52 protein-coding genes and 3 pseudogenes (1 of these 55 cut by a window edge) are annotated in these 55,855 nt (G+C 67.9%); 30 read left to right on the forward strand and 25 right to left on the reverse strand.

Annotation, left to right across the window (positions count from 1 at the left end):
* The first annotated feature begins 187 nt into the window (after nt 1-187).
* On the forward strand, nt 188-460 hold the full coding sequence (locus FJ694_RS23175; protein WP_157269693.1) for a hypothetical protein: 273 nt from the start codon (nt 188-190) through the stop codon (nt 458-460).
* Between the two features lie 68 nt (nt 461-528).
* Complete coding sequence (locus tag FJ694_RS23180; RefSeq protein ID WP_157269694.1) at nt 529-2,232, forward strand: site-specific integrase; 1,704 nt, start codon at nt 529-531, stop codon at nt 2,230-2,232.
* 258 nt (nt 2,233-2,490) lie between these two features.
* Here the strand turns inward: FJ694_RS23180 and FJ694_RS23185 are convergent, their stop codons facing one another.
* The gene (locus tag FJ694_RS23185; RefSeq protein ID WP_310735061.1) at nt 2,491-2,808 is read right to left on the reverse strand and encodes a helix-turn-helix domain-containing protein; all 318 of its coding nucleotides are present in this window, start codon (nt 2,806-2,808) and stop codon (nt 2,491-2,493) included.
* A gap of 429 nt (nt 2,809-3,237) precedes the next feature.
* Here FJ694_RS23185 and FJ694_RS38005 point away from each other — a divergent pair.
* The 4 genes and pseudogenes from FJ694_RS38005 to FJ694_RS38010 form a co-directional block, all read left to right on the forward strand.
* Nucleotides 3,238-3,843, forward strand: a pseudogene (locus tag FJ694_RS38005) (endonuclease/exonuclease/phosphatase family protein); the annotation flags it as partial.
* A complete protein-coding gene (locus FJ694_RS37255) occupies nt 3,770-4,024 on the forward strand; it encodes a hypothetical protein (protein ID WP_157269697.1) in 255 nt (84 codons plus the stop codon). The pseudogene FJ694_RS38005 and the gene FJ694_RS37255, both read left to right, overlap by 74 nt.
* A 251-nt stretch (nt 4,025-4,275) precedes the next feature.
* Complete coding sequence (locus FJ694_RS37260; RefSeq protein ID WP_232540185.1) at nt 4,276-4,503, forward strand: SWIB/MDM2 domain-containing protein; 228 nt, start codon at nt 4,276-4,278, stop codon at nt 4,501-4,503.
* 50 nt (nt 4,504-4,553) lie between these two features.
* Nucleotides 4,554-4,862 carry a topoisomerase DNA-binding C4 zinc finger domain-containing protein gene (locus tag FJ694_RS38010; protein ID WP_198320953.1) on the forward strand — a complete coding sequence of 103 codons (309 nt, stop codon included), beginning with the start codon at nt 4,554-4,556 and terminating at the stop codon, nt 4,860-4,862.
* A gap of 35 nt (nt 4,863-4,897) precedes the next feature.
* Here FJ694_RS38010 and FJ694_RS23210 read toward each other — a convergent pair whose 3' ends face one another.
* The 8 genes from FJ694_RS23210 to FJ694_RS23245 form a co-directional block, all read right to left on the reverse strand.
* Complete coding sequence (locus FJ694_RS23210; protein ID WP_157269698.1) at nt 4,898-5,434, reverse strand: hypothetical protein; 537 nt, start codon at nt 5,432-5,434, stop codon at nt 4,898-4,900.
* 84 nt (nt 5,435-5,518) lie between these two features.
* The gene (locus tag FJ694_RS23215) at nt 5,519-6,373 is read right to left on the reverse strand and encodes a hypothetical protein (protein WP_157269699.1); all 855 of its coding nucleotides are present in this window, start codon (nt 6,371-6,373) and stop codon (nt 5,519-5,521) included.
* Nucleotides 6,370-7,368 (reverse strand): hypothetical protein, encoded by a 999-nt coding sequence (locus tag FJ694_RS23220; RefSeq protein WP_157269700.1) that lies wholly within the window; start codon nt 7,366-7,368, stop codon nt 6,370-6,372. The genes FJ694_RS23215 and FJ694_RS23220 overlap by 4 nt, the downstream gene beginning before the upstream one ends.
* Nucleotides 7,369-7,396: 28 nt before the next feature.
* Nucleotides 7,397-8,530, reverse strand: coding sequence for a PepSY-associated TM helix domain-containing protein (locus FJ694_RS23225; RefSeq protein WP_157269701.1), 1,134 nt, complete (start codon nt 8,528-8,530; stop codon nt 7,397-7,399).
* Nucleotides 8,530-10,605, reverse strand: coding sequence for a TonB-dependent receptor (locus FJ694_RS23230; RefSeq protein ID WP_157269702.1), 2,076 nt, complete (start codon nt 10,603-10,605; stop codon nt 8,530-8,532). Before FJ694_RS23230 ends, FJ694_RS23225 begins: the two co-directional genes overlap by 1 nt.
* Nucleotides 10,606-10,806: 201 nt before the next feature.
* Nucleotides 10,807-11,343, reverse strand: a complete 537-nt coding sequence (locus FJ694_RS23235) for a hypothetical protein (RefSeq protein WP_157269703.1) — start codon at nt 11,341-11,343, stop codon at nt 10,807-10,809.
* Nucleotides 11,344-11,381: 38 nt separating this feature from the next.
* Nucleotides 11,382-12,461, reverse strand: a complete 1,080-nt coding sequence (locus FJ694_RS23240) for an FAD:protein FMN transferase (protein ID WP_232540186.1) — start codon at nt 12,459-12,461, stop codon at nt 11,382-11,384.
* 24 nt (nt 12,462-12,485) lie between these two features.
* Entirely contained in the window at nt 12,486-12,875 is a 390-nt protein-coding gene (locus FJ694_RS23245; RefSeq protein ID WP_157269704.1) for a c-type cytochrome, read from the reverse strand.
* Between the two features lie 212 nt (nt 12,876-13,087).
* Here FJ694_RS23245 and nosZ point away from each other — a divergent pair, with 212 nt between their 5' ends.
* The 6 genes from nosZ (at nt 13,088) to FJ694_RS23275 (ending at nt 20,938) form a co-directional block, all read left to right on the forward strand.
* Nucleotides 13,088-15,025, forward strand: a complete 1,938-nt coding sequence (gene nosZ, locus FJ694_RS23250) for a TAT-dependent nitrous-oxide reductase (RefSeq protein ID WP_157269705.1) — start codon at nt 13,088-13,090, stop codon at nt 15,023-15,025.
* An 88-nt stretch (nt 15,026-15,113) separates the two neighbouring features.
* Nucleotides 15,114-17,309, forward strand: coding sequence for a NosR/NirI family protein (locus tag FJ694_RS23255; RefSeq protein WP_157269706.1), 2,196 nt, complete (start codon nt 15,114-15,116; stop codon nt 17,307-17,309).
* Nucleotides 17,306-18,589 carry a nitrous oxide reductase family maturation protein NosD gene (locus tag FJ694_RS23260; protein WP_157269707.1) on the forward strand — a complete coding sequence of 428 codons (1,284 nt, stop codon included), beginning with the start codon at nt 17,306-17,308 and terminating at the stop codon, nt 18,587-18,589. Before FJ694_RS23255 ends, FJ694_RS23260 begins: the two co-directional genes overlap by 4 nt.
* Nucleotides 18,590-18,593: 4 nt before the next feature.
* Nucleotides 18,594-19,577, forward strand: coding sequence for an ABC transporter ATP-binding protein (locus tag FJ694_RS23265; RefSeq protein WP_157269708.1), 984 nt, complete (start codon nt 18,594-18,596; stop codon nt 19,575-19,577).
* A 15-nt stretch (nt 19,578-19,592) separates the two neighbouring features.
* Nucleotides 19,593-20,420 carry an ABC transporter permease gene (locus FJ694_RS23270; protein ID WP_157269709.1) on the forward strand — a complete coding sequence of 276 codons (828 nt, stop codon included), beginning with the start codon at nt 19,593-19,595 and terminating at the stop codon, nt 20,418-20,420.
* Nucleotides 20,417-20,938, forward strand: a complete 522-nt coding sequence (locus FJ694_RS23275) for a nitrous oxide reductase accessory protein NosL (protein WP_157269710.1) — start codon at nt 20,417-20,419, stop codon at nt 20,936-20,938. Before FJ694_RS23270 ends, FJ694_RS23275 begins: the two co-directional genes overlap by 4 nt.
* 178 nt (nt 20,939-21,116) lie before the next feature.
* Here the strand turns inward: FJ694_RS23275 and FJ694_RS23280 are convergent, their stop codons facing one another.
* Nucleotides 21,117-22,319 carry an NnrS family protein gene (locus FJ694_RS23280; RefSeq protein ID WP_157269711.1) on the reverse strand — a complete coding sequence of 401 codons (1,203 nt, stop codon included), beginning with the start codon at nt 22,317-22,319 and terminating at the stop codon, nt 21,117-21,119.
* A 296-nt stretch (nt 22,320-22,615) separates the two neighbouring features.
* Between FJ694_RS23280 and FJ694_RS38110 the strand changes: the two are divergent.
* The 3 genes and pseudogenes from FJ694_RS38110 to FJ694_RS38020 all read left to right on the forward strand — a co-directional run.
* A pseudogene (locus tag FJ694_RS38110) lies at nt 22,616-22,789 on the forward strand (RsbRD N-terminal domain-containing protein); the annotation flags it as partial.
* Between the two features lie 115 nt (nt 22,790-22,904).
* Nucleotides 22,905-23,252 (forward strand): hypothetical protein, encoded by a 348-nt coding sequence (locus tag FJ694_RS38015; RefSeq protein ID WP_375140249.1) that lies wholly within the window; start codon nt 22,905-22,907, stop codon nt 23,250-23,252.
* A pseudogene (locus FJ694_RS38020) lies at nt 23,186-23,500 on the forward strand (ATP-binding protein); the annotation flags it as partial. The gene FJ694_RS38015 and the pseudogene FJ694_RS38020, both read left to right, overlap by 67 nt.
* Nucleotides 23,501-23,895: 395 nt before the next feature.
* On the opposite strand, the gene FJ694_RS23295 reads toward FJ694_RS38020, so the two are convergent.
* From FJ694_RS23295 to FJ694_RS23320, 6 genes are all read right to left on the reverse strand, one after another.
* The gene (locus FJ694_RS23295) at nt 23,896-24,321 is read right to left on the reverse strand and encodes a putative zinc-binding protein (RefSeq protein WP_157269714.1); all 426 of its coding nucleotides are present in this window, start codon (nt 24,319-24,321) and stop codon (nt 23,896-23,898) included.
* A gap of 175 nt (nt 24,322-24,496) precedes the next feature.
* Nucleotides 24,497-25,177, reverse strand: a complete 681-nt coding sequence (locus FJ694_RS23300) for an anaerobic ribonucleoside-triphosphate reductase activating protein (protein WP_157269715.1) — start codon at nt 25,175-25,177, stop codon at nt 24,497-24,499.
* Entirely contained in the window at nt 25,170-25,367 is a 198-nt protein-coding gene (gene nrdD / locus FJ694_RS37650) for an anaerobic ribonucleoside-triphosphate reductase (protein ID WP_157269716.1), read from the reverse strand. Before nrdD ends, FJ694_RS23300 begins: the two co-directional genes overlap by 8 nt.
* A 37-nt stretch (nt 25,368-25,404) precedes the next feature.
* The gene (locus FJ694_RS23310; RefSeq protein WP_157269717.1) at nt 25,405-27,426 is read right to left on the reverse strand and encodes a ribonucleoside triphosphate reductase; all 2,022 of its coding nucleotides are present in this window, start codon (nt 27,424-27,426) and stop codon (nt 25,405-25,407) included.
* A gap of 448 nt (nt 27,427-27,874) precedes the next feature.
* Entirely contained in the window at nt 27,875-29,062 is a 1,188-nt protein-coding gene (locus tag FJ694_RS23315; RefSeq protein WP_157269718.1) for an NnrS family protein, read from the reverse strand.
* Between the two features lie 95 nt (nt 29,063-29,157).
* Nucleotides 29,158-29,304, reverse strand: coding sequence for a hypothetical protein (locus tag FJ694_RS23320; RefSeq protein WP_157269719.1), 147 nt, complete (start codon nt 29,302-29,304; stop codon nt 29,158-29,160).
* Between the two features lie 214 nt (nt 29,305-29,518).
* Here FJ694_RS23320 and FJ694_RS23325 point away from each other — a divergent pair, with 214 nt between their 5' ends.
* The 3 genes from FJ694_RS23325 (at nt 29,519) to FJ694_RS23335 (ending at nt 33,010) form a co-directional block, all read left to right on the forward strand.
* The gene (locus tag FJ694_RS23325) at nt 29,519-31,219 is read left to right on the forward strand and encodes a long-chain-fatty-acid--CoA ligase (protein ID WP_157269720.1); all 1,701 of its coding nucleotides are present in this window, start codon (nt 29,519-29,521) and stop codon (nt 31,217-31,219) included.
* Nucleotides 31,220-31,235: 16 nt separating this feature from the next.
* On the forward strand, nt 31,236-32,213 hold the full coding sequence (locus FJ694_RS23330; RefSeq protein ID WP_232540189.1) for a Bug family tripartite tricarboxylate transporter substrate binding protein: 978 nt from the start codon (nt 31,236-31,238) through the stop codon (nt 32,211-32,213).
* 101 nt (nt 32,214-32,314) lie between these two features.
* Nucleotides 32,315-33,010 carry a Crp/Fnr family transcriptional regulator gene (locus FJ694_RS23335; protein WP_157269721.1) on the forward strand — a complete coding sequence of 232 codons (696 nt, stop codon included), beginning with the start codon at nt 32,315-32,317 and terminating at the stop codon, nt 33,008-33,010.
* Between the two features lie 13 nt (nt 33,011-33,023).
* Here FJ694_RS23335 and FJ694_RS23340 read toward each other — a convergent pair whose 3' ends face one another.
* The 9 genes from FJ694_RS23340 to FJ694_RS23380 all read right to left on the reverse strand — a co-directional run bounded on the left by FJ694_RS23340 (nt 33,024) and on the right by FJ694_RS23380 (nt 46,507).
* Entirely contained in the window at nt 33,024-33,482 is a 459-nt protein-coding gene (locus tag FJ694_RS23340) for a hypothetical protein (protein ID WP_157269722.1), read from the reverse strand.
* Nucleotides 33,483-33,815: 333 nt separating this feature from the next.
* The gene (locus tag FJ694_RS23345) at nt 33,816-34,685 is read right to left on the reverse strand and encodes a peptidylprolyl isomerase (RefSeq protein ID WP_157269723.1); all 870 of its coding nucleotides are present in this window, start codon (nt 34,683-34,685) and stop codon (nt 33,816-33,818) included.
* A gap of 153 nt (nt 34,686-34,838) precedes the next feature.
* Entirely contained in the window at nt 34,839-35,642 is an 804-nt protein-coding gene (gene narI / locus FJ694_RS23350) for a respiratory nitrate reductase subunit gamma (protein ID WP_157269724.1), read from the reverse strand.
* On the reverse strand, nt 35,639-36,340 hold the full coding sequence (gene narJ / locus FJ694_RS23355) for a nitrate reductase molybdenum cofactor assembly chaperone (RefSeq protein WP_157269725.1): 702 nt from the start codon (nt 36,338-36,340) through the stop codon (nt 35,639-35,641). The genes narI and narJ overlap by 4 nt, the downstream gene beginning before the upstream one ends.
* A gap of 11 nt (nt 36,341-36,351) precedes the next feature.
* On the reverse strand, nt 36,352-37,884 hold the full coding sequence (gene narH / locus FJ694_RS23360; protein ID WP_157269726.1) for a nitrate reductase subunit beta: 1,533 nt from the start codon (nt 37,882-37,884) through the stop codon (nt 36,352-36,354).
* A 30-nt stretch (nt 37,885-37,914) separates the two neighbouring features.
* Nucleotides 37,915-41,697, reverse strand: a complete 3,783-nt coding sequence (locus tag FJ694_RS23365; protein ID WP_157269727.1) for a nitrate reductase subunit alpha — start codon at nt 41,695-41,697, stop codon at nt 37,915-37,917.
* A gap of 42 nt (nt 41,698-41,739) precedes the next feature.
* Entirely contained in the window at nt 41,740-43,125 is a 1,386-nt protein-coding gene (locus tag FJ694_RS23370) for a NarK family nitrate/nitrite MFS transporter (RefSeq protein WP_157269728.1), read from the reverse strand.
* 50 nt (nt 43,126-43,175) lie between these two features.
* A complete protein-coding gene (locus tag FJ694_RS23375; protein WP_157269729.1) occupies nt 43,176-44,462 on the reverse strand; it encodes an MFS transporter in 1,287 nt (428 codons plus the stop codon).
* A 317-nt stretch (nt 44,463-44,779) separates the two neighbouring features.
* Entirely contained in the window at nt 44,780-46,507 is a 1,728-nt protein-coding gene (locus FJ694_RS23380) for a histidine kinase (RefSeq protein WP_232540190.1), read from the reverse strand.
* On the opposite strand from FJ694_RS23380, the gene FJ694_RS37270 reads away from it, so the two are divergent.
* The 12 genes from FJ694_RS37270 to FJ694_RS23435 all read left to right on the forward strand — a co-directional run.
* Nucleotides 46,406-46,696: a hypothetical protein gene (locus FJ694_RS37270; RefSeq protein ID WP_232540191.1), complete on the forward strand. Its 291-nt coding sequence runs from the start codon at nt 46,406-46,408 to the stop codon at nt 46,694-46,696. The two genes, FJ694_RS23380 and FJ694_RS37270, sit on opposite strands and share 102 nt — an antisense overlap.
* A 1,417-nt stretch (nt 46,697-48,113) precedes the next feature.
* On the forward strand, nt 48,114-49,319 hold the full coding sequence (locus FJ694_RS23385) for a ChuX/HutX family heme-like substrate-binding protein (protein ID WP_198320954.1): 1,206 nt from the start codon (nt 48,114-48,116) through the stop codon (nt 49,317-49,319).
* Nucleotides 49,320-49,492: 173 nt separating this feature from the next.
* Entirely contained in the window at nt 49,493-49,567 is a 75-nt protein-coding gene (gene pqqA, locus FJ694_RS38025) for a pyrroloquinoline quinone precursor peptide PqqA (protein WP_157269747.1), read from the forward strand.
* A 59-nt stretch (nt 49,568-49,626) separates the two neighbouring features.
* Nucleotides 49,627-49,920, forward strand: coding sequence for a pyrroloquinoline quinone biosynthesis peptide chaperone PqqD (gene pqqD, locus FJ694_RS23395; RefSeq protein ID WP_157269732.1), 294 nt, complete (start codon nt 49,627-49,629; stop codon nt 49,918-49,920).
* On the forward strand, nt 49,889-51,031 hold the full coding sequence (gene pqqE / locus FJ694_RS23400) for a pyrroloquinoline quinone biosynthesis protein PqqE (RefSeq protein ID WP_157269733.1): 1,143 nt from the start codon (nt 49,889-49,891) through the stop codon (nt 51,029-51,031). Before pqqD ends, pqqE begins: the two co-directional genes overlap by 32 nt.
* Nucleotides 51,032-51,111: 80 nt before the next feature.
* A complete protein-coding gene (locus FJ694_RS23405) occupies nt 51,112-51,618 on the forward strand; it encodes a urate hydroxylase PuuD (RefSeq protein WP_157269734.1) in 507 nt (168 codons plus the stop codon).
* A gap of 14 nt (nt 51,619-51,632) precedes the next feature.
* Complete coding sequence (gene serC / locus FJ694_RS23410; protein ID WP_157269735.1) at nt 51,633-52,691, forward strand: 3-phosphoserine/phosphohydroxythreonine transaminase; 1,059 nt, start codon at nt 51,633-51,635, stop codon at nt 52,689-52,691.
* Complete coding sequence (locus FJ694_RS23415) at nt 52,684-53,493, forward strand: beta/alpha barrel domain-containing protein (RefSeq protein ID WP_157269736.1); 810 nt, start codon at nt 52,684-52,686, stop codon at nt 53,491-53,493. The genes serC and FJ694_RS23415 overlap by 8 nt, the downstream gene beginning before the upstream one ends.
* Before the next feature lie 261 nt (nt 53,494-53,754).
* Nucleotides 53,755-54,042, forward strand: a complete 288-nt coding sequence (locus FJ694_RS23420) for a DUF2249 domain-containing protein (protein WP_157269737.1) — start codon at nt 53,755-53,757, stop codon at nt 54,040-54,042.
* 100 nt (nt 54,043-54,142) lie between these two features.
* Nucleotides 54,143-54,619 carry an RrF2 family transcriptional regulator gene (locus FJ694_RS23425; RefSeq protein WP_157269738.1) on the forward strand — a complete coding sequence of 159 codons (477 nt, stop codon included), beginning with the start codon at nt 54,143-54,145 and terminating at the stop codon, nt 54,617-54,619.
* A gap of 153 nt (nt 54,620-54,772) precedes the next feature.
* Complete coding sequence (locus tag FJ694_RS23430) at nt 54,773-55,231, forward strand: hemerythrin domain-containing protein (protein WP_157269739.1); 459 nt, start codon at nt 54,773-54,775, stop codon at nt 55,229-55,231.
* Between the two features lie 10 nt (nt 55,232-55,241).
* Nucleotides 55,242-55,855: the 5' portion of a cytochrome c oxidase subunit 3 family protein gene (locus FJ694_RS23435; RefSeq protein ID WP_157269740.1), read on the forward strand. 16 nt of this gene lie beyond the right edge of the window; only the first 614 of its 630 coding nucleotides appear in the window; it begins with the start codon at nt 55,242-55,244; its stop codon lies off the right edge, out of view.

Here is a 55,855-nt window from a genome sequence, read left to right on the forward strand (position 1 = left end):
GGGGACAGCCAGCCATCGCGGTGCGCCGCCGCTGTAATGACCGACAAATAAGTAAGAACCCTATATCAGCTTCCGTAGGCCGAAAGCGCACCTTTTTGCACGCGGAGTCCGTCCACCCCCAGTACGGCCGCACTTCTGGGTCTTCCGCTGCACCGACGCCATCGTCGCTCGCCACTGCAACGTGGCCATGCAGGCGCTGGGCGCCACACCAGGCCAGGCCATCGAGGCGCTGCGCGCGGGGGTGCGCCAGCACGCCAGGCTCTACGGTGCCCAGGCTCACCGCCCGCGCCTGGGCGCCATGGCCGTTGATCCGCAGCCCTGCGACGGCGAGGCCCTGCGCACGCTGCACGTCTGCATCGACCGCGCGCGCGACCTCCTGGGCTTCTGGGCAGCGGCACGCCTCATCAACGCCCTGACCCGGCAGTACCTTCTCGACGCAGCCGCGCAGCGCATGCATTGACAGCCCGCCAGCTTGCCTGCCTAGCGCTGCTATGGCGATAACTATTGTTATCGCCATAGCATGCCGGGATGAGCAAACACGCGTCCGGCAAAAAGAGCGACACCTTGGCCGCAGCCAATGGGCTGCCCGACGCCGCCGCGCTGGCAGCGCTGCGCGCCTGGCACGAAGGGCTGTCAGCGCGTGCCGCGGTCAACCAATACCTGCCGCAGGATTTAGTTGACAGCGCATCGGCGCGCGGCGTGCTCGGCGGTATCCGGCGCCAGCTGCAGCGCGTGGCGCGCTCGCGCCAGCGGCCGGACCTGGCCGAGACCTTCGCCATGGAGCACCGCGGTGACGCGGCCCACGCCCGCGCCGTGGCGCAGGCCATCGAGACGCTGCGGACCCTGCCGCCGCCGCAGCCGCTCATCGGCGACCGGGTGGAGCGATGGCTGCCCACGCGCATCACCGCCACACTGCAGGCCTCGGGCATCGACACGCTGGCGGCGCTGACGCTGCGGGTGCCGCGCCGCCGGCGCTGGTGGACGGCCGTGCCCGGGCTGGGCGCCACGGGCGCGCGCCAGGTGGAGGGTTTCTTCGCCACGCACCCCGAGCTCACCGAGCGCGCCCGCGCGCTGGTGGCGGTGCCGGCTTTGGACGTCCGGCCATGGGAGCGCATTACGCTGCCGCAGGAGCTCGACGGCTCGCAGGGGCGCTTCCGTGCCCCGCGCGATAGCTGCGCGCTCGACGCCCGCGACGACTATGCCGCCGTGCAGGCCTGGCTGGAGCGCCACGAATCCGAGGCCACGCGCCGCGCCTACAGGAAGGAAGCCGAGCGCCTCATCCTTTGGGCGGTGCTGGAGCGGGGCAAAGCGCTGTCTTCGCTGGCCACCGAGGACGCCACCGCCTACCGCGCCTTCCTGCGCCGGCCCGCGCCTGCCGCGCGCTGGATCGGACCGCCGCGGCCACGGCATTCGCCGGAGTGGCAGCCCTTCGCCGGAGCGCTGTCGGCGCGCTCCATCAAGTACACGGTGTCGGTGCTGGGCGCCCTGTTCCGTTGGCTGGTCGAGCAGCGCTACGTGCTGGCCAACCCGTTTGCCGGCATGAAGGTGCGCGGCGCCTCATCGACGGCGCCGCTGGACGCCGGCCGCGGCTTCTCGCAAGCGGAGTGGCGGCTGCTGCGCGTCGTCGCTGACGGGCTGGAGTGGTCGTACGGCTGGAGCGCGCCGGCGGCGCAGCGGCTGCGCTTCGTGCTGGACTTCGCCTACGCCACGGGCCTGCGTGCCAGCGAGCTGGTGGGCGCCACGCTGGGCGCCATCGAGACCGACGCGCGGCAGGAATCGTGGCTGCACCTCGTGGGCAAGGGCGCCAAGGCCGGCAAGGTGGCTCTGCCGCCGCTAGCCCTCACCGCGCTGGAGCGCTACCTGGTGCAGCGCGGGTTGCCCTTGACGCCTACGCGGTGGTCGCCCGAAACACCGTTGGTGGGACGTTTGGCCGACGAGGCCGGCGGCATCACGACGGCGCGCCTGTGGGCGCTGATGCGGCGCTTCTTCGCCACGGCTGCCAACGTCATCGAGGCCGATAACCCGCAGCTGGCCGAGAAGCTGCGCCGGGCCAGCCCGCACTGGACACGGCACACCCATGCCACCCATGCCCTGGAGCGCGGCGCCGAACTCACCACCGTGCGCGACAACCTGCGCCACGCCTCGATCTCCACCACCTCGACCTACCTGCACGGCGACGACACCAAACGAGCGCGCGAGATGGCGGCGGCCTTCAGTACCCCGCAGAGCTGAGCAGCGCGCTGCGCGCTGCTCAGCCGAAGCGCACCATTTTTACGCCTGTGCGCGCGGCAGCGGTGTATACAGGATTTCGCAAGTTGTTGATGCGCAATGAATTTTTCAGGCAAAGCGCACCAAAATTGCGAAGTAGTACGAGACCCCCGAGAGCGGTGAGGACGCGACATGCGCGGTGGCATCTCCTCTTGACCCGATGCTGGCGCCGGGAGTTCCCTGTAACGGCCCACGGCATGGGCGCATGGCCTCTGCGATGCCTCAGCGCCGGGGTCTTGGCCTGATGCCGGCGAGCTCGATGCGCAGAGCTTCCCGGTCGAACTGGGGATCGACGAGATCCGGCAGCCACTCCAGCCGCTCGTAGAAATGCAGCGCCGCGGCATAGATGGCCATGGACACCGAGGCCTCGCCGCGTTCCATGCTGATGATCGTGGGGGCCGAGGCGTTGATCTGCGCAGCCAGGTCACGGATCGTCATGCCGCGGCGTTCCCGCGCCAGGCGCAGGTTGGCTCCCAGTGCGGCCAGTGCTCTGGTGATGGCTGACGGCAGGTCACGAGTCATCTTTGGAGCACGAGGCATAAACTATATTTGTACTTAACGCGCGAACAGATGGACTCATAATTGAACTATGCCTGTTGGTCAGGTCAAGAGCAGCCGCTGATGGCAGCGGCCGACCATGACTGAACCAGACACGACGCCAGATTGATGCCACCACGGCCGTCGGCCGCAGCAGGCGCTTCTACGGCCGGACGGGACAGGTGATGGACACGCCGATGGCGCCAACAGCCCGTCGCTGCGAGCATGACGCCAGCCAAGGGGCCCGCTACGCCAATGAGTCCGGTACCGACCAGGTTCCGGGAGGTCCGAAGGTGCCTCTCACAGGCGCCGGTGCTTGCCCAGGCCGCGGCCAGCGAATGAGCAAGTGACGCGAAGTGGACTGCAGGGGCGAGATTTGCCGTGCAGCCGCAAGAAGCTGTTTGGCAACACGTGCGCAGCTGCGTCCATGGTGTGCGGGACGAAGATGCAAAGGCAGAGACATCGTTGGCGTCACTGCGGATCGGCACCTGGAACCTCGGGCGCTCCGGCGCGTTTCACCGTACCCGCATTCCCGGACAACTGGAGGTCCTGCGTCGCCTCGATGCGGACTTGTGGGTGCTGACCGAGGCTCACGATGCCAACGTGCCACCGCACGGGCATGCCTGCCGCACCGTGCCCGGTGTCGAGCTCCATCACGCCGGCGAGCATCGCGTCATCGTCTGGTCCCGGTACGCGCTGGATTCCATGGCCACCGAGGATGCGGCGTCGACCGTCGCGGTGCGACTGCAGCCGCCACCCCTGGAGAGGCCGCTGCTGGTGTGCGGCACCGCCATGACCCACGCCCGTGGTGGCGCGGTGCAGCGCCAGGGACTGGCCTGGCAGCGACACCATGCGATCGTGCAATGCCAGCGTGCCGAATGGCTGCGGCTGCGGCTGCGGCTGCGCCAGCAGCATCCCGACCACCTGCTGTGCGTGGCCGGCGACTTCAACGCTAGCTCAGGACATGTCGGCGCACTACGGCACGGTGGACGCCCGGCTCGCCATCCTGCAGGGTCTGGCCGATGCCGGGGCGAAATCCCTGACCGCCGACGAGACGTCAGGCTCCCAGGCACACGACAGCCAGCGCCCCATCCTGGATCACGTGGCATTCGCGGAACTGGCCGGGCTCGGCTGCCGGCTCGAAACCGTGCCCAGCGTGGTGGATGGCCATCGCATCAGCGACAGGGACGGTGTCCTGGTCGAGCTGACGTGGTCGTGAGACGGCTTGCCGTGCAAGCAGGCGGGCGACATGAGTCCAGGGAGGTTACGCCCGCAGCGGCAGCCCTGTCGCGGCCGGGTCTTGCAGCACTGCCGCAGGTTGCCTGTTGCGAAATAGGAGAACAAGGGTCGGCGTCACGACGCGATGGAATGCAGCCTCGCAGCCGTTACGGCCGACCCGGTATGCTCGCCCGTTTCCATTGCACAAGTACCACCGTGGCCGAAACCTCAAGCCAGAAGAACAGCGCCTTCATGAAGACGCTGAAGCCCAGCCCCGCACTGGCGGCCATCGTCGGCGCCGAGCCCCTGCCCCGCACCGAGGTCACCAAGCGGCTGTGGGACTACATCAAGCAGCACAACCTGCAGAATCCCGCCAACAAGCGCAACATCCTTTGCAATGACGCGCTGAAGGCCGTCATGGGCAAGGACGAGGTGACGATGTTCGAGATGACCGGGCTGGTGGGAAAGCACCTGGCCTGAAGCCGCGGGCGCTGCAGCGGCTGCCTGTCGGCTCGACAGGACCGGCTGCCGTGCGAAGCACATTGTCGTTAGCCAGGCGCTGTCACGCCGCCATCATTTGCCCGGCAACAGGCGCTCAGAGTCTGGTCGGCACGGCCCTGACCTCGCGACCGTTCTCGACAAGGGCGGCCGCACCGTCCGGTGAGCCTTGCCCGCGATGCGCTACAGGCTGTCTCAGGCACCGTGCGAGTCGACACGGTCCGTTCCTGGGCTGCAGCAGCTACCCGCAGTGCCGCTTCACGCGGGATCTCGGCTCGGGGCTGCAAGAGCAGCCGCCTCGGGGAATCGCGGACCCGTACAGCGGACCTGGAACCGCGTAGCGCCTGGCGGCATCCAGGCAACCGGCGCCAAGCCTTCAGCGCATCGGCAGCCCGTTGAGGAAGTTCCGCTTGCCCGCGTACACCTTGCGCAGATGCGCCAGCCAGACGGCCCGCTGCGGTGCGTGCATGCGCTGCGCAATCTCCGCAACCAGTTGCAGCTCCATCCGGTAAGGACTGGCGGCCCCCCGCATTGCAGCGTCAAGCACGCGCATGAGAAGCGCTGCTGCCGTGTCCCGCTCCTCGGCGCCCAGATTCAGCGCGATGGTGCGCAGGGTGGGCGCCGAGCAGCTGACCCCGGGCTGCACCAGCTGTGCCGCTTCGCTCCAGCGCTGTTCGGCGCACAGCACCTGCGCGCGCAGCGTGACGTCGCCATCAAGCCGGCCGCCGCTGGCTTCCTGAACCTGCACCCAGCCCAGTACCTCTTCGCGCAGTGCCACGACGTCGTGTCCCGCCCTGGTGGCCGCCTCGAGCAGTGCCTGGAACGCCTCCAGGCTGGGTCGGCTCTCGAACAGGCGCCGCCGCAGCCCCAGCGCCTCGTCGGTGCGGCCTGCGTGCTCCAGGCAGCGCAGCAACGCCTGCTGAAGGCGGGCGTCGTCCGGGAATGCGCGACAGCCCTCCTCGGCCTGCAGCAGTGCCTCGGCGTGGCAGCCATGGCGCTACAGGAAGCCGATCACGCACGCGTGTGCGTCAGGCCTGGAAAGGTCCTCGCGCAGCATGGCCAGTGTGCCGTCGATGTCGCCCGCTGCTTCAAGCTGCTCGCGGTGCAGCCGCTGCAACTGCGACAGGGTGCTGTCGGGCCGTGGCGGCGGACCTGCGTAGCGGCCCTTGCGGCGCGCCTGCTTCTCTTCCCACCGCTCGAGCTCCAGCCGCAGCGCGTCCTTGGCTGCGCGCCAGCGCTGCTGCAGGGCCTGGCGCATCTCCTGGCACGCTGCGTCGCCCATGGCTGCCTCGGCGGCCTTGGTGTCGAAGCTCTCGCACGGGTCGTCGAGCACCAGTTGCAGGTAGGTTTGGCCGAATGCCGCCGGCTGCGTCCCGGCCACTTGGAGACAGCGCAGCCACTCGGCGCCGATGGCCTGGCACAGCTCGCCGAACTCGCCATAGGAGTCGTCGGCCTCCTGCGACAGCTCCCACGCGCGGCGCAGCGCGTGGCCGCCCAGCGTCACGGCCGCCTGGGCGTCACGGGCACAGGTCTGACGCAGCAGCGGCAGCACGGCCTCACCGCGGCGCACGTACTCCCGGCCTTCCCCGAGCTGGATGTAACGGGGCCCCGGCCTCAGCATCCCGCCAACGATGGCCTCGAGCTCGGCCGGGTCGCACACCACCAAGCTGGCCCGGCGCCAGCACTGCAGCTCGCGCTCGATCTCGAAGTTGCTGTCGGCCATCTGCATCAGCTTCTCGGCGAGCACCGACGCCGGCAGCCCATGCAGGAACGACTGCAGCCGCAGCCGCTCCTGTCCCTCGGGCAGCGGCTCCAGATTGCCGCCGCCCTCGTCCACGCCGACAACGCTCATGGCAGTGGCGGCACAGGCTTGGTGAACACTTCAGGCGCGTCGGCCAATACGCTGCCGGTCACCCTACCCGTTCTCCTGGCTGGCGCGCACCGCCGCAGGATGACCTTCCATCCGTTGCGCGCCCTCGCCGCCTCGTCCAGGATGTCCAGGTACTCCGTGACGTTCACCACGCGGTTGCCGGGCAGCGTCCCCTGGGCATGCTCTTGCAGCGCCTGGAGGCGGCGCGCCGGCGTGTTGCCCATCACCCGGATGCGACTGTAGGCCTCGCAGGCGTAGGCGAAGGTCTCGCGTCGGCGGAAGTCGATGTCCAGCAGCCACTCGCGCAGTCGGGTCTCAGGCAGCCCGACAGTGGCCCGCTTGCAGTTGTGGAAGACGTGCGCGGCTTCGTGCACGACGAAGTCGGCAAAGGGATCGCCCTCGGCGAAATACGCCTGGCTGACGTAGCAGGTGGTCTCCTCGCTCAAGCCCAGGCAAGCCGAGCCGTCGCCCGAGAGCGGCTCACACCCTGCGGCGGCCAGGACCATGTTGGCCAGCGACCAGGCGGTGTGGGGCCAGTACGTGGAGCGCAGGACCGACTCGACGTTGCCCGGCCCGACGAAGACGACCGAGCGCTCCAGCAGCGCCAGCACGGCGCCACGCTCGGTCGCAGGAAACAGGCCTTCGACCATCGGCGAGACCTTGCCGCGCACCCATGGCGCCAGATCGGCCGCCAGCGGCAGCACTGGCACTGGACGTGACGCCAGCCGCGCCAAGGTGTGCGCAATCAGGCCCTCGCGCAGGAACGCATTGGCATTGCGCGCAGCCTCCAGCAAACTCGTACCTGCCCAGCGCGGCGCTTCGTTGTAGTCACCTGTGTCCAGGTAGCGCTGCAGCGCAGCCTCCCGGCTCTCGACAGTGGTTTCCATCCGGCAATTGTGATGGAGCCAGCCCCGGAGAGCCATGCGCGCTATGTTGCGCGCAACGACCCCGACACAGAAGCGGATGCCCGTCTCCATTGCCCAGTATCGCTTGCCCTGACCTCTATCAGCGTTGGCGCTGCCTTGCCGCCGCCCGCCGCTTGTGCCCCCAGCGCAGCAGTCCCGTGACCGCCAGCGCCAGCGGCAGCAGCCCGGAGGCGAAGACGACGATGCGCCCGGCCAGCCCGAAGGCCTCGCCGCTGTGCAGCGGGTGCAGCCACTGGTTGAACTTGTCCGCGCCGCGCAGCGCCGCCGGCACCCGCGCGGCCAGCACGGCGCCGCTGCGCGCGTCCGCCCACACCACGCCCGCCGGAAAGCGGTCGCCCGGCTCGCCCGGCCAGCGCACGCGCAGCCGGTAGGCGGCCGCCGGCTCAGCCGCGCCCGGCACGTCGATCCAGCGCGGCTGCGTCTGCGGAAACTGCGCCTGCACCTGCGCCAGCACGGCGTCCACCGGCAGCCGTGGGCCGGCCGGGTCGGAGCGCGAGAGCGGCGTGCGCTGCGCCGCCGGCGCGCCCAGCAGGTTCACCCAGGGCGCGTGCAGCTGCGGCCAGGCCAGCACGCTGCCCGTCACGCCCAGCACCAGCAGCAGCGGCAGCGCCAGCAGGCCGCTCCACTTGTGCAGGTCGTACACGCGCCGCGGCGCGCTCGCCTCGCGCTTGAAGGCCAGCGCCTGGCGCCAGCGCCCCGGCGCGGGCCACCACAGCCACAGCCCGCTGAGCAGCGACAGCGCCAGCGCCACGCCCACCAGCGCCACCGCGCGGCGCCCGGGCAGGTCCAGCAGCAGCGCGTAATGCAGGTCGTAGAGCCAGGTCATCGCCGTCTCGCCCCAGAAGCGGCTGGCCACGACTTCATGGGTGTTGGCGTCCACGCTCACGAGCAGCGGCGCGAAGGCGTGGCCCTCGCGCTCCTGGGGCTTGAGGTAGCGGGCCGTCACCAGCGCCTGCCCCGGCGCCGGCAGCTCGATGCGCCAGCCGCCGCCGCGCTCGGGGTGCGCGGCCTGCAGCGCCTGGAACACCGCCTCGATGGACACGGGCCGCTCGGCCGGGCGCGGCGCCACGCGGGCGTCGAACCAGGGCTCGATCTCGACGTAGAACACCAGCACGCTGCCGCTGAGCCCCAGCAGCACGAGCCAGGCCCCCAGGCCCAGCCCCAGCCAGCGGTGCAGCCGCAACCAGGCCGCGCGCAGCGCCTTGCGCGTCATCACAGGCTCGCGCTCAGCGCCACGAACAACGCGCGTGGCGTGCCGGGCGAGTGCAGCGACTGCGTGCCGTCCCACCACACGTATTCGCTGAAGCGGTCGGTGACGTTGCGCACCTGCGCCTCCAGGCGCCAGCGGTCGCTGAAGGCCCAGGTCGCGCCGACGTTGAGCAGCGTGTAGCCGCCGAAGCGCCCGCGCGCGTTCTCGCGCTCGATGAAGTAGTCGCCCTGCCCTTGCGCCCAGGCCGAGAGCTTCAGCTCGGGCGTGGCGTTCCAGTCGATGCCGGCATTGAAGACGTGGCGTGGCACGTGGTCGATCTCCTTGCCGCGCGTGGCCGGCGCGGCCGGGTCGGGCTCGACGATGAGCGCCTCCTGCCGCGTCAGCGCGACCCAGGCCTGCACCGTGTCGGCCGGGCGCAGCGTGAGCTGCAGGTCCACGCCCTGGCGCCGCGTCCTGCCCAGGTTGTCCGAGTCGCCCGTGGGCGAGTTCAGGTTGCGCTTGACCTCGTCGGAGGCCGCCTGCGCCCAGCGCGCCAGGCGGCCTTCCAGCCATGGCGCGGGCTGGAACTTCCAGCCCAACTCCCAGCCGTCGTTGAGGGACGGGCGCAGGTCCGTCACGCGCGGGGGCACCTTGTAGGCGCCGGCGCCCACGCCGAGCTGGAAGGTGCGGCCCCAGTTGGCGTAGAGGGCCTGGCCCTCGGCGGGCGTCCACACCATGCTGAGCTTGGGCTGCCGGATGGTGCCGTAGTCGTTGATCTCGTAACGCGCGCCGTCGAGACCGTTGTCGAGGTGGCCGCGCACTGCATCGACGCGCAACGCCGGCACCAGCTTCGCGCTGGCCACCGGGCGCAGCACGCCCTGCACGTAGGCGCCGTAGGTGTCGAACGTGAAATCCTGGTCGCGGGTCTGGCTCGTGCGCACACGGCCAGCGCTGAGCCAGCGGTCGCTGCGGTTGCGCTGCTGCTCGGTGTCGATGCCGCTTTCCAGTGCGAACTCGTGCAGCGCCTGTACCCTCGGGCGCCAGCTCAGCGTGGCGCGCGCGCCGCGGTGCGTTTCCTCGGCGATGCGCTCCTGCTGCGCCACCCCGGCCGAGAAGCGCACCCAGCGCGTGTCGTCGAAGCGGTTCACGTACGCCAGCGTGCTCCAGCTCAGGTCGCGCCCGGCCGTGCCTTCGGCCTGCACGCTGAGCTGGCCGATGCGGCGCTCGCCGCCGTCGGTGGCGACGAAGGCATGGCTGCGCCGCGGCGTCGCGCGGGCGTCGGCCTCGGTCAGGTAGCCCGGCTCGTCAGCGCGGTGCTCGAGGTGCCGCGCCGTCACGCCCGCCCGCCAGCCGCCGCCCTCGGCCGTGTAGAACCACTTGCCGGCAAGGACGAATTTGCGGCTGTCGGCATGGTCGCGCCAGCCGTCGCTGTTCTTGTAGCCAAAGAAGTAGTTTTGGGCCCAGGCGCCCTGCTCGATGCCCTGCGCGGCCTGCAGCTCGCGGTTGTTGAACGACCCGAGGCCCACGCGGCCCAGCGTCTCGTTGCCGCCCTGGCGCGTGACCAGGCTGACGTTGCCGGCGATGTTGTGCAGCCCGTAGCGGGCATCGTTGGTGCCGCGCACGGTCTCGATGGCCTGCAGCTCCAGCGGGAACACGGCGTCCAGGTAGGGCATGTTGCCGTCGTTGCTGTTTGACGGGATGCCGTCCACCAGCAGCTTCACGGCGTTGACCTCGCCCTCGCCGTTGAAGCCGCGCATCGAGACCTTGCCCGACGTCGTGCCCTGGTTGTAGTTGGTGAGCAGGGTGCCCGGGCTGAGCTGGAACAGCTCCCAGGTGGACTGCGCGCTCTGGCCCTGCAGCGTCTCGCCCTGCACCACGTCCACCGAGGTCAGCAGGCTGCGCGAACGCAAGGGGCCCTGGCGCCGCTCGGTGACGGTGACGCGGCCCAGCTCCAGGCTGGATTCGCCGCCGGACACCGCGGCGGGCGGCGGGTCGGATGCGGCGGGGACACCGGACTGCGCCAGCACGGCGGCCGAGAACAGGGCGAGAAGCGCCAGCGCGACGGGCGTGCGCACGGGGCGGAAGGGTCTGCGTTTCATGGGTAGGCACTGCGCGATGGAAGGCACCCGCGCTTCCTCTTGTCATGTCTTGTCATGGCAAGGGACCGCGGCAGGTGTTCCAGGGACTTGGAGCCGTCCGGCGCCACGACGCGATGCGGCGCGTCGCGGCGCAATGGCGGACGGACGTGAGTGCGCCGGCACCGGCCCGCTTCAGGCGAGCGGACCGCGCGGCGCATCCGGTCAGGCGCGCAGTGGGGGCCCGTGCTTCAGCCGCGCGACCCAGATCGCGCAGCAGTCCCGCGGCGCGGCGGCCGCGGCGGCCGGCAAGGCGGCGCCCTGCCAGGGCACGGCGGCCGGGACGGCCACCGCGTCAAAGGGCGACAAGGCCAGCGCCGCCAGCGCGCCCAGTGCGCAGTGCTCGCCATGGCGGGCGCCGCCGGTGTCGGAGCCGTGATGGCCAGACCCGGCCTCCGGCTCCGCCGCCTGCGCCAGGGCGGCGTAGTGTTCATGGGCTTCATGCTCGGCATGGCCGGCATGGCCGGCATGGCCGCCGTGGCTGCCATGGGCGTCGTGCGCGTGGGCGCCCTTCGGCGCGGCCAGGGCCACGCCGTACACGTCGCACACCTCGGCCACCGGCACGCCACGCAACCCGGCCGCGGCGCTGGCCAGCAGCGGCATGGCAGCCTTGAGCAGCAGCGCCACGATGGCGAGGTGCACCAGCCAGCGTGCCAGGCCGCGGGCCTGGTGCCGATGGGTGCCACGCTGCGCCAGGTTCATAAACTGGATTGTGGTGGGTATGCGTTGGGCCACGGCATTCAGCCGGCCCGCGACAGCCGCGACTTCATGCCGGCCGTCGACCACAAGCTGCCGTCGCGGTGCGCGATCAACGCTTCCGCGCCGCTGTGGCGGAAAAGCGGTGGCGCGTCACGGCCCAGCACCATGGCGGCGGCGCCGATGCCGTTGACGGCCTCCAGCGTCTCGCCGACCAGCGTCACGCCGTGCGGCCCCCGCGCCGGGTAGCCGGTTTTCGGGTCGAGCACGTGGTGGTAGCGCCGGCCGTCGCGCTCGAAGCAGCGCTCGTAGTCGCCCGAGGAGGCGACAAAGCCGCGCCGCAATGCCACCACGCCCAGCAGCCGCTCGGGCGCGCGCGGGTCGCGCATGCCCACGCGCCAGGCCGGCGCTGCGTCGGGCGCCAGCGCCAGCACGTCGCCTCCGCCATTGATCAACGCGGACTCGATGCCGTGGCCACGCAATATGTCTAACCCTTGTTCAAGGATATACAGCTTGGCAATGCCACCCAAATCCAGGCGCATACCACGGCGCGGCAGGTACGCGGTATCGTTCCGAGTATCTACTACCAATTGCTTATATCCCACCGCCGGCAGGCGACTGGATATGTAGGCCGGCACCGGCATTTGTGGATTTTCAGGACCAAAATGCCACCGACCGACCGTGCCAACCGTGACGTCGAAAGCGCCGCCACTGCCAACGGATACCGAGCGGGCCATTTCCAGGACTGTCAATAGTTCCTTGGAAATAGGCACCGGCTGCAGCCCCGCGGCCAGGCCGATGGCGCTGACGCGACTGGTGGGGTCGTAGTGGCTCATCTCGGCCGCCAGCGCGGCCATGCGCGCGAAGGCAGCGTCCACGGCCGGACGCAGCAGCGCCGCGTCGGGCGACTGCACGGCAACGTCCACACGGGTGCCCATCAGCGCGCGCGAGTCGCGCAGCCGTGCCGGCTCCAGGCGCGCGGCCTCGGCGCGCAGCGGCCAAGCCGCGACGCAGCCGCCGGCCGCCGCCGCGGCGGCGCCCAGCAGCAGCCGGCGCCGGGATGCGCCGGCCCGGTCCACGATAGCCGCTCGATCGTCGCCGAGGCGTGCAAGTTGGCGCTGCATAAGGAAAAAATCTTTTGCCTGGGCTCAGCGCGACTGCGCCACCATGTAATCGACGGCGGCCTTGACCTCGTCGTCCTTGAGCGCGGCGTTGCCGCCCTTGGCCGGCATCTGGCCCTTGGCGCCGTTGAAGCCCTCGATGGCGTGCTTGTAGACCGTCTCCATGCCCTGGGCGGTGCGTGTTCCCCAGTCGGCCTTGTCGCCGGGCTTGGGCGCGCCGGCCACGCCTGCGCTGTGGCACATGGCGCAGGTGGAGCCGTAAACCTTCTTGCCCAGCGCGTTCTCCGGCGCGGCCACTGGGGTGGTGGCCGTGGCGGCCGCGGGCGTGGCCTGCGGCGCGGCTGCCGGCTCCTGCTTGCCGCAGGCGGCCATCAGACCAAGGGAAACCAGCGCGAGGGAAAGGGTAATTCGGTTCATGATGGGACCTGCATATCCACAGTTGCGATGCGAAATTCTAGGAGCGCAATGAAAAACCTTTCCAGACGCTTTTGATGGGGCTTGATCCAGCGCAAACCGCCAGCCACCATACTTTCCAATCATTCACCCCGCGCAGTTGGCTGGCGCCGACCCAGAAAATTCATCGAACCCGGCCATGCAGCAAAAACTTGAACTGGTTTAAGGAAATATCCATGGACTTGGGCGTGAAAAACAAAATCGCGGCAACCGAAACCACCGGCCTGGCCCGGCGCCGCTTCCTGAACACCGCCGCTGCCGGCTTGGCCGGCGTGGGCCTGGCCGCCTGCGGCGACAAGCCCGCTTCCGCGCCGGCCACGGCCGCCGCCCCGGCCCCGCACGCGCAGCCCAACCCCGGCGAAGGCGCCGGCAACATCCACCTCAAGCCCGGCGAACTCGACAGCTACTACGGCCTCTGGAGCGGCGGCCACACCGGCGACATGCGCGTGCTGGGCCTGCCCTCGGGCCGCGAGATCACGCGCATCCCCTGCTTCGTGCCCGACGCGCTGGTGGGCTGGGGCATCACCAACGAGTCCAAGGACATCATGGGCCGCAAGCCCGACGGCAGCCTGAAGTACACGGTGGCCGACAGCCACCACACGCACGCCTCGTACAAGGACGGCGACTACGACGGCCGCTACGCCTGGATCAACGACAAGATCAACTCCCGCCTGGCGCGCATCCGGCTCGACACCTTCACCTGCGACAAGATCACCGAGTTGCCCAACGTGCAGGGCTTCCACGGCATCTTCCCGGACAAGCGCGACCCGGTGGACCCTGCCATCAACCACACCACGCGCGTGTTCTGCGGCGCCGAGTTCCACATCCCGCTGGGCAGCGGCGACCTCGACAAGCCCGAGAAGTACCGCTCCATGTTCTCCTGCGTCGATGCGGAGACCATGGAAGTGCGCTGGCAGGTGCTCATCGACGGCAACTGCGACCTCGCCGCCACGTCCTACGACGGCAAGCTCGCCGCCACCAACCAGTACAACGTCGAAGGCGGCGCCAAGTATGAGGACATGATGTCCGCCGAGCGCGACGCCTGCCTGTTCTTCAACGTGGCGCGCATCGAGGCGGCGGTGAAGGACGGCAAGTTCAAGACCATCGGCGGTTCCAAGGTACCCGTGGTGGACGGCACGCGCGAGGCCAACGCCGACCCCAAGACGGCGCTGACGGCCTACATCAGCGTGCCCAAGAACCCGCACGGCGTGAACGCCAGCCCGGACGGCAAGTACTTCATCTGTGCCGGCAAGCTCTCGCCCACGGCCACCGTGATCGAACTCAACAAGGTGCTCGACTACTTCGAGGGCAAGCTGGAGAAGGCCGACCAGGCCATCGTCGCCGAGGTCGAGCTGGGCCTGGGCCCGTTGCACACCGCCTTCGACGGCCGCGGCAACGCCTACACCACGCTGTTCCTGGACAGCCAGGTGGTGAAGTGGAACGTGGACAAGGCCATTGCCTTCCACAACGGCGACAAGAACGCCAAGTACGTGGTGGACCGCGTGGACGTGCAGTACCAGCCCGGCCACGTCAACGCCTCGCACTCCGAGACCGCCAAGGCCGACGGCAAGTGGCTCGCCGTGGGCTGCAAGTTCTCCAAGGACCGCTTCCTGCCCGTGGGCCCGCTGCACCCGGAGAACGAGCAGCTCATCGACATCTCCGGCGAGAAGATGGCGCTGGTGGCCGACCACCCGGTGCGCGGCGAGCCGCACGACTTCATCATCTTCCGCCGCGACGTCATCAAGCCCAAGCAGGTCTACAACCTCGACGACCACCCGCAGGCGGTCAAGGACCCGAAAGACACGAGCATCACGCGCAACGGCAAGAAGGTCACCATCCGCATGACCTCGCTGGCCCCGGCCTTCAGCCTGCGCGAGTTCAAGGTCAACTCCGGTGACGAGGTGACGCTGATCCTGACCAACCTCGACAAGGTCGAGGACCTGACGCACGGCTTCGCGATCCCGAACCACAACGTCAACTTCATCGTCAACCCGCAGGAGACCAAGTCGGTCACCTTCACCGCGGGCAAGCCGGGCGTGTACTGGTGCTACTGCACCCACTTCTGCCACGCGCTGCACCTGGAGATGCGCACCCGCATGATCGTCGAGGCCTGACGACGGTCCCCCGCGCACCGCGGCCGGGCCACAGGCCCCGGCCCGGCGCGCGGGCCTTTCCGGCTCTCAGGGCCCGCCCCATTTCCCCATGACCCTGCTGTCCCTCCTGCTGCGCCTGGGCGCGCTGGCCGCCGCACTGCTCGGCGCCGCGCCGCTGTGGGCCTCCACCGCCTACGAAGCCGCGCTGCCCGAGGGCATCCACGGCCCAAAGCTGTGCGACTTCGCGCCCTGCGCCGAGGTCTTTCCCGGCGCGACCTCGTTTTCCGAGCGCAAGGGCCAGCCGCCCTACGTCGAGGCCTACGCCGACGACAAGGGCAAGCCCAAGCTGCTGGGCTACGTGATGCTGTCCACCGACATCACCGACACGCCCGCCTACTCGGGCAAGCCGGTGGTCACGCTCATCGGCATGGACGTGAAGGGCCGCTTCACCGGCGTGAAGGTGCTCAAGCACTCCGAGCCCATCCTGCTGCTGGGCATCCCCGAATCCGCGCTGACGAAGTTCAACGACCAGTACCTCGGGAAATTCGTCGGCGACAACATCGAAGTCGGCCGCTCGCGCCCCGATGAGGACGTGATCGGACTGGACGCCATCTCCGGCGCCACCGTCACCGTGATCGCGCAGAACCAGGTCATGATGACCTCGGGCGCCGCGGTGGCGCGCCAGACCGGCATCCTGGCGCCGACGGTGCGCCCGCCGGCGAAGTTCACCGACACCGGCCGCACCTCCGACTGGGCCGCGCTTGCGGCCAGCGGCGCGGTGCAACGCCTGGTGGTCAGCCCGGAACAGGTCGGGCTGGAGAAGAACGGCAACGCACCGTTCATCGAGCTGTGGTTCGGGCTGCTCAATGCGCCCGACGTGGGCCGCTCGCTGCTGGGCAACGCGGGCTGGCAGCGGCTGATGGAGCAGCTCCGGCCGGGCGAGCAGGCGCTCTTCGTCATCCGCAGCGGCGGCGTCGAGTCCTTCAAGGGCTCGGGCTTCGTGCGCGGCGGCATCTACGACCGCGTGCTGGTGCGCCAGGGCCTGGACACCTTCACCTTCCGCGACCTGGACTACCTGCCCCTGTACGGCCTGGCCGCCGCCGGCGCGCCGCGCTACGACGAGTCGGCACTGTTCATCGTGCGCTCGCCGGCGTTCTCGGCGGCGTACCCGTGGAAACTCGGTTTCCTGGGCAACCGCGTGGACCGCGCCACCGGCACGCGCAGCTTCGCCAACTTCGAGGCGCCCTACTGGCTGCCGGCCTCGGCCCTGCAAGGCGGCCGCCCGGTGGTCGAGGAGCCCGCCGCGCCGTGGATGCGGGTGTGGAAGGCGCGCGCGGTGGAGATCGGCCTGTTCGCCGCCTTCCTGCTGGCCGTGGCCGCGGTGTACTCGCAGCGCGACCGGCTCACGCGCCGCGCCACGCACAGGAACAAGTGGCCGGTCAACGTCTTCAAATACCCGGCCTGGGCCATCAGCATCGGCCTTGTGGGCTTCGGCGCGATGGCGCAGCCCTCGGTGACGCAGGTGCTCACGCTGCTGCACTCGCTGGCCGATTGGCGCTGGTCGCTGTTCCTGAGCGACCCGTTCATCTTCCTGTTCTGGATCTTCATCGCCGCCACCGTGCTGCTGTGGGGCCGGGGCCTGTTCTGCGGCTGGCTGTGCCCCTTCGGCTCCTTGTCGGAGGCGCTGTTCAAGCTGGGCCAGGCGCTGGGCCTCAAGCGCTTCCAGCGCAAGCTGCCGAAGCGGCTGCACGACAGGCTGAAGTGGCTGAAGTACGGCGTGTTCGCCGGGCTGCTCGCCGTGTCGCTGTTCTCGATGGGCCTGGCCGAGAAGCTGGCCGAGGTGGAGCCGTTCAAAACCACCTTCCTGGTCGGCTGGTTCCAGCGCAGCTGGCCGTACACGCTGTTCGCCGCGGGGCTGTTGGGGTTGTCGATCTTCATCGAGCGCCCGTTCTGCAAGTACCTGTGCCCGCTGGGCGCATCGCTGGCGCTCCCCACCACGTGGCGGCTGTTCGGGCTGCGCCGCAAGCCCGAGTGCACCAGTTGCAAAGCCTGCGCCGTGGGCTGCGGTGCGCAGGCGATCGACGCGCAAGGCCGCATCGACCAGCGCGAATGCCTGCTGTGCCTGGACTGCATGGTGCTCTACACCGACACCCACGGCTGCCCGCCGCTGGCCAAGGAGCGAAAGCGCCGCGAGCGCGAGGGCCTGCCACTGACGCCGATCGGCCGCGACGGCCGTTTCATTCCGATCGTCCCGGTGCCGGTGCAGCCGCAACGGCCCACGACCCCGGTGGAGACCCAGGCATGAAGGCGCCCGCCCTGCGCCGCCTGCCGGCGCTGCTGGCCCTGCTGCTGCCGCTGGCGCTGCAGGCCGCGACCTGGACAGTGCGTCCGGGCGAGGCCATCCAGCCCGTGATCGACCGCGCCGCCGCCGGCGACGTGGTGCAGGTCGAGCGTGGCCGATACGCCGGCAACCTGCTCATCGACAAGCCGCTGACGCTGCGTGGGCTGCGCCGCCCCACGCTCAGCGGCGGCATGCAGGGCGACACCATCCGCGTCACCGCGCCGGACGTGACCATCGAAGGCCTGATCGTGCGCGACTCCGGCGACAGCCTGCTCAAGCAGAACGCGGGCATCTATATCACTCCGGGCTCGCACCGGGCGGCGGTGCTGCGCTGCGACCTGGTCTACAACTTGTTCGGGCTGTGGATCCAGAAGGCCGACGACGTGCGCGTCGAGCACAACCTGATCGTGGGCAAGCGCGAGTACGGCTCGGCGCAGCGCGGCAACGGCGTGCAGCTCTACGACACCAAGGGCGCGCGCATCATCGGCAACCACATCAGCTTCGTGCGCGACGCGCTGTACGTGGACGTCTCGCACCACGCCGTGTTCCGCGGCAACCGGCTGCACCACAGCCGCTACGGCACGCACTACATGAACTCCTACCACAACCTGTGGGAGGACAACGACAGCTACCGCAACCGCGGCGGCCTGGCGCTGATGGAGGTGCGCGACCAAGTCGTGCGCAACAACCGCGCCTGGGGCAATTCCGACCACGGGATCATGCTGCGCACGCTGCAGGACTCCGTGATCGAGAACAACGTGGTCGCCGGCAACGCGCGCGGCTTCTTCATCTACGACGTGGAGTACGCCCAACTCAAGGGCAACCTGGTGGTCAACAACCAGGTCGGCGTACACCTCTCGGCCGGCTCCACCCGCAACCAGGTCGAGGGCAACGACTTCGTCGCCAACCGCGAGCAGGTGCGCTACGTCGGCGCCAGGGACGAGACCTGGGGCGCCGGGAGCGGCAATTACTGGAGCAACTACCTGGGTTGGGACCGCGACGGCAACGGCCACGGCGACGTGCGCTACGAGGCCAACGACCTGGTGGACCGCCTGGTGTGGCGGCACCCCGCGGCGCGGCTGCTGCTGGCCAGCCCCGCGGTGCAGGCGCTGCGCCTGGTGAGCCAGCAGTTCCCGCTGCTGCGCGCGCCCGGCGTGGTGGACCCCAAGCCGCGCATGCGAGCGTCGCACCCGAACTGGAATGAATGGAATGCAAAGCCCTCTCCCTCTTCCACTGAGCCTTGAGCCCATGGCGTCCTTCGCACCCGGCCATGCCGCGCGCGGCGCCGACACGCTGCCTGACGGCGATGCTGCGATTCCGGCCGGCGACTGCGCCGTCACGCTGCGCAACGTCGTGAAACAGTACGGCGCGCTGCGCGCCGTGGACGGCGTGAGCCTGGACGTGCGCCGCGGCGAGCTGTTCGGCCTGATCGGCCACAACGGCGCGGGCAAGAGCACGCTGTTCAAGATGATGCTGGGGCTCATCGTGCCGAGCGCGGGCGAGATCCGCATCCAGGGCGCGCCGGTGTCCGGGCGCGACTTCCGCGCCGTGCGCCGCGGCATCGGCTACCTGCCCGAGAACGTGGTGCTCTACGACAACCTCAGCGGCCTGGAGACGCTGCGCTTCATGGCCCGGCTCAAGGGCGCGCCGCAGAGCGAATGCGCCCCGGTGCTGGAGCGCGTGGGCTTGGCCCACGCCGGGCAGCGCGCGGTGCGCGAGTACAGCAAGGGCATGCGCCAGCGCCTGGGCTTCGCGCAGGCGCTGCTCGGGCGGCCGCAGGTGCTGTTCCTGGACGAGCCCACCACCGGCCTGGATCCGGAGGCGATCCGCGACTTCCACGCCACGTTGCGCGAGCTGCGCGCCGAAGGGGTGACGATGATCATCACCTCGCACATCCTGGCCGAACTGCAGGAGCGCGTGGACCGGCTCGCCATCCTGGCCGCCGGCCGCGTGCGCGCCCAGGGCAGCGTGAGCGCGCTGCGCTCGTCCCTGGCGCTGCCGCTGAGGCTGGAGCTCAGCGTCACCGAATCGGGCCTTGCCGCGGTGCGCGTGGCGCTGGCCGGGCTGGGCATCGAGGACATGCGCTGGACCGGGCTGCAGGCGCAATTCCGTTGCCCGCGCGACCGCAAGATGGCCGTGCTGGCGGCGCTGTCCGGCCTGGGCGGCGCGGTGCTGGACGTGCAGTTGCACGAGCCCTCGCTCGAAGACGTGTTCTTCGGCCTGGCGCATTGAGGGGAGCAAATAGCCATGGCACTCAGTTTCGAGATCGGGCAGGTGCTGACCATCGCCCACAAGGAGCTGCGCGACCGGCTGCGCAACCGCTGGGTGCTGGCGGTGGCGCTGGTGTTCACGGTGTTCGCGCTCGTCATCGCCTACTTCGGCGGCGCGCAGCAGGGCGCGGTGGGGCTGCGCTCAATCGAGTTCACCATCACCAGCTTGGTCAGCCTAGTGATCTATTTGATCCCGTTGATCGCGCTGCTGCTGGGCTTCGACGCCATCGTGGGCGAGCGCGAGCGCGGCTCGCTGGACCTGCTGTTGGCGCTGCCCATCACGCGGCTGGAGCTGCTGCTGGGCAAGTACCTGGGGCTGGCAGCGGCGCTGACGTTGTCCACGGTCGTGGGCTTCGGGCTGGTGGCACTGCTGCTGGGCTCGCAGGTGGGTACGGCAGCGCTGGCGCCTTACCTCAACTTCATGGGCAGCTCGGTGCTGCTGGGCCTGGTGTTTCTGAGCCTGGCGGTGATGCTGTCGGTGCTCGCCGGCGACCGCACCCGGGCCTCGGGCCTGGCCATCGCGCTGTGGTTCTTCTTCGTGCTGGTCTTCGACCTGCTGCTGCTGGGGCTGCTGGTGGTCACTGGCGGCGAGAGCGGCGGCGACTGGTTCGCACTGGCGCTGCTGCTCAACCCCGCGGACGTGTTCCGCATCCTCAATGTGTTTTCCCTCGACGACGTACGCACGCTCTACGGCCTGACCAGCATCGTCCCGCAGGCGCTGGCCAAGCCCTGGCTGATGGCGCTGGTGATGCTGGGCTGGATTGCCGCGCCGCTGTCGATTGCCACCTGGAGATTCCGTCCATGAACCCTCGTCGCCGAACTCTTCTGCTTGCCGCCTGCGCGGCGCCCGCCGTCGCCCTGTGGGGCTGCAAGGACGATGCCGCCGCCGTGAAGGCGGTGGAGATCGACCCGGCCACCACCTGCGACTTCGACGGCATGCTGCTGGCCGACTACGCCGGCCCCAAGGCACAGGTCTTCTACAAGGATGCGGCTGCACCGGTGTTCTTCTGCGACACCGTCGAGATGTTCTCCGCCCTGCTCAAACCCGAGCAGGTGCGCGGCGTGCGCGCGGTGCTGGTGCAGGACATGGCCAAGGCCGACTGGGAGCAGCCGCGCGGCCATTGGTTCGATGCCAGGAGCGGCTTCTACGTGGCGGGCAGCAAGCGCCACGGCTCGATGGGGCCGACCTTTGCCAGCTTCGCTGCTGAAGGCGACGCCCACAAGTTCGCCGCCGAGTTCGGCGGCAAGGTCTACAAGTTTGCCGAGGTCAAGCCGGAGATGGCCGACCTGGGCGGCGGGTCGTCGCACGACAAGCACATGTAAGCCCGCGCGCCGCGGCCCGGCTGGAAGAAAAAGGGCGGCAGCTTGCGCTGCGCGGACCGGGAAATACGGCATGGAGGGGAGGAGTAGTCGTCCCGGCCTGCGGTCCGCCCTGAAAGGGGTTCGGTGTCGGCGCGCATCGTGCACAAGCACCGTTGCTCGAATGTTGCTCGCTCAGAAATTAGGCGAGGCTTGGGCGGCCGTAGCGCAGCCCCCAGCCCAGCGCCACGGCGGCCCAGGCGGCCGCGGCCAGCGGCAACAGCCAGGGCGACAGCGCCGGCCACAGCGCCGCGCCCACGCGCGCCAGCACTGCGAATTGCAGTGCCTGGAACAGCGCCCACAGCGGCCCATCGGCCACCACGGCGCGGCCCGAATGGCCGCACACCACGCGAGCGGCCATGGCCAGAAGCAGCGAGCCCAGGAAGCCTAGGGCGTAGGCGTGCAGTGCCGCCGCGGGCTGCGACGCGGCCGCCAGCAGCAACGCAACGCCTAGCCACGCGAATCCGCGGTGCAGCATGGCCAGCAGGCGCTGGCGCAGGCTCTGCATCTGGCTCCAGCGCCAAGCCAGCGCCAGCACACCCAGGCCGGCCGCGCCCTGCCCGGCCGCGCGCAGCGCCTGGGCCAGCGGCGGCCAGGGCGCGGCGGCCAGCATCGTGGCGCCCTCCACCAGGCCCTGGGCGGCCAGCACGCCCGCCATGGCCCATAGCAGCCAGCTCGGCCAGCGCGCATCCAGCCGCGGCGCGGCGTTGCCGAAGAAGGGAATCATGCGGTGCAGCACCGCGGCGTAGACCACGCCGATGCCGCCCCACAGCGCCACGCGCGCCAGAGCCAGCGAGTACGTCCATGCCTGGGCCACCAGCGCGGCCACCGTGGCATGGAGCAGCAACGCCAGCAGCATGCAGGCCGCGAGCGCCACGCGGGCGTGGAGCCGGTCCTCTACGGTGGAGGCGCGCAGCAGCCGCCAAAAGCGCAGCACCAGGTGGTTCCAGCCTGCGGCCACCAGCGCCAGGCCCATGCCGGCCAGCAATGGACCTTGCCGGCCGCCACCGGTGAGCGCCAGGGCGAGGACCAGCCAGCCCGCCAGTTGCGCGCCGATGGCAGGCAGCAGCTCGCGTGCCGACACGGCCGGACGCTGCAGCCAGCGCGGGCCGGCGGTGAACAGGAAGCCGGCCATGAAGAGCGGCATGAAGCCCCAGGTCAGGGCCAGCGCGTGCGCCACCGGCGCCGGCACGGCGTCGGGTCCGAACTGCAGCCCCAGCAGCCGACACGCCCACCACAGCGCGGTGGCAGCGAGCATCAGGCCGCCGGCAGCGAAGCCCAGGCGGTGCGGCGCGTCGAGCAGCCGGCGCGGATGCCAGCCGGAGTCAGCTTTGGAGGGGGTCACGGCAGTCACTGCGCGAGGCTGGCAGCTTGCCGGAGTCGGGGTTTTGCGCCGCGTCAGCCGGCGTGCCGGCCAGCGCTGAAGGCACCCGGGCCACGGCGACTTCGTCCCACGACCTGGTCACGGCGGCCTTTTCCGGGTCTGGGTGGACCGGCATGGGTCGGCGCCTTGCTGCACTGCTGCAATCGCAGGCGTTGGGGAAGCGCCGTCGGCGCGGGCGCCCTGCAATTGCGCAAGGAGAGACCAGGCATGCAGGGCTGGGCTGATTTCGACGGGTTCACATCCACCATGCGCCGGGCATCACGTCCTACGCACGCCACCATGCCGCCGCGCGGCTGGCGCAGGGCTTCACGCTGGACCAGGTCGCGTCGGAGTACCGGGCCATGCGGGCCACCGTGCTGCGCCACTGGATGGCCAGTGGCAAGCCTGCGCCGTCCGACCTGCACGATCTCGTGCGTTTCGGCGAGTCGATCGCCGAGGGCCTGACCGAGTCGCTGGCCTGGTACGGCGACCGGATCGCGCATGCGCGCGAGCTGTTTCCCGGGCGTGCTCAGCCACGACCTGCGCACCCCGCTGGGCGCCATCCTGATGGCCGCCGAGCTGCTGTTCCGCGACGAAAGCCTGAGCGCTCAATCGACGAAGGCGGCCGTGCGCATCTTCAACAGCGGCACCCGCGTGCGCAACATGATCACGGACCGCTGGACTTCACGCGCACGCGGCTGGGCGACCGGCTGCCCGTCGAGAAGTCCTGGTGCAGGCTGGGGCCCGTGTTCCACCAGACGGTGGAGGAGCTCGTCTCGCCGCATCCCGAGCGGCGCATCCACTACGACTGCCAGGGCGACCTCTCGGGCCACTGGGACGCGAGCCGGCCGCAGCAGATGCTTTCCAACCTGGTGGGCAACGCCATCCAGCATGGCCTGCCCGGCACGGCGGTGACGGTGCTGGCGCGCGGCGAAGACGAGCAGGTGGTTGTGACCGTCCACAACGAGCGACCGCCGATCGCGCCCGAGATGATCGACAGGATCCTCGACCCGCTGATGCGCGGCGTGGTCCAGGAAGCCGAACGCAGGAACCGCCAGGCCAGCCTGGGACTGACCCAGGCACACGACGGCGACAGCGCGGTGACCTCGTCCCAGGAAGCCGGCACGACCTTCACGGCCACGCTGCCCCGGGCGGGCCGGTAAGGCTTGCGACGGAATCTGGTAAGCCGCGCGATCCAAAGCCCTTGGTTGATACTTTCAAGCGGTCGGCGTTTTCAAGAGAGCTGTCCTGTTGTGGGCAGTCTTGAACCGACGTTTTCGTGTTCTGACGATCGCAATCCCGCGTCAAGGCGAGAGTAGCGATAAAGCACTGGCGCGTTGCGGTTGACGGCGTGCCTTGCCCAGCAGGCCAGCAGTTGCTGTGAGTGAATCTGACCGGTTGGCAATGACCACTTTGGCAACCGGCCGAACGGCATGCCGCTGCGCCGACACGGACTATGTCGTACGGCGGCACAGCAGGCAGACAATCTCGGCTCCCGGTGCCGGGCCAACGTTGCTGGGCAACTCACGTACGACAGCTGGGTCGGCTGGCGCTAGGACTATTGGGACGTGGCGACAACAACGGGTGGTATCACGGCTGACATGGCCAGCACGCGCATTTTGACTTGCGCGTAGAGACGATCAAATTGGTCCGGATCGAAGTCGGCGTGGTACTGCTTCCTCACGCCCTCCTCGGAAAGGAGCAGATGCTCTGTGGGGTGCACGTCGCGCTGGGCCAAGCAGGCCCGGGCGCATGCCAGCACGCATCCGTCGATGGCCAGGATGGACCGCCCACTGGCGGCTGCCTCCTGCGCTCGCCGCACCAGGCTGGGTACATTGCCGCCCACGCCAGCAATGCACGACATCTGCGCCACGCCCTCCCGGTCCAGGCGTAGCGCAAGGTCATTGGCAAACTGTGCAGCGCTGGAGCACCCGGAGCAGCTGTAGACGAGAGGTATCGGATCCGGGTTGCGTGCAGCAGGCATGGACGGCGCAGTCAGAACTGGTCGGGGTGTGGACGGTCGCGCTCATCCTTGCCAGCAGTTGCCGTCATGGTTTTGAGCTGCGTCAGCTACCCATGCGCTTGCAGTCAACCGCAGATGGCTTTGCAGCCTTCGCGCCGAGCTTGCCGTTGGGCACTGGTTACTACGGACAGGCGGCTCAACGCCAATGAATCTGGATTCCCAATTGCCGTGCCTCGTCGAGCAGGCGTGGCGGAGGCAGCGGTGCCATGCGCGGTTCGGGTGCCAGCCAGCGGCGTCGCTGCAGCGTCCATTGCTGAAGACCCGCATCGCGTACTGTCCGTGCCAGCTCCATCAGGTCCGAGTCGTCGAGCAACTCCGAATCGAAAGTCGTGCGGACTTCGACCTCCACGCCGCTGCCCGCCACGAGCGCGAGCGCCTCGAGCCCGGCCTTGGCACTGCCCGGCACGCCGGTGACGCGGTCGTGGGCCGCTTCACCGGCCTTGAGATCCAGGCCGATCCAGTCCACCTGGGGCAGCACCGAGACCAGTCGTCGGGTATGGACGCCCGCCGTATGCAAACCCACCTGGAATCCCAGGGCCCGTACCTGCGCGATGGCATCGGGCAGGCCCGGGTCGATGGTCGGCTCCCCACCACTGAACACGACGCCATCGAGCAGGCCCCGGCGGTGTGCCAGGAAGGTCAGGATATCGCTCCAGTGCGGTGCGCCGTGCGGACGCTGCCGCGGCTGCAAGCCGGGGTTGTGGCAATAGCCGCATCGCCACGGGCAGCCCTGCACGAACACCACCGCGCACAGCTTGCCCGGCCAGTCGGTCGTGGAGAACGGCTCGAAGCCGCCGACCTGAAGCACTTCAGGCACCGGAGTGCGTTGCCGTGCGCGCCTGGGGCGGCTCGGCGAAGTAGAGGCGTTCGTTGAACTCGCCTCGCTTGCCGATGTTGAACGACGCCACGGGGCGGTGATAGCCCATGACGCGGGTCCAGACCTCGCAGCGCTGGCGCTCGTGCTCGGCGAGTTGAGGATGGGCCGCGGTCGGCAGGTGGTGGCTCATGGAGGCTCCTTTTCAGCGTTGTGAAGAATTCAGGCGGTCAGGCGGCTTCGGTAGCCGCGGCTTGGGCCTTGCGCGCGAGAGCCTGCTCGTCGCATTTCGGGCAGTAGGCATGCTCGCCGGCCAGGTAGCCGTGGGTCGGGCAGATTGAGAAGGTCGGCGTGATGGTGATGTAGGGCAGCCGAAAGCGCGTGAGTGCTCGACGTACCAGCTCGCGGCATGCGACGGCGGAGGAGACACGTTCGCCCAAGTACAGGTGAAGCACGGTGCCGCCCGTGTACTTGCGCTGCAGCGGCTCCTGGCGCTGCAGGGCTTCAAACGGATCGCTTGTGAAGCCCACGGGCAGCTGCGAAGAGTTGGTGTAATACGGTTGCTCGGCCGTGCCCGCTTGCAGGATGCCGGGCAGGCGCTTTCGGTCTTCCTTGGCGAATCGGTAGGTGGTGCCCTCGGCCGGCGTGGCCTCCAGGTTGTAGAGATGGCCGGTTTGCTCCTGCAGCTGCACGATGCGCCCGCGGATATGGTCGAGGTAGCGCACGGCGAACTCCTCGCCCCATGGCGTGGTGATGTCCTCGGCGTCCGCCGTGAAGTTGCGGATCATCTCGTTGAGGCCGTTGACCCCCAGCGTCGAAAAATGGTTGCGCAGCGTACCGAGGTAGCGCCTGGTGTAGGGAAACAGGCCGTTGTCGATGAGGCCCTGGATGACCTTGCGCTTGATCTCCAGGCTCTCACGCGCCAGCTCGATGAGCTCGTCGGTGCGCTGCAGCAGTGCCGGCTCGTCGCCCGCGTACAGGTAGCCCAGCCGCGCACAGTTGAGCGTGACCACGCCAAGCGAGCCGGTCTGCTCGGCGGAGCCGAACAGGCCGTTGCCGCGCTTGAGCAGCTCGCGCAGGTCCAGCTGAAGGCGGCAGCACATGGAGCGCACCATGTGCGGCTCGAGGTCGGAATTGAGGAAGTTCTGGAAGTAAGGCAGCCCGTACTTCGCGGTCATCTCGAACAGCGCCAGCGTGTTGGGATGGTCCCAATCGAAGTCGCGGGTGATGTTGTAGGTCGGAATGGGAAACGTGAACGCCCTGCCCCTGGCGTCGCCCTGCATCATCACGTCGATGTAGGCGCGGTTGATCATGTCCATCTCGTGCTGCAGCTCGCCGTAGCAGAACGGCTGCTCCTGGCCGCCGATCACCGGCACCTGCTCGCGCAGATCCTGCGGGCAGGTCCAGTCGAAGGTGAGGTTGGTGAAGGGCGTCTGCGTGCCCCAGCGCGAGGGCACGTTGAGGTTGTAGATCAGCTCCTGCATGCACTGGCGCACCTGCTCGTAGGACAGGGCATCCTTGCGCACGTAGGGTGCCAGGTAGGTGTCAAAGGAGCTGAACGCCTGGGCACCGGCCCACTCGTTTTGCAGCGTGCCCAGGAAGTTGACAATCTGGCCCACGGCACTGGAGAGATGGCGCGGCGGTCCGGCCTCGACCTTGCCCGGCACGCCATTGAGGCCTTCGTGCAGCAGCGTGCGCAGCGACCAGCCGGCGCAGTAGCCCGAGAGCATGTCCAGGTCATGGATGTGCAGGTCCGCCTCCCGATGGGCCAGACCTATCGCAGGCGGGTACACATGGTTGAGCCAGTAGTTGGCGATGACCTTGCCCGAGACGTTGAGGATCAGCCCGCCCAGCGAGTACCCCTGGTTGGCATTGGCCTGCACCCGCCAGTCCTGCCTGGCCAGGTACTCGTTGACCGAGCGCTCGACGTCGATGGCGGTAGCACGGTCCTGCCGCAGCGCGCGGTGCTGCTCCCGGTAGACGATGTAGGCACGGCTGGTGGCGAAGTGGCCGCGTTCATTGAGGACGCGCTCGACCTGGTCCTGGATGTACTCGATGCTCGCCACGCGCCTTGCAAGCCGCTCGACGACCACCCGGGCCAACTCCTGGGCATGCACGGCGTCGTACTCGCCACTGGCTGCTCCGGCACATGCCAGCGCGTGCTCGATCTTCGAGGCGTCAAAGGCGACGAGTCGCCCCTCGCGCTTGACGACCGCGACGGGAGCGCAGGCGCCGCTGTCTTCCTGAGGCAATGGGGCGATGGAGTCAATCGTAATGATGCGCTAGATGTGTGGTCTTTAGGTGGCTTCAAACACTACCTATAATGTCGGCGCGATTCCGCCGACCGAAGATTGACCAGGGTCAGACATTGGCAACCCTGCAGGCCCGCAGCCTTCGCGCCGGGATGCATCAAGGCTCCAGGCGAGGCGTCGGGGCACACCAGCAATGTGGCAAGACGCCGGCGCGACTGGCCGGCACTCCAGCGAACGGCAGTCACAGCCCCGCTGTTGTCCCTAATGGTTGCAGCCTCAATTGACTACTGCGGCCCGGCATCAAACAACGGCCGGGCGCCATGACCGGCCTGACGCGCCCTCCAAGCCACGGATCGTTCCTTCACGAACAGCCAGGAGCGGCGTCACGATCGGCAGCTTCGCGCTTGCCTGGACGACGCAGCGCCGGCGCATGTGAACCGGCCCCTGCTCAACGCCGTGCCCGTACCAGCGCTGGCCGGCCGAGCCAGTTGCCGTAGCGCAGCCACCAGCCCAGCGCCATCCCGGCCCAGGCCAGTGCCGCCAGGACCCCGTTCCAGTACGCGCTGGTGGGCCACAGCGCCGCAGACAGGCGCAGCAACACTGCAGCCTGCAGCAGCCAGTGCAGCAGCCACAGGAAGTCGTCGGCCACTACCGTGCGGCCCGTCTGGCCGCAGGCAATGCGCGAGGCCATGGCCAGCAGCGAGGTGCCCAGGAAACCCAGTACGTAGGCGTGCAGCGCGGCGGCGTGCTGCTCCAGCGCCAACAGCAGCAGCGCCGCGCCCAGCCATGCAAAACCGCGGTGCAGCATGGCTGGCAGGCGCTGGCGCGCACCCTGCAGGCGGCTCCAGCGCCAGGCGAGCACCAGGCCCAAGACCCCCAGTGCGCCGTGTCCCAGCCGCAGCGCCAGACGCAGGCCCCCCTCGGGCGGCCCGATCAGCAGCAGCGCGGGCCGCAGCATCGCCTGCAACGCCATCACGCCCACCAGCGTCCACAACAGCCACTGCGGCCAGCGCGACTCCAGCCATTCGGCACCGCTGCCGAAGAAGGGAATCATGCGGTGCAGTGCCGCGGCGTAGGCCACGCCCATGCAGCCCCACAGCGCGCCTTGCACCAGTGCGCGCACCAGGTTCCAGGCCTGAGCGGCCACGGCGGCGACGGTGGCGTCGAGCAGCAGCGTGCCACACAGGCAGGCCGCCAGCAGCAGCCGCGCATGGGTGCGGTTCGCCTGCGTGCTGCGGCGCACGAGCCGCAGATAGCGCCACACCAGGCTGTTCCAACCGGCGGCCACGCACGCCAGTCCCATCGCAGCCAGCAGCGGTGCCCGAGCGGCATCGCCAGCCAGTGCCAGCACGAACACGCACCAGCCCGCAAGCTGGGCCCCGATGGCCGGCAACAGGCTGCGCGCTGCCACCGGCGCGCAGCCCAGCCAGCGCGGTACCGCGGTGAAGAGGAATCCGGCGATGAACAGCGGCAGGAAGCCCCAGGTCATCAGCAGGCCGTGCACGACCAACGTGGGCAGGCCCGAAACACGGGCCGGCCACAGCATTGTCCAGGCCCACCAGAGCGCGATGGCGGCCAGCATCAGCGCGCCGGTACCGAAACCCAGGCGCACCGGAGAAACCAGCAGACATTGCATGGACCAGCGCGGCCCGGCATCGGGAGATGGAGAAATCGTCGGTGTGTGCACCGCGCGAGGCTCGCAGCCAAGATGTCGGGACGGGTTGCGCTGGGTCAGTGCCGGCCGATGGACGGCGTACACACCACCCCCAGCGCCCCACCGCTGAGGCCAGCGAACCTTCCGACTTGGAAAAACACCCAGCAACCAAGGGGCTTTTCCATCTCCAGGTCATTGACCGAGCGCGTCTTGAACTGCTTCAAGGACGGCATCCATGCCGCTGCTACGATGCGCTCCGTCGTCAACGTCTGCGGCTTGGAGGGCAACCCCGGTTGAGCTCGTGCCAGGCGCGACGGCAATGTCCTCCTTCTTGGGCGTCCACCCTTCGCCCCGGATGTTTCCCAGGCCGGCCTTGTGCCGGCCTTTTTTCCAGGACGGCCGGGACTGCTTCCGAGCCAAACGCCCAGGCTTGGCGAGATGCTCCCCCCGCACCGTCGTCCACTGCTGGGACGCCCTTCGTTGCAAGAGATCGACTGCCACGGGGCCACGGCGCCGTCGCCACACTGGCCGCCGGGCGTACCCCGTGACGTGACACCACCGGCCACGCACTTGTTTTGCAATGCCGAGGCCGCAGCGCGCCGCCATCCGCACAAGCCTTTCATGGTGTGCGGCCAGCAGTCGCTGACTTTCTTGCAGTTTTGCGAACAGGCCCAAGCCATCGCGGCGTGGCTGCAGCATGCCGCCGGCGTCAAGTGCGGCGACCGCGTCCTGCTGGCACTGCACAGCGGACCGCACTGGGCGCTGGCCTGCTACGCCATCTTGAGAGCCGATGCTGTCATGGTGCCGCTGCATCCGCGTGCCAGCGAACAGGAACTGCACGATCGTTGCGTGGACAGCGGCGCGATGGTGGCCTTCGTGTCACCGGGTTGCCGAGCATGGAGCCCGGCACTGGCGCACGTCATCGTCGCGCCCCCAGGCGACGACTCGCCGGGCTCAGCGGCAGAGCCCGCGCAACGTGGAGCCGTCCACGGCGTGACCTGGGACATCCCTGTCGCGGCGGGCCTGGCGCCGCTGCCAATGCGCTGTGGTCCGGACGATCCCGCAGTCATGCCCTATACGTCGGGCAGCACAGGACAGGCCAAGGGCTGCGTGCATACCCACCGCAGCGTCATGAGCGCGCTGGTGGCCGGCGCCGCCTGGTTCTCGTGCGGGTCCGACGCCGTGTTCCTGGCCACGCTGCCCTTCTTCCACGTCACGGGCTTCACGGGCAGCCTGAACATTCCGCTGTTCGTTGGCGCCACCGTGGTCGTGCTGACGCGCTGGAGCCGCGCTGCGGCGGCCGAACTGATGCAGCGCCACCGGGTGACGCACTGGCACTGCATCACGTCCATGGTGGTGGACTTGCTGGCATACCCGCGGCTGTCACAGTTCGACTTGCGCAGCCTGCGAAGCATCCGCGGCGGTGGCGCGGCGATGCCGCAGGCTGTTGCGCAGCGGCTCAAGGCGCGCACGGGACTGGACTACATCGAAGGCTACGGCCTTTCCGAGACGATGGCCGCCACGCACCTGAACCCACCGCACCGCCCCAAGCCCCAGTGCCTGGGACTGCCACTGTTCGGGGTCGACGCACGCATCATCGATCCGCACACGCTGCGCGAGCTGCCGCGCGGCGCCAGCGGCGAGATCGTGATCCACGCGCCGCAGCTCCTGCGCGGCTACTGGCGCCAGCCGCAAGCCGATGCCGCGGCCTTACTGCACATCGAGGGCAAGCGCTTCCTGCGCACCGGCGACCTGGGCCGCGTGGACGAGGAAGGCTACTTCTTCATGACTGACCGGCTCAAGCGCATGATCAACCATGGCGGCCTGAAGGTCTGGCCGGCCGAGGTCGAGGCGCTGCTGTACCGCCATCCCGCGGTGCAGGAGACCTGCGTGGTGGCCACGCCGCACGCGCGCCGTGGCGAGACGGTCAAGGCCCTGGTGGTGCGCCGCGCCGACTTTGCCGACGTGGACGGGCGAGCGCTGATGCACTGGACGCGCCAGCACCTGGCCGCCTACAAGTGCCCGCGTGTCGTGGAGTTCGTGGCCTCGTTGCCGCGCTCGGACTCGGGCAAGCTGCTGTGGCGCGCACTGCAGGAGCGCGAGTTCCTGCGCGCCGGACCAGACCGGGGCAGCGCATGACCCCCTGGAAACCCCCGTGCTGAAACGAGCCTGCAGCCGCCGCAGTTTCACGACTGTCCTGGCCGCCATGACGCTGCCCCGTGCGGTGCATGCGCAGGCCTGGCCGCAGCGGCCGCTGACCCTGATCGTGCCCTACCCGCCCGGCGGCTTCACCGACGTGACGGCCCGGCTGGTGGCGCAACACTTGGCGCCGCTACTGGGCCAGCCCGTCGTCGTCGACAACCGGCCCGGCGCCAACGGCACCCTGGGCGTGGCCGCGCTGGCCAGGGCAGCGCCCGACGGCTGCACGCTGGCCATGGTCATTGCCGCCCATGCGGCCAATCCGTTCCTCTACACCAGGCTGCCCTACGACCCGGTGCGCGACATCGCGGCGGTGTCGCTGGTGGGCACCGCGCCGCTGCTGGCTGCCGTGCCGGCCGCAGCGCCTTTCGCCGACATCAGGGAACTCGTCACGCATGCGCGTCGCCATCCCGGACGCGTCACGTTCGGCTCCAGCGGTATCGGCTCCGCGGCCCATCTGACCACGGAACTGCTCGCGTCGGTGGCGCAGGTGGAGTTGACGCACGTGCCGTACCGAGGCGCTGCGCCAGCGCTGGCCGACCTCGTGGCGGGCCGCATCGACTTGCTGCTGGATGCGCCACCGGCTCTCATCCAGGCGCAGCGCATGGCGAAGCTGCGCATCATCGCCACGGCGTCGGAGCAGCGGCTCGCGCAGTGGCCCGAAGTCCCGACCATCACCGAGCAGGGGTTCGATTCGGTCGTGGGCAGCACCTGGGCGGGCATCGTGACCCGCGGTGGAACGCCTCGCGCCGTGATCGACCGGGTGGCGCAGGAGGTGCAGCGCCTGGCGCAACGCAACGACTTCAAGCAGCGCCTGGAAGCCCTGGGCCTGCTGGTCGTCGGCAGCACGCCGCAGGCCTTCGAAGAGTTCATCGCGGCGGAGGCCGCGAAGTGGAGGCGTGTGATCGAGCAAGCCCACATTTCGCTGGGCTGAACAGCGCCCGCCGTGGCCGCAAACCGCACTTGATGTTCGTCAAGCGCCGTGCAGCCTTGGAAACCCACAATCGGCTGGCCACGATTTGGGAGGTACCCGCCATGGACTTGCGCCAGTTCGACATGCCCCGCTACCTGTCGGTGCTGCCGCTGTTCGCGGCGCTGCAGCCGGCCGAGCTGTTGCGCCTGGCGCAGGGCTGCATGCTGCAGCGCTACGCGCGTGGCGAGGCCGTGTACCGCACGGGCGAGCCCTGCGAGGCGTTCCACGTGGTGGTCACGGGGCAGGTGAAGCTGCATGCCATTGCACCGTCCGGGCAGGAGAAGGTGATCGAGCTCGTCGGCCCGGGCAACAGCTTCGGTGAGGCGCTGGTCTTCACCGACAAGCCCTGCGTGGTCAACGCCAGCGCGGTGACGGACTCGCTGCTGCTGGGCGTGCGCAAGGAGACGATGTTCGGCGAGATCGCACGCGAGCCGCGCTTTGCGCTGCGCATGCTCGCGGGCATGTCGCGGCGGCTGCACGGGCTGATCCACGATGTGGAGTCGTACTCTCTGCACAGCGGGCTGCAGCGCGTCATCGGCTACCTGCTGCGCGAGCAGTCGGGCAGCGATGGCGGCGAGGGTGTCTCCACCGTGTCGCTGCCGGTGAGCAAGGCCACCATCGCCTCGCGGCTGTCGATCACGCCGGAGTACTTCTCGCGCGTGCTGGGCGAGCTGGAGTCGGCGGAGCTGATCGAGGTGGACAAGCGCCACATCCGCATCCTGGATGCACAGCGCCTGGCGCGTCATCCGATGCAGTAGGGCGCTGCGCCGGCTACGCCAGCAGCGCGCCGCTCACCACCTCGAAATCCACGCGCTCCAGCCGTGCCTGGGCAAGCAGTTGGCGCAGGTACTGCCGCAGCGCCTGCACCCAGGCCTGCTGCTGCTGCGTCTCGTCTTCCGTGTCCGGCAACTGCAGGTTGCGCTCCAGCAGCGTGTCGATGGCCATGCCGGCCGTCGTGCTCATGCTGCCGTCGAGGTAGGGCACGTCGCGCGCGTCGAGCAGACCGTCGCGCTGAGCCGCCTGGCGCAGCAGCTCGAAGGTCACGCGCTGGCGAAGTTCCTCCTGGGGAGGAACCGTGTCCGGCGCGTGCAGCGCAATGCCATTGACGCGCGCCACCGGCGCTGCCGGGTCCACGGTCAGTGCGCTGACCGTCTGCCCGTGCCGCGTGCGCCCGCCGCTGCTGCAGCTGCAGCCACAGCCGCCGCCCGAACCACCGCCACATCCACTCATGAAATCCTCTTGATCGTTGTAGAACCATCCCGGGCGTCATGCTGCCGGGGCACGAAAGTTTCAGTGCATCGTGACCGCGGCGGCATCCTTCCACTGGCACGGGAGGGTCGGCGAATGGAAGGATGCCCACGCACCGGCCACTACTACGCAAGAAGGATGGACTCGGGATTCAAGCCCCAGCGCTGGAATGATCCCGCAGCCAAGCCCTTGCTTGCCGGTGATGCTGCAAGGCGTTGACTGGCCTGCAAGCGGTGCCTTGGGCCGCATTGGTCAGCGCTGCCGGGAAAGGCGTGAGCACAGGCACATCGGCGACCGGACTGCGTGCCTGCGGTGCTACTGCACCAGGGGTGTCTCGGCAACCTCGAAGGTCACGTGCTCGAGCGTCGCAGCCCCTGCAAGCACGCGCAGGTACTGACGCAGTGCGGTGACCCAGGCATGCTGCTGCAGTGACAAGGTCACCGCAGGGCGTACTTGCTCGAAAGGCAGCGCTTCACCCCCCTCGCGTGCGAGCACCTCCACCACGTGCAGACCGTGGCGGCTGTGCACGAGGCGCGGCAGCACGCCGACCTCGGAGTGACCGAAGATTTCTCGGCCGAACTCGGGCGCCACGTCGGCCGCCGTTACCACGCCCAGCTCGCCTCCTTTGGCGCCGCTGGGGCAATTCGACAGCTCGGCGGCGGCCCGGCCGAAGGCGCCACTGGCCGTGTCGGCGCAGCGCAACTCCAGCAGCAGCGCCTCGGCGCGCTTGCGCAGCAGGTTGACGTCCACGCCGGGCGTGACGGCAAACAGCACGTGGCGCAACTGCACCCGTTCCCCTGAACTGAAGCGCGATGCATGCGCCGCATGGTGGCGTCGCAGTGCTTGCTCATCCGGCTCGGGCAGCCTCAGCTCGACTGCCAGCAGCTCGTCAATGGCGCCCGACGCCGCCGCGCTGACGCTGCCGTCAAGCTGCGGCACGTCGCCCTTGTCCAGCAATCCCGATTGCACGGCCGCCTGGCGCAGCAGCTCGGCGCAGGCGCGCTGGCGAAGATCCGGCTCGTCCGGGCGCCGGCCCGGCGCGTGCAGCGCCACGCCGTTGATGCGCGCCACCGGCTCGTCAGGATCGACCAGCGGCGCACTCATCACCGGCAGGTCGTGGTGGTGAGAGGACTCGCTCTTTCCGCCGCATCCGCAGCCGCCGTGGCCGCCTCCACATCCGCTCATGATTGCTCCTCCGAAATAGTTGCCGCACGGGTCTTGACAGCCCCTGCCGCGTGTCTGTCTCACTGCCGGGGGCCGTCATTGCCGCCTTGGCGTGCACGAAAACGGAGCGGCTGGCCGGCCTTGTCAGGTTGCCGGCCTGCCGCGGGGCTTTTCTCAGTGCCGGCCTTGCACCGGCTCGACCGATGCCGGGACGGAGGCGCCTTGCACATGCATGGCCGGGCGACCCACGGTCTGCTCCAGCGTGCGCTGCGGCGCCAGGTGCCCGGCGGGCAGATTCAGGCGGCGGCTGCGCACCACCTGGTACGGGCGCAGCAGGTAGCCCACCGAGGCCAGCCCGCTCCACACATGCACCAGCCGCGTGAAGGGGAAGACCAGGAACAGCGTCATGCCCAGGATCATGTGGATCTTGAACACCCAGCCCACCGTAGCGAGCTCGGCGCCATCGGCGCGGAACGTCACCACGCGCTGCGCCCAGTCGGCCAGCACCAGCATCACGCTGCCGTCCATGTGCTGCGCCGAGAACGGGATGCTGGCCAGGCCCAGCGCCAGCTGTACCCACAGCAGGCCCAGCAGCATGATGTCGCTGGGCTTGGAGGTGGCACGGATGCGCGGATCGGACAGCCGGCGGTTGAGCAGGATGTTCACGCCCGTGAAGGCCATCAGCCCGGCGACGCCGCCGCTGACCATGGCCATGAGCTGCTTGGCACCCGAGCCGATGAAGGGCTCGTAGAGCGCGTGCGGCGTGAGCATGCCCACCGTGTGGCCGAACAGTAGGAACAGCACGCCGGCGTGGAACAGGTTGCTGCCCACGCGCAGGCTGCCGCTGCGCAACAGCTGCGAGCTGTCGCTCTTCCAGGTGTACTGGTCGCGGTCGAAGCGGATCAGGCTGCCGACGAAGAAGACCGCCAGGCAGATGTAGGGGTAGAGGCCGAAGAAGAAGTGATCGAAGGCTTTCATGCCCGTGCTCCTTGGGAGTCAGGGTGGCTGGTCGTCTTGCGCACGATGTGGATGGGTTGGGGCTGCCCCGGCGCGGCCTGGCCGCGGGTGCTGCAGCCGTCAAACGCCGGCGGCTCGGCCCAGGCCTCGTCCAGCGGCTCGTCAGCCTGCACCTTCACCGCCTGCGGTCTCTCGCCGGCGAGCTCCAGCACGGCCGCCAGCACGCAGGCGTACGGGCTCTCGCGCTTGAGCAGCGCGCTGAAGACGGCGTTGAGGATGTGCGCCATCTCGCCCAGGAACTCGCGCGCCACAGTCGGCGGCTGCGTGGAGACGAACTCCAGCACCACCGGCAGGTGGTCCGGCAGCTCGGTGTCACCCAGCTGCAGCCCGGCCTGCGCGTAGGTCTCGACCAGGTCGATCATGGCCGGGCCGCGCTCGCGCGAGTCGCCATGCACGTGCTCGAACAGGTGCAGCGAAGTCGAGCGCCCGCGGTCAAAGGTCTCGACGTAGCGCTCCTCCACCTCGTACGGGTCACCGCGCAGCAGCGACAGCATCAGCGCGCGCAGCTCCTGGCGGCGCGGCGGGGGCAGCACGGCCTCGTCGTCGAGCGCCTGTGCCAGTTCGGGCAAGGCGGCGCGCAGCTCCGCGCCCGGGTAGCCCAGCAGCGCCGCAAGCACGCGGGCGGTGAGCCGGTGGTCCTTGGCTTTTCGGTTGAACATCGCAAGCTCCTTCAGACCGTGGCCTGGATGGGAATGGTGCGCTTCTTCTTCGCACCGAACAGGCTCGTTTCACCAGCACCGTCCGAGCAGCCGTTGCCGAAGCTGAAACCGCAGCCGCCGCGCATGTCGAAGGTGTTCTCGGCGTACTCGCGGTGCGTGCTCGGGATGACGAAGCGGTCCTCGTAGTTGGCGATGGCCATGGTCTGGTACATCGCCTCGGCCTCGGCCTGGTTCAGGCCCACCTGCAGCAGCGCGGCCGGGTTTTCGCGGCCTTCCACGTGCTTGTCGCGCTGGTACGCACGCATGGCCAGCATCCGCTCCAGCGCGCGCACCACGGGCTTCTCGTCGCCAGCCGTCAGCAGGTTGGCCAGGTACTGCACCGGGATGCGCATCTGCTGCACGTCCGGGATCTCGCCGTTGACGCCCAGGTGCCCGGCCTGCGCCGCGGAAGTGATGGGCGAGAGCGGCGGCACGTACCAGACCATCGGCAGCGTGCGGTACTCCGGGTGCAGCGGCAGCGCCACCTTCCACTCCACCGCCATCTTGTAGACGGGGCTCCTGCGTGCCGACTCCAGCCAGGCCTCGGGGATGCCGTCGGCGCGGGCCTGCTCGATCACGCGCGGGTCGTTCGGGTCCAGGAAGATGTCGAGCTGCGCCTGGTAGAGGTCCTTGTCGTGCTCGACGCTGGCAGCCTGCTCGATGCGATCCGCGTCATAGAGCAGCACGCCCAGATACCGGATGCGGCCCACGCAGGTCTCCGAGCACACCGTGGGCTGGCCGGCCTCGATGCGCGGATAGCAGAAGATGCACTTCTCGGCCTTGCCCGTCTCCCAGTTGTAGTAGATCTTCTTGTAGGGGCAGCCCGAGACGCACATGCGCCAGCCGCGGCACTTGTCCTGGTCGATGAGGACGATCCCGTCCTCCTCGCGCTTGTAGATCGAGCCCGAGGGGCAGGAGGCCACGCACGCCGGGTTGAGGCAGTGCTCGCACAGGCGCGGCAGGTACATCATGAAGGTGTTCTCGAACTGGCCGACGATCTCCTTCTGCGCCGCCTCGAAGGTGGCGAGGTTCGCGTCCTTGCTGCGCTTGGAGAATTCGCCGCCGAGGATCTCCTCCCAGTTCGGGCCCCACTCGATCTTCTGCATGCGCTGGCCCGTGATCAGGCTGCGCGGGCGCGCCGTGGGCGCCGCCTTGCTCTCAGGGGCCGACTGCAGGTGGTCGTAGTCGAAGGTGAAGGGCTCGTAGTAGTCGTCGATCTGCGGCAGGTTCGGGTTGGCGAAGATGCGCATGAGCAGCTTCCACTTGCCGCCCTGGCGCGGCTCGATCGAGCCGTCGGCGTTGCGAATCCAGCCGCCGTTCCACTTGTCCTGGTTCTCCCACTCCTTGGGGTAGCCGATGCCGGGCTTGGTCTCGACGTTGTTGAACCAGGCGTATTCCAGCCCCTTGCGATTCGTCCAGACGTTCTTGCAGGTCACGCTGCAGGTATGGCAGCCGATGCACTTGTCCAGGTTGAGGACCATGCCGATCTGAGCACGTACTTTCATGGGTGTACTCCGTTTCTTGTCGCGTGCGGGTCAGGCGTGTGCGGCCGCAACCGGCTCGTCATCCAGCCAGTCCACCTTGGCCATCTTGCGCACCACCACGAACTCGTCGCGGTTGGTGCCGATGGTCCCGTAGTAGTTGAAGCCGTAGCTGTACTGCGCGTAGCCGCCGATCATGTGCGTGGGCTTGACCACCACGCGCGTGACAGAGTTGTGGATGCCTCCGCGCGTGCCGGTGATCTCCGCGCCCGGCGTGTTGATGATCTTTTCCTGCGCGTGGTACATGAGCGTCATGCCCTCGTTGACGCGCTGGCTCACCACCGCACGCGCGGCAATCGCGCCGTTGGCGTTGAAGAGCTCGACCCAGTCGTTGTCGGCGATGCCGGCCTTCTTCGCGTCCACCTCGCTGAGCCAGATCACCGGGCCGCCGCGGTTGAGCGTGAGCATCATCAGGTTGTCGCTGTAGGTGGAGTGGATGCCCCACTTCTGGTGCGGCGTGATGAAGTTGAGCGCGATCTCCTTGTTCCCGTTGGGCATGCGGTTCATCACCGGGCCCACGGCCTTGAGGTCCACCGGCGGGCGGTAGGACACGAAGCCCTCGCCGAAGGCGCGCATCCAGTCGTGGTCCTGGTAGAACTGCTGCCGCCCGGTGAGCGTGCGCCAGGGGATGAGCTCGTGCACGTTGGTGTAGCCGGCGTTGTAGGAGACTTTCTCGCTCTCCAGCCCCGACCAGGTCGGCGAGGAGATGATCTTGCGCGGCTGCGCCTGCACGTCGCGGTAGCGGATCTTCTCGTCCTCGCGGTGCAACGCCAAGTGGGTGTGGTCCAGGCCCGTCTGCTGGCCCAGGGCGTCCCAGGCCTTCACGGCGACATGGCCGTTGGTCTCGGGGGCGAGCATCAGCACGACTTCCGCCGCGTCGATGTCGGTCTCGATCTTCGCCATGCCCTGGCTGACACCGGGCTCCTGCACGCGGCCGTTGAGCTCACGCAGCGCCTGCACCTCGTCCTTGGTGTCCCAGCCGATGCCCTTGCCGCCGTTGCCCACCTTCTCCATCAGCGGGCCCAGGGCCGTGAAGCGCTTGAAGGTGTTGGGGTAGTCGCGCTCGACCACCGCAATCGACGGCGCCGTCTTGCCGGGAATGAGCTCGCACTCGCCCTTCTTCCAGTCCTTCGCGGCGAAGGGCTGCGCCATCTCGGCGGCGGTGTCGTGCATCAGCGGCGTGAGCACGACCTCCTTTTCCACGCCCAGGTGGCCGACGCAGACCTCGGAGAACTTCCTGGCGAAGCCCTTGTAGATCTCCCAGTCCGACTTCGCCTGCCACGCCGGGTCCACCGCTGCGGACAGCGGGTGGATGAAGGGATGCATGTCCGAGGTGTTGAGGTCGTTCTTCTCGTACCAGGTGGCCGTGGGCAGCACGATGTCGGAGTACAGGCAGGTAGTGCTCATGCGGAAGTCGAGCGTGACCACCAGGTCCAGCTTGCCTTCGGGCGCCTGCGCGTGCCACTTCACCTCAGTGGGCTTGGCCTCGTCCTTGCCCAGGTCCTTGCCCTGCACGCCGTGCGTCGTGCCCAGCAGGTGCTTGAGGAAGTACTCGTGGCCCTTGCCCGAAGAGCCCAGGATGTTGGAGCGCCACACGAACATGTTGCGCGGCCAGTTGTCGGGGTGGTCCGGGTCCTCGCAGCTCATCCTGAGCGAGCCGCTCTTGAGGCCCTGCACCACGTAGTCCTTGGCGTCCTGGCCCTGCGCGGCGGCCGCGGCGGCGAGCGTGAGCGGGTTGGCCTGCAGCTGCGGCGCGGAGGGCAGCCAGCCCATGCGCTCGGCGCGCACGTTGTAGTCAATCATGCTGCCGCCGAACTTGGACTTGTCGGCCAGCGGGGAGAGGATCTCGTCCACGCCCAGCCGCTCGTAACGCCACTGGTCGGTGTGGGCGTAGAAGAAGCTGGTGGAGTTCATCTGGCGCGGCGGGCGCAGCCAGTCCAGCGCGAAGGCCAGCGCCGTCCAGCCGGTCTGCGGGCGCAGCTTCTCCTGGCCGACGTAGTGCGCCCAGCCGCCGCCGCTCTGGCCGATGCAGCCGCACAGCATGAGCATGTTGATCACGCCGCGGTAGTTCATGTCGGCGTGGTACCAGTGGTTCATCGCCGCGCCGATGATGATCATCGACTTGCCGTGCGTCTTGTCGGCGGTGTCGGCGAACTGGCGCGCCACCGTGATGGCCTGCTCGCGCGGCACACCGGTGATGGCCTCCTGCCACGCCGGGGTGTAGGGATGGTCGTCGTCGTAGCTCTTTGCCGCGACCTCGCCCGGCAGCCCGCGCGCCACGCCGTAGTTGGCGGCCAGCAGGTCGAAGACGGTCGCCACCAGCGCGCTGCGCTGCTCGCCCTCCTTGCCGAGCTTGATGCGCTGCACCGGCACCACGCGGCGGATCACGTCGCCGGCCGTCTTGCTGGCGTTGAAGTGCGGCGTCTGCACGCCGCCGAAGTACGGGAAGGCGACTTCGGCTGTCTCGGCGGCCAGGCCGTCCACGGCCTGCCCTTCCAGCGCGCTGAGCTTGAGCTTCACCGCCTGGCCGTGGCGCGCCTCCTTGGCCTCCAGGTTCCACTGGCCCTGCGCCTTGCTCCAGCGAAAGCCGATGGAGCCGTTAGGCAGCACCACCTTGCCGCTCTCGTCGATCGCCACCGTCTTCCACTCGGGGTTCTCGGCCTGGCCGAGCTGGCCGTTGAAGTCGCTGGCGCGCAGGTAGTGGGCGGGCACGAGGGCCTTGGCGCCGTCGGCCAGCACCTGCTCTTCGAGTTGCACCAGCAACGGCAGGTCGGTGTAGCGGCGCGCGTAGTCGTCGAAGTAGCTGCTGCGCTTGTCGAAGTAGAACTCCTTGAGGATGACGTGGCCCATGGCCATGGCCAGCGCCGCGTCGGTGCCCTGCTTGGGGTGCATCCACAGGTCGCACAGCTTGGCGACCTCGGAGTAGTCGGGCGTGACCGCCACGGTCTTGGCGCCCTTGTAGCGGACCTCGGTGAAGAAGTGGGCGTCCGGGGTGCGCGTCTGGGGCACGTTGGAGCCCCAGGCGATGATGAAGTTGGAGTTGTACCAATCGGCCGACTCGGGCACGTCGGTCTGCTCGCCCCAGGTCTGCGGGCTCGACGGCGGCAGGTCGCAGTACCAGTCGTAGAAGCTCATGCACACGCCGCCGATGAGCGACAGGTAGCGCGAGCCCGCGGCGTAGCTGACCATCGACATGGCCGGAATCGGCGAGAAGCCGATGATGCGGTCCGGCCCGTGCTTCTTGGCGGTGTAGACGTTGGCCGCGGCGATGATCTCGTTGACCTCGTCCCAGGTACTGCGCACCATGCCGCCCAGGCCGCGCTGTTGCTGCCACTCGCGCCGGGCATCGGCGTTCTCGACGATGTTGGCCCAGGCATCCACCGGGCTCTTGGCCACGGCGCGCGCCGCGCGCCAGTGCTTGAGCAGCCGCCCGCGCACCATCGGGTACTTCACGCGGTTGGCCGAGTACAGGTACCAGCTGTAGGACGCGCCGCGGGCGCAGCCGCGCGGCTCGTGGTTGGGCAGGTCGGGGCGGGTGCGTGGGTAGTCGGTCTGCTGGGTCTCCCAGGTGACGATGCCGCCCTTGACGTAGATTTTCCACGAGCACGAGCCCGTGCAGTTGGTGCCGTGGGTGGAGCGCACGATCTTGTCGTGCTGCCAGCGTGCGCGGTAGGCGTCCTCCCAGGTGCGGTCCTCGCCGGTGGTGACGCCGTGGCCGTCGGAAAAACTCTCCTTCGCCTGGGCGAAGTGGGTGAGTCGATCAAGGAAGTGGCTCATGCTGGTTGCTCTTGGTTGGGAGTGCTGCGGTTGTGGACTGCTTCAGCAGGGCATGGGGGCGTTGCGGCGGCTGTAGAACCACCAGGTCACGGCCACGCAGGTGACGTAGAAGGCGATGAACGCGTAGAGCGCGGCGTCCACGGAGCCGGTCAGGGCGATCGAGCTGCCGTAGCTCTTGGGGATGAAGAAGCCACCGTAGGCGCCGATGGCCGAGGAGAAGCCCAGCACGGCCGCGGCTTCCTTGTTGGCGTCCTTCACGGCCTGTTCCTGCGCGGCAGGGTTCTTCGCGGCGGCGCGCTGGCGCTCGGTCAGGAAGATCACCGGGATCATCCGGAACGTGGAGCCGTTGCCGATGCCCGAGACCGCGAACAGCACCAGGAACGACAGCAGGAAGCCCATGAAGCTGCCGCCCTGGCCGCCGTGCGGCAGGAACTTGATGACGGCGAGCACGCCGGCGCCCATGACGATGAAGGACCAGAAGGTCACGCGGGCGCCGCCGAGCTTGTCGGAGAGCCAGCCGCCCACCGGGCGCAGCAGCGCGCCCACCAGCGGGCCCAGCCACGCGTACTGCAGCGCGTTGACGCCGGGGAACTGGCTCTTGATGAGCAGCGGGAAACCGGCGGAGTAGCCGATGAAGCTGCCGAAGGTGCCGATGTAGAGCCAGCACATCAGCCAGTTGTGCTTGCGCTTGAAGATGACGGCCTGGTCGGCGAAGGAGGCCTTGGCCTCGCTCAGGTCGTTCATGCCGAACCACGCGGCCAGGGCCGAGACGGCGATGAACGGCACCCAGATGAAGCCGGCGTTCTGCAGCCACATCGGGACCTGCTGGCCCGCCTTGGCCACCATCTGCGGCTCGCCACCCACGCTGCCGAACACGCCCGCGGTGATCACCATGGGCACGACGAACTGCACCAGCGACACGCCCAGGTTGCCCAGGCCGGCGTTGAGGCCCAGCGCCGTGCCTTTCTTCGCCTTGGGGAAGAAGAAACTGATGTTGGACATGGACGAGGCGAAGTTGCCGCCGCCAAAGCCGCACAGCACGGCCAGCAGCGCGAACACCTCGTAGGGCGTGTCGGGGTTCTGCACCGCAAAGCCGATGCCCGTGGCGGGCAGCAGCAGGCTGGCGGTGGAGATCGCCGTCCAGCGCCGCCCACCCACGATGGGCACCATGAAGGAGTAGAAGATGCGCAACGTCGCGCCGCACAGCGCCGGCAGCGAGGCCAGCCAGAACAGCTGATTCGTGGAGAACTTGAAACCCACCGTGGGCAGGTTCACCACCACCACCGACCACACCATCCACACCGCGAAGGCCAGCGTCAGCGCTGGAATCGAGATCCAGAGGTTGCGGTTGGCCACTGACTGGCCACGGGCCTGCCAGAACGACGGGTCCTCCGGGGACCACTGACCGATCACGTACGAGGAAGCCATTCTTGAGCTCCTTGGCTGTCAGGTAAGGGAATGAACTCGGGTGCGCGCACTCAGGCCGCTTCGGGGCCCATCACGCGGCGCTGGCGCACTTCGGTGAAGTACATCCAGATGAGCGACACCCAGACCACGCCGTAGAGCAGCATGAAGGCGCTGGAACGCACGCCGGTGAGGTCCATGAGCGCGCCGAACAGGATCGGCAGCAGGAAGCCGCCCAGGCCGCCGGCCAGGCCGACGATGCCGCTGATGGCGCCGATGTTCTTCGGGTAGTCGTCGGCGATGTACTTGAAGACGCTGGCCTTGCCGAAGGCCCAGGCCACGCCCAGCACTGCCATCAGCGCGGTGAAGGTGTAGACGTTGAGGCCGATGTGGAAGGTGGCCGGGCCGTTGACGGTCAGCACCGTGAAGTCGGTCTGCGGGTAGGACAGCAGGAACAGACAGATCCAGCTCACCCACATGACCCACCATGTGACCGAATGGGCGCCGTACTTGTCCGAGAGCCAGCCGCCGATGGCGCGCAGCACGCCGCCGGGCAGCGAGAAGCAGGCCGCCAGCAGCGCGGCGACGCGGATGTCGAGGCCGTACTCGCCGACGTAGTACTGCACCATCCACAGCGACAGCCCGACGTAGCCGCCGAACACGATGCTGTAGTACTGGCAGTACTTGAGCACCTTCGGGTCCCTGAGCGCCTTGAGCTGCTCCGTGAACTTGACGTTGGAGGACACCAGGTGGGCAGGATCGCTGTGGCTGAACAGCCAGAACAGGATCACGGTGCCCAGCATCACGGCGGCATAGACCTGCGGGACCATGGTCCAGCCGGCGGCCACGACGAGGGCCGGGGCGATGAACTTGTTGACCGCAGCACCCGAGTTGCCGGCGCCATAGACGCCCATCGCGAAACCCTGGCGGTTCTTGGGGAACCAGCGCGCGACGTAGGGCGTGCCCACGGAGAAGGCGCCGCCTGCGAGGCCCACGAACAACCCGATGGCGATGAAGTGCCAGAACTGGGTGGCGTAGGCCATGAGGAAGATGGCCGGCACGGTGCAGGCCATCAAGATCGTCATGACGATGCGCCCGCCGAAGCGGTCGGTCCAGATGCCCAGCGGCACGCGCACGAGCGAGCCGGTGAGCACGGGCATGGCGGTGAGCAGGCCGAACTCCGTGGCGTTGAGTCCCAGCGCCTTCTTGATGGGGATGCCGATGACGCCGAACATCATCCACACCATGAAGCACACGGTGAATGCCAGCGTGCTGACGACCAGAACGGACAGTGCCTGGCGACTGCGATTGACGCTGCTTTCCTGCAGCGCCGAGGCAGTGGCAGTGACGGGAACGGCCATGAAAGCTCCCCAGTTCGTTGCTCTTGGGCGCTGACTTTTTCAGCAACGAACTGGCCGGCCCATCCTTCTGAAGGCCAGTCAGCCAGGACTGGAAGGAGGATGGTGCCGTCTGCCGGAAGAACGATGGGTGCTAGCGCAGCATCGTTCTAAGGGAGTATTTGCTTGCGACCACACCGAAACGGCTTGTCAGACAAGCCAGGCAGGCGTTTCACAACGCGGCCCTTGTGCGGTTGCCGAGCATCATACTTGTTTTCAATCAAGGCACCGCTTCATGGCCTTGAATAATGCACGGGGCGACTGGGTTCCGAGTCGCGGCGTCACCCAGGCAATGTGGAGCTCGATGGGGGCACCGTCAGCGTGACGCAGCTGCCCGCGCCGGGCACGGCGTCGAGCTGCACCTGCGCGCCGATGCGCGCGGCGCGCTCGCGCATGATCTTCAGGCCCACGTGCGTCTCGGCGCGGTCGGCCTGCGGGTCGAAGCCCACGCCGTCGTCGCGCACCTCGAAGCGCCAGCCCGTGCCCGCACCGGCCGAGACCTCCACCCACACCTGGCTGGCCTGCGCGTGCTTGCGCACGTTGGACAGGGCCTCCTGCACCACGTGCAGCACCTGCACCTGCACGTCCGGGTCCAGCGGCAAGCCGTGGCCCTCGATCTCCAGGTGCGTCTTCAGGCCCGTCTGGTGCTCGAACTTCTGCAGCGTGGTGCGCAGCGCCGGCTCGATGTGCTCGGCGTTGGTGCGGGTGCGGAAGTGCACCAGCAGCTCGCGCACGTCGCCCATGCACTCGCGCACGCCGGTGTCGAGCTCATCGAGCGTGCGCTCCACGCGCGCGTCGTCGCCGCGCTGGCGCGCCGCGCGCAGCAGCTGCACCTGGATCTTGAGGAAGGCCAGCGACTGCGCGATGGAGTCGTGCAGCTCGCGCGCGATGAAGCCGCGCTCCTCGGCCACCGCCTGCTCGCGCTCCAGCGCCGCGGCGCGCAAGCCCTCCATCGCGCTGGCCAGGTGGCTCGCCAGGGCGTCGAGCAGGCTCCTCTCGTCGTCGCTGAGCGGGGCTTCCACCCTGTAGAACAGGTCCACCTCGCCCAGCAGCCGCTGCTGCAGCCGCACTGGCACGCTCACCAGCATCCGGAAACCTTCCTTGGCACAGTGGCCCAGGGTCCGGTCGGCGGCGCGAATGGGGATGACACGCATGCGCGCATCGGCGGCCGACTGGCCGCACAGGCATGCGCCGGTCGGCACGCAATGCTCACTCTGACTCATGGCTGCGGGCAACCCGTCGCCGGCCAGCAGCATGTAGCGCTGGTTGGCTTCGTCTGACCAGCGGATGGCAGCCGCATCGGCACGCGATATCCCACGCACGTGCGCGGCGAACCCTTGTGCCATGGCCTCCAGCGTGTCAGCTCGGGCCAGGAACGCGCTCACGTTGTACAGCGCCTCCAGCCGCTCGCGCTGCACCACCAGCCTCGCAGTCTTCTCACGTACCTTGCCCTCCAGGTCGCTGTAGAGAGACTGCAGCGCCTGCGCCATGCGGTTGAAGCCGGCAGCCAGGCTGCCAAACTCGTCCTGAGCGATGGCTTCGATGCGCGCGGTGAAATTGACCCGCTCCACCTGCTCGAGGCCGCGCTTGAGCCGTACCAGCGGCTCCAGCACAAAGAGGTAGACCGTATAGGGCAGCAGGGCAGCCGCAGCCAGGACCAGCCCAAGCATCGTGAGCTGGAACAGGCGCAGGATGTCCGTGAAGCGCGCCAGCCGCTGCTCGATTGCACCGACCAGGATATCGACGGATTCCACAAAAGCTTCAGCCTGGGCTGGCACTTGCGACGCAGCGGGTGGAGGCTGTCGTTCCCACCGGGCCCGCAATTCCTTCCACTGACCCATCACGTCAGCAAAGGCTTCCCGGGTCGGGTCGTCCCATGGCACGAACAGCGGGCGCGACGGATTGCCATGGGCCAGCAAGTCCAGGCTTTCCTCGAAACGGTCGAACCGGGTCCGCAACTGCAAAGCCGGTTGCGTATCCAGCAAGGCCGCAAGCTGCCAGGTCTGCATCCGAAGTCGGCCTGCTTCGTTGACTGCCGCCGCCCCACCCTGAAGCTGCCAGCTCACCCACAGCGTGAGGCTGATCGAGGACAGCGCCAGTACCAGCACGGCGATGCCGATGGCCAAAAGCTTGCGTGCGAGCGTTCCGTGTCGGACCATGTTCAGACAGGTTATCTGGCGGACGGCGTATTTGCCTGACATCTGCCCGGCATCCGCAACCCGCCTTGCGGAGGCTGAAGTTCCCGGCCAACCGATGCGCCGGCGCTGTGAGAAAACTCCATAAGCGCGCTGCTGAAGTCACCGCCATGCGTCGAGTGACAGAATTTCGCAACACGCAATCCCATGCGCCCACACTGGTTATGGGTCCGCTTGTCCTTCTCGGGGTATGGAGACCGCGAGCGCTGCCGGGCTTGACAGACCCTCTCCACGAACGCTGCATGCCGCGAGCCGGCCATGGGCCGCAGGTACGGTGCACCGCGGCCGCCGAAGGTCGGCGCAGCGGTTCGCGCAGGCCAGCAACGCAGGTCGCGCAGCGAGCAGATTGCTTCCAGTGGAGGGACTCCCGCGGACGCGCAAACGACGCTGGTCCAGGCCTGTGGTGGACCAACCCAGGAGCCTTGGTTCTGCCGAGTTGGCCAATCGACACTTGACTGTTCTTGCGCAGCACATTCGGGGGATCCGCTGCCGGTCACGAAATTGAAGCAGTTCAAGGAATCGGGGAGCGGCGTGAATACGATTCACGACATCGCAACCAGCAAAGGAAGGAGGAAGGCAGCCCAAGTGCAACGCCGTTCGGCGTGTCCTCGCCTGTTGGTGGCTCAACTATCCAGGCACGGCAGCATGCGTTTCATGACGGAGGTCAAGTCCGTCACCCACGGTGGCGGAGCCAAGACGCAATGCTGTTCTTTCCGAACTGCAAGGCACAATGTTTGTTGACAAAGGCATCCTCAAGTCGGTGTGCATCCACCCCGATGCAGCATCCTTCGCGTAAGTGTGTTCTGGGCTGGCTTTGCCAGCCCACTTTTTTTTCCGGTCTGTCCAGAAGGATGGGTTGTGAAGCGGCGCGCCTTGCCTGCTCGCCGCACGTAGACCGTGGCCGTGGGCGAAGTGCATCAATCTCATGAACGGATGCTGTGCATTCGCGGTCTACAGGACGGTGTAGGCGCGATCAAGCCGCGACATCCACCGCCGCCGAGGCGAAAGAATATTCGATGCATCAGCAACGCACGACAGGCAGTTCTTGAACCAGTTCAAGGCTGTGGCGCGCTGGCACTGGCACCGTGGCGAAGCTGCGGTTGCATGCGTTGTGATCCGGCGGCCTGACGTGTGTCGCGGGCAAGCAGGAATTGCAGGCACCAGCCTGGCAAGCTCTGCGTCGCGTAGAGGAATTCCAAACCCACCACCCAGCCGTACTGGTCAGCGCCATCGCTGCACGTTGGATGACGTGCTTGCTTCCTCCCCTCGCCCGGCTGTGAGTTGGTGACTTGATGCTTGGCGTCGGCCAGGCACCCAAACGTCTTCGACATGGCCAGGCAGATGCACGTTGTCCATGCAGGTCGCGTCAGTCCTGAGGCTGGTGCGACGCCCACCGCCAAACCAGCACAGGGACCATCGCATGACTTCGATGCTCTACGACGCCGTGACGACGGAAGAGGATTGCCAGTTGTTGCAACACCGCATTGCTCCGATCTGGCCAGCCGCCCTGGAGTCCAGCCGAAAGCAACAGCGCAATTCATCTCGCAACCAGGTCCGACGAAGTCGAGATCAGAAGCAGTTGTCTGAGCGGCTGTCTCGCATTCGCGCTGCCTATGCCGGTCTTCCCTTGCCGCTTCAACACAGGCGGTACGAGGCTGCCCGCTATATGGGCATCACGGAGGGAGAACTGATCGCCGCACATGCCGGCCCGGCCAGTCTGAGGGATGGTGATCCGATCAAGGCGCACCGCCTGCGGCCGCAATGGCGCCGTATCGCTGACGCATTGCCCGTGCTGGGCACCGTCCGCACCATCGTCGGAAATGCCTGGTGTCGGCTGGAAAGTACAGGTGCTGCCGACAAGGCCATGTCCAATCCGCAAAGCGTGGCCTTGGCGCCACCGCCCGTCGACCGCCGCACCCGTGACGCGCGTGCGCAGCCGCGAGCTTGGAGCCATGGATTTGCCATCGAGCAACGAGACGCCGCCGGTGCCAGTTGGCAGAGCTTGCAGTTCTTCGATCCGCTTGGACTGTCCGTTGCGGAAGTGGTGTTGACGGAAGGTTCGCATGTGCGTGGTTTCCACGAAATCGTGCGCAGGTTCAGCACCTCGGAGCCGGCTACGGGGCTGTCAGCCGCAGCGGCCAATCAGCCACGGCACCACAGGATTGACCCGGTCATTGATGAAGCCGCATTCCGCGCGGCCTGGTCCGCAATGCGCAGCGTCAACGACCTCATGCGACTGCGTGCCTGCTCACGCCTGTCCTTCGCGGGAGCCTGCCGTCTCGCCGGGCCTGAGTTCGCTCGCGAGCTTCCTGGCAGCGCCGTGCTTCGGTTGCTGGAGGCCCTGGCCCATCTGAAGCTCGGCATGGCGGTGCACGTGTACGGCCGCACGGGATACCAAAGCCGCCGTTGCGAGTTCAACGGCGTGCGTGTTGATGGCGACGTGGTGCGTGCCGAGGGACCTCAGCACGGCTTGAGCCTGTACCTGGCAGGCATGCACCATGTCTGGCTGGTGGTGCTGCCATCGAACGACGGGCTGCGGCATTCGATGGTGTTGCTCGACAAGCTGGCCGAACCCGTCGTCGCGTTTTCTGGCAGCGCATTGACGCACATCATGAAGGGATGGTGATGGGGGCTCCATCCCGAAGTTTCATGAAATTCATGGCATCGCAATCATGTCGGGCTCTACGCCAGATTCATTGATTGGACGATTGGCGCCGATGGCCCGTGGCAGCACCATGGCAGTGGGCCATCGCTTTCGGGCTGGCCCGTCAATCAACCGACCAACCTGAGGAGCGCGACATGCAATGGATCGACCCGGCCTACGCCGACATTCGCCTGGGATTTGAAGTCACCGCGTACGTGTACGTGCGCTGAGCCGGCGGGTGGCCGGGTTCTCGCCCGGCCGCCGCACAGCCATGCAGGAGACACGTGTCATGTGCGACACCACATTGGCGAGTCCGCTGGATCGTTTCGCGATCAACCCGTTGTACCTGTTCCGATGGGAAGCTACGCAGCAGGCCCACGTCCTTCTCTACCCGGAAGGCATCGTCAAGCTCAACGAGACGGCGGCACAGATCATCATGCGCTGCGACGGACAGCGCACGGCCGCTGAGGTGGTTGGCGAGTTGCAATCGGTCTATCCCGGAGATGACGAGCGCGTTGCTTCGGGGGTCTACAGATTTCTGGAGGTGTTTCGTGCCAAAGGATGGATCCGTCGTCAGGCTTGATGGGCAAGGGAAGCCGCTGTGGCTGGTGCTCGAGTTGACCTACCGCTGTCCGCTGAAGTGTCCCTGGTGCAGCAACCCGGTCAATCTGGACATGTCTCCAGGGCAGGAACTGACAACTGCCGAGTGGATGCGAGTGTTGCGTGAGGGCCGTGAGCTCGGTGCATTGCAGCTGGGCTTCACCGGTGGCGAACCCATGCTGCGCGATGATTTGGAGGAACTGGTCGACGAGGCAAGCCGACTGGGCTACTACACGAATCTCATCACCTCCGGGGTCGGGCTGACCGAAAGGCGCCTGAGCGCCCTCAAGGCTGCGGGTCTCAACCAGATCCAGCTGTCACTGCAGTCCAGCCGCCGCGAGCTGACCAATCGGCTGGTTGGCGCACGCGTCTTCGACCTGAAGATCGACGTGGCCAGGAGGATCAAGGCCGCGGGCTTTCCCATGGTGCTCAACGTGCCGCTGTTTCGCCAGAACATTGAGCAGACCGGCGAGATGCTGGCGTTGGCCGAGGACATCGGCGTTGACTACCTGGAGTTCGCCAACATCCAGTACTACAACTGGGCAATGCTCAATCGCGACGAGCTGCTGCCCACGCGTGACCAGATCGAGCAAGCCGAACGCACCGTGCAGGCTGCCCGCGCACGCCTGGGCGAACGCATGACGATCTATTTCGTCATTCCCGACTACTACGAGCAGCGCCCCAAGGCCTGCATGAACGGCTGGGGCTCCATCCATCTGACCATCGCACCGGACGGCGCGGCGTTGCCTTGCCAGGAATCGCGGCTCATCAAGGGGCTGGACTTCCCGAGCGTGCGCGACAAGAGCCTGGCCTGGTTGTGGAACGAGTCGCCGACCTTTCGCAAGTTCCGAGGCCAGGAGTGGATGCGCGAGCCGTGCCGCTCGTGCGATGAAAAGGAGAAGGACTTCGGTGGATGCCGTTGCCAGGCATTCCTGCTCACCGGGGATGCCTGCAACACCGATCCGGCCTGTGCCCGCTCTCCCGACCATCATCTCATCGGGGAGGCGGTGGCCAAGGCGCACGACCCGGTACGCTTCATCAAGCGGCTGATCATGCGCGGCGAAAACCCTGTACCCCATGGCGAAGCTTCTTGACTCGGCCGGAATGGCCGTGGCATTGGGTGTAGCCCTCACGGCCGTGCTGGCGTTTCTGTTGCGATTGACGCACTGAGATCATGGACGCTCCACTTTTTGACGTCCTGGCGCGCTGGGTCCACTTCCTGGGCGCGCTGGTGTGGATCGGACACAACTACGCCACGGCCGTCAACCGCCCGCGGTACGTGCCCCTGACCAGCGCCGACCTGGCCGACCTCAACAGTCCGCGGCAGCAGGCGTTGCTGCAGCGCGAACACGGGATCTTTCGGCATGCCTCGCTGCTGACCTGGGGCAGCGGCCTGTTGATGCTCTGGCATCGGGGCTGGCTGCAAGACGCGGTTGCCTTGCGGGGCGACCTTGCACCGCTTGGTCTGGGCGCGTGGATAGGCACCATCATGGTGCTCAATCTGTGGTGCGTGCTCTGGCCCAACCAGAAGCGAGTCCTCGGCTTCGTGCCAGCGTCGATGGAGCAGCGCCTGAAGTGCTCCAGGCGTACGTTCTTGTCCGCGCGCGTGAACACCATGCTGTCCATCCCGCTGCTGTTCTTCATGGCAGCGGGTGCGCACGGCGCTTTTCTCTTCCACTGAAATACGTGTCAGCGATGCTCGGCTACAGCTTCTCGGCAGCGGCGGGGCCGCTGCCACGCGACGTCGTGGCCGAGGTCAGCGACGCCTGTCGTGACTGGCGAGGGCTTGGCTCGGTGCTTGCGCTTTCCTTCGTCGCAGAAGACTACCGGGAGCTCCAGCAAGGCGTCGAAACCCGGCTGCGGCGCCTGCTGGCCATCCCGAAGCAGTTCAAGGTGCTCTTCATGGCTGGCGGTGCCAGCGCGCAGTTCGCCCTGTTGCCGCTGAACCTGCTGGCTGGCCGCGAGGCGGCCTACGTCGATACGGGGCACTGGTCGCGGCGGGCTCTTGCGGAAGCAAGCCGCTATGGGAAGGTGCGGTGCATCGCGATGTCGGACGAGCGGTTCGGTGACCCTGACGCGTGGGACGTGGAAGGTGTGGCCTACTGTCATGTCACCAGCAACGAAACGGCCGATGGCTGGCAGTTCGAGGCTATGCCGGTCGTGTCCGTGCCGCTGGCCGCGGACATGACGTCCGACCTGCTGACGCGACCCATGGCACTTGATCGCCCGGCGCTCGTCTACGCCGGCACCCAGAAGGCCATTGGCGTACCTGGACTGACGCTGGTGATCGTGCATGAAAGCCTGCTGGGTCAAGCGCATCCCGCGACCCCTCGGGTCATGAACTACGGCGCCCAGGCCGCGGCGCAGTCGCGCCTGAACACGCCGCCGGTTTTCGCCGTCTTCGTCCTGGACGCCATGCTGCGCTGGGTGGAGCAGCGTGGCGGCGTGGCAGCCATGGCCGCGGCCGCCCAACGCCGCAGTTCCGAGCTGTACGCTGCGCTGGACTGCAGCGACGGCTTTTACCGGGCCAGCGTGGCAAGGGCCCAGCGCTCGCGCGTCAATGCATGCTTCCAGTTGCATGACCCGGCCCTCTCTGACGCATTCGTCGCCCAGGCGCGAGCGAGAGGACTGTCCGGCCTGCAGGGGCATCCGCAGGTGGGCGGACTCCGTGTGAGTCTCTACAACGGCACGCCAGACGCGGCCGTCGCGACGCTGCTGGATTTCATGGACGAGTTCCGGCGCGCGCATGGCTAAACCGCTGACGCCGCTGGCCTTGCGCGTACGCTGGACACTGCCGCGCCTGGGGCGTACAGCCCTGACAACCAGCGCCGTCATAGGTCTCCCGGTGCCGGCCATGGGCCTGACTTTTCCGGGGCCCGTTGGGCTCGCAGCCGGGTTCGATCGCCACGGGACGCTGCAGCATGTGGCGCACCGAATCGGGTTGGCATCAATCGAGACCGGTTCGCTCCTCGGTGAGCAAATGAGCTGTCGCGGCAGGCTCCCGGCGCGCCCTGGCAGGCGTGCATTGTGCGGCGTCAGCCTGGGCAAGAGTCCGCGCGTTCCATGGGCGCAAGCCGAGCCCGACATCCTGGCAAGCCTGGCCGCGCATGCGGGGAAGGCCGACTACGTCACGTTCAATCCCGGCCGCGATTTCTCCGATCCGCGGCGCCTTGCCGAGTTGCTGGCAGTGCTTGCACAAGCTTGTGAACGGCGGCGCCTGCCGCTGGTGGCCAAGCTGCCTGCGGCCATGTTGGCCGGCGCCCGGCCCGAAGCCGTGGCCGAGCGCCTGATCGACGCCGGCGCCAGGGGTCTGCTGGTGAGCGCCGAAGGCGACCGCAGTGCGCTCGCGACGCTGCAACGACTCGCTGCGGCCTTGCCTGACGACATCTGCCTGATCAGCGTTGGGGGCATCGATTGCGCCGACCAAGCACTCGCGCGGCTGCAGGCCGGAGCACGGCTCGTACAGGTCCATCGCGGCATCTTAAAGCGGGGTATCGCAATGGTGGCCGAGATCAACCACAGGGCGCGGCTTCGTCCGAGCGTGTCACGGTACTGAAGTCGACTGCTGCAGGATGCCGTGCGCGTATGCCTGGACCTTGAACGCGGGCGATGTGAGCACCGGGACTGACTTTGCTGCTCGCCCGTGCGGCTTACTGGGACTGCAAGCCTCCTTAGCGCAATAGGCGTGCCCCATCCACTGCTTGAGTTCCGTCAGGCGCATGGCGCTTCTTGAACTGGGTCAAGGAAACAGGAAGATTCGGTCCCTACATTAAGGTGTATCGAAAATGCATCTTTAGCGATCCACCACGGAGCCCTGATGACCCAGCCTACCTCCGGCACAACGATCGACGTTCGCACCATTGTTCCGCGTGAGCGCCATTCGTTAATCCTCCAGACCTTCCAAGGCCTCGGCGACACCGAGTCGATGGAAGTCGTTGACGACCACGACCCGCGCCCCCTGTACCACCAACTGCAGGCTGAGTCGTCGCAACCCGGCTCCCTGGTCTACCTGCGGAGCGGTCCCGATGTCTGGCGGGTGCGCATCACCAAGCAGGCGCGACCTTCCAGTGATGGACTTTGCTGCGGCGCCTGCGGCGGCGCCTGAGCGCGCAGCCGCAGATCGACCGCTGCTGAGCCGACATGGGACGGCCCTGCTGCTTTTCCCGCAGGCATCCAAGATGCGCTGATACACCGGGGAGCCGGCCATGAAGCACACATCGTTTACCGACTACAGCTTGCGCGTGCTCATCTACTTGGCAGTCAACGCGGGACGCAAGTCGACCATCGCCGAAATTGCCGCTGCCTTCGACGTGTCCGAGAGCCACCTCAACAAGATCGTGCATTTCCTGGGCAAGCACGGCTGGATCGTCACCATCCGCGGCAAGGGCGGTGGGCTGATCCTGTCCAAGGCACCTCGGGACATCTGCATCGGTCAGGTCGTGAGGGACACGGAAGGCGGCGTGGTACCTGCGGAGTGCTTCGAGCCCGGTGGCGGCCACTGCCTCATCCGCAACTGCTGCGGGCTCCAGGGCGTCTTCAGTGAGGCCGTGCAGGCCTTCTATGCCGCCCTGGACCGCTACACCCTGGCCGACGTGCTGAGCGCGCCCCAGCTCGTCGCCCAGGCCCTGACCTTCCATCGCTTGCGACCGGCGCTCGTGGCAACAGATCCTGCGGCTCAATGATGTTGACAAGGCAACGGCAAAACCGGTGTCATTGCCAGGTCAAACCTCGGGGATTCCGCACGGTCGTGAGCCTTGAGCACCTTGTGTTCCTCCTCGTGCTCACCACGTGAGACGAATGCAACGCCCAGGTTGCAAACCTTCAAAGAGCCCTTCGTGAACATCGACAGATTCAAGAACCAGCATGCCCAGATTCTCGACTTCATCGAGAAGATGCGGCGCTGCTCGCATGCGGGAATCATCGAGCATGCTGAGCAGATCGCCCAACTCATCGTGGCGATGAGTGCCGTGGTCAAGCTGCACCTGGCGGCGGAAGATCAAGCGCTGCATCCGGTACTTGATGCGGCCAAAAATCGCGAGCTTGCCCATCTCGGACGCCAGTTCCAGGCCGAGATGGCTTCGATTGCGTCGCAGTACAACGCCTTTGCGCGCCAGTGGAACACGGCCGCCCGAGTACAGGCCGACCTGGACGGCTTCAGGGCACAAGCCAATCAGGTACTGCGCACCGTGTTCGAGCGCATGCAGCGCGAGAATCGCGATTTCTACCCGGCTGTCGAACGGGGTGTGGTCGGGCCTGCGTCGACAAGCCGTAGTATTTCGGGGCTCCTCGCATGACGAGCGCACCATGAGCCAGCCTGCCAAGCTGTTGATTCCCGCACACATCGATGCAGCAGGGCCGGCATCCGTGGCGGCCGTCGAGGATCGCCGCCTGTGTGGCGATCTCGCGATGTGGCTCGTCATTGCGCTCGAGATGCTGACCTTCGGCCTGATGTTCGTTGTCTATGCCGTGGCCAGGGCGCAAGACCCGGCAACATTCCGTGCGGGCCAGGCGAGCCTGAATCTGCATCTGGGCGCCGTCAACACGGTGATTCTCTTGACCGGCAGCTGGTGTGCCGCGCGGGGCGTACTCGCACTGCGCCGCGCCAGGGTCCACGCTGGCGCAAGATGGCTCTGGGGGGCAGCGGCGTTCGGCGCAGTGTTCCTGGTCGTCAAAGGGTTCGAGTACCGGCAGAAGCTGAACGCCGGCTATGACCTGGAGACCGATGTCTTCTGGATGTTCTATTACCTGCTGACCGGCTTCCACTTCCTGCATGTCGCTGCCGCGGTGCTCATCCTTGCCGTGGTTGCCTTTCTCGCGCCGCGCAGCCACTGGGGTCCGAGCGACACGCACACGCCTGAAACGGCGGCTGTGTTCTGGCACATGGTGGATCTGCTGTGGGTGGTGCTTTTTCCGCTGGT

Origin of the sequence: Azohydromonas aeria (genome assembly GCF_009760915.1) — a bacterium.
Lineage (GTDB): Bacteria > Pseudomonadota > Gammaproteobacteria > Burkholderiales > Burkholderiaceae_C > Azohydromonas > Azohydromonas aeria.

What these genes read in the sequence shown, in the direction of transcription:
- FJ694_RS23240 (WP_232540186.1), bottom strand. Translation starts at nt 12,461, where the DNA reads ATGCAGCGCCAACTTGCACGCCTCGGCGACGATCGAGCGGCTATCGTG.
- FJ694_RS23260 (WP_157269707.1), top strand. Translation starts at nt 17,306, where the DNA reads ATGAAGGCGCCCGCCCTGCGCCGCCTGCCGGCGCTGCTGGCCCTGCTG.
- FJ694_RS23335 (WP_157269721.1), top strand. Translation starts at nt 32,315, where the DNA reads ATGGACTTGCGCCAGTTCGACATGCCCCGCTACCTGTCGGTGCTGCCG.
- FJ694_RS23180 (WP_157269694.1), top strand. Translation starts at nt 529, where the DNA reads ATGAGCAAACACGCGTCCGGCAAAAAGAGCGACACCTTGGCCGCAGCC.
- FJ694_RS23215 (WP_157269699.1), bottom strand. Translation starts at nt 6,373, where the DNA reads ATGAGCGTTGTCGGCGTGGACGAGGGCGGCGGCAATCTGGAGCCGCTG.
- FJ694_RS23425 (WP_157269738.1), top strand. Translation starts at nt 54,143, where the DNA reads ATGAAGCACACATCGTTTACCGACTACAGCTTGCGCGTGCTCATCTAC.
- FJ694_RS23230 (WP_157269702.1), bottom strand. Translation starts at nt 10,605, where the DNA reads ATGAAACGCAGACCCTTCCGCCCCGTGCGCACGCCCGTCGCGCTGGCG.
- nrdD (WP_157269716.1), bottom strand. Translation starts at nt 25,367, where the DNA reads ATGAGCCACCACCTGCCGACCGCGGCCCATCCTCAACTCGCCGAGCAC.
- FJ694_RS23185 (WP_310735061.1), bottom strand. Translation starts at nt 2,808, where the DNA reads ATGCCTCGTGCTCCAAAGATGACTCGTGACCTGCCGTCAGCCATCACC.
- FJ694_RS23375 (WP_157269729.1), bottom strand. Translation starts at nt 44,462, where the DNA reads ATGGCCGTTCCCGTCACTGCCACTGCCTCGGCGCTGCAGGAAAGCAGC.
- nosZ (WP_157269705.1), top strand. Translation starts at nt 13,088, where the DNA reads ATGGACTTGGGCGTGAAAAACAAAATCGCGGCAACCGAAACCACCGGC.
- narI (WP_157269724.1), bottom strand. Translation starts at nt 35,642, where the DNA reads ATGAAAGCCTTCGATCACTTCTTCTTCGGCCTCTACCCCTACATCTGC.
- FJ694_RS23225 (WP_157269701.1), bottom strand. Translation starts at nt 8,530, where the DNA reads ATGACGCGCAAGGCGCTGCGCGCGGCCTGGTTGCGGCTGCACCGCTGG.
- FJ694_RS23270 (WP_157269709.1), top strand. Translation starts at nt 19,593, where the DNA reads ATGGCACTCAGTTTCGAGATCGGGCAGGTGCTGACCATCGCCCACAAG.
- FJ694_RS23235 (WP_157269703.1), bottom strand. Translation starts at nt 11,343, where the DNA reads ATGAACCTGGCGCAGCGTGGCACCCATCGGCACCAGGCCCGCGGCCTG.
- serC (WP_157269735.1), top strand. Translation starts at nt 51,633, where the DNA reads ATGCTCGGCTACAGCTTCTCGGCAGCGGCGGGGCCGCTGCCACGCGAC.
- FJ694_RS23370 (WP_157269728.1), bottom strand. Translation starts at nt 43,125, where the DNA reads ATGGCTTCCTCGTACGTGATCGGTCAGTGGTCCCCGGAGGACCCGTCG.
- pqqD (WP_157269732.1), top strand. Translation starts at nt 49,627, where the DNA reads ATGTGCGACACCACATTGGCGAGTCCGCTGGATCGTTTCGCGATCAAC.
- narH (WP_157269726.1), bottom strand. Translation starts at nt 37,884, where the DNA reads ATGAAAGTACGTGCTCAGATCGGCATGGTCCTCAACCTGGACAAGTGC.
- FJ694_RS37255 (WP_157269697.1), top strand. Translation starts at nt 3,770, where the DNA reads ATGTCGGCGCACTACGGCACGGTGGACGCCCGGCTCGCCATCCTGCAG.
- FJ694_RS38015 (WP_375140249.1), top strand. Translation starts at nt 22,905, where the DNA reads ATGGCCGCCGAGCTGCTGTTCCGCGACGAAAGCCTGAGCGCTCAATCG.
- FJ694_RS23265 (WP_157269708.1), top strand. Translation starts at nt 18,594, where the DNA reads ATGGCGTCCTTCGCACCCGGCCATGCCGCGCGCGGCGCCGACACGCTG.
- FJ694_RS37270 (WP_232540191.1), top strand. Translation starts at nt 46,406, where the DNA reads ATGGGCCAGCAAGTCCAGGCTTTCCTCGAAACGGTCGAACCGGGTCCG.
- FJ694_RS23220 (WP_157269700.1), bottom strand. Translation starts at nt 7,368, where the DNA reads ATGGAGACGGGCATCCGCTTCTGTGTCGGGGTCGTTGCGCGCAACATA.
- FJ694_RS23380 (WP_232540190.1), bottom strand. Translation starts at nt 46,507, where the DNA reads ATGCAGACCTGGCAGCTTGCGGCCTTGCTGGATACGCAACCGGCTTTG.
- FJ694_RS23275 (WP_157269710.1), top strand. Translation starts at nt 20,417, where the DNA reads ATGAACCCTCGTCGCCGAACTCTTCTGCTTGCCGCCTGCGCGGCGCCC.
- narJ (WP_157269725.1), bottom strand. Translation starts at nt 36,340, where the DNA reads ATGTTCAACCGAAAAGCCAAGGACCACCGGCTCACCGCCCGCGTGCTT.
- FJ694_RS23420 (WP_157269737.1), top strand. Translation starts at nt 53,755, where the DNA reads ATGACCCAGCCTACCTCCGGCACAACGATCGACGTTCGCACCATTGTT.
- FJ694_RS23365 (WP_157269727.1), bottom strand. Translation starts at nt 41,697, where the DNA reads ATGAGCCACTTCCTTGATCGACTCACCCACTTCGCCCAGGCGAAGGAG.
- FJ694_RS23385 (WP_198320954.1), top strand. Translation starts at nt 48,114, where the DNA reads ATGACTTCGATGCTCTACGACGCCGTGACGACGGAAGAGGATTGCCAG.
- FJ694_RS23245 (WP_157269704.1), bottom strand. Translation starts at nt 12,875, where the DNA reads ATGAACCGAATTACCCTTTCCCTCGCGCTGGTTTCCCTTGGTCTGATG.
- FJ694_RS23315 (WP_157269718.1), bottom strand. Translation starts at nt 29,062, where the DNA reads ATGCAATGTCTGCTGGTTTCTCCGGTGCGCCTGGGTTTCGGTACCGGC.
- FJ694_RS23175 (WP_157269693.1), top strand. Translation starts at nt 188, where the DNA reads ATGCAGGCGCTGGGCGCCACACCAGGCCAGGCCATCGAGGCGCTGCGC.
- FJ694_RS23405 (WP_157269734.1), top strand. Translation starts at nt 51,112, where the DNA reads ATGGACGCTCCACTTTTTGACGTCCTGGCGCGCTGGGTCCACTTCCTG.
- FJ694_RS23325 (WP_157269720.1), top strand. Translation starts at nt 29,519, where the DNA reads ATGCTCCCCCCGCACCGTCGTCCACTGCTGGGACGCCCTTCGTTGCAA.
- FJ694_RS23255 (WP_157269706.1), top strand. Translation starts at nt 15,114, where the DNA reads ATGACCCTGCTGTCCCTCCTGCTGCGCCTGGGCGCGCTGGCCGCCGCA.
- FJ694_RS23415 (WP_157269736.1), top strand. Translation starts at nt 52,684, where the DNA reads ATGGCTAAACCGCTGACGCCGCTGGCCTTGCGCGTACGCTGGACACTG.
- FJ694_RS23345 (WP_157269723.1), bottom strand. Translation starts at nt 34,685, where the DNA reads ATGAGCGGATGTGGAGGCGGCCACGGCGGCTGCGGATGCGGCGGAAAG.
- FJ694_RS23340 (WP_157269722.1), bottom strand. Translation starts at nt 33,482, where the DNA reads ATGAGTGGATGTGGCGGTGGTTCGGGCGGCGGCTGTGGCTGCAGCTGC.
- FJ694_RS37260 (WP_232540185.1), top strand. Translation starts at nt 4,276, where the DNA reads ATGAAGACGCTGAAGCCCAGCCCCGCACTGGCGGCCATCGTCGGCGCC.
- FJ694_RS23295 (WP_157269714.1), bottom strand. Translation starts at nt 24,321, where the DNA reads ATGCCTGCTGCACGCAACCCGGATCCGATACCTCTCGTCTACAGCTGC.